The following is a 57,004-nucleotide window of genomic DNA, read 5'->3' on the forward strand; positions in this document are numbered from 1 at the left end:
CCGAGAGCGTGCGTTCGAAGTACTCGAGCAGCACCGGCTTGGCGAACAGGTGGTCGACCGGGCCGTCGAAGAAGCCCTGGATCTGCGCGGCGTGCAGGTCGACGCTCATGACGCGATCCGCTCCGGCTGTCTTGAGCAGGTCCGCCACGAGTCGGGCGCTGATGGGCTCGCGGCCCCGGCTCTTCTTGTCCTGACGGGAGTAGGGGTAGTAGGGGGCGACGACGGTGATGCGCTTCGCGGATGCGCGCTTGGCGGCATCCAGCATGATGAGCGTCTCCATGAGCCACTCGTTGACCGGTGGCCCGAAGCTCTGGATCAGGAAGAAGTCGCACCCGCGGATCGACACTTCGAAGCGGGTGAGGATCTCGCCGGAGGCGAAGGTGCGGTACTCGGTCGGCACCAGCTCGGTGCCGATCGCCGCGGCGACATCCGCCGAAAGCGCGGGGTGCGAGCGGCCGCCTGCGACGACGAGCCGCTTCTTGGTCTTGGCTACCAGCCCCGGGGCGATGTCGTTCTCGCGGTCGAGATCAACCGTCTTCCTCTTGCGCGCCATCGTCCGCCTTCTGTGCGGACCGGGCGTCGGCCGCAGCCTGAGCCGCGGCGGTGCCCGGTCGGTTCGTCTCGACCCACCCCTCGACGTTGCGCTGAGGAGCCACGCTGAGCGCCAGGGCACCGGCGGGCACATCCTTGCGGATCACCGCTCCGGCCCCGGTCTTCGCGCCTGCACCGATCCTAACGGGCGCCACGAACACGTTGTGCGAGCCGGAGTGCACCTCGTCGCCGATCTCGGTGCGGTGCTTCGCGATGTCGTCGTAGTTGGCCGTGATCGCACCGGCGCCGAGGTTCACGCCCGTCCCGATCGTCGTGTCGCCGATGTACGACAGGTGCGGCACCTTGCTGCGCTCGCCGATCGTGGAGTTCTTCGTCTCGACGAACGTGCCGATCTTGCCGCGGTCGCCGAGGTACGTGCCGGGGCGCAGATAGGCGAAGGGGCCGACGGTCGCACCGGCTCCGATCACCGCGAGTGTGGCATCGGTGCGGGTGACTGTCGCGTTCTCGCCGACCTCGCAGTCCACGAGGCTCGTGTCGGGACCGATCGTGGCGCCCGCGGCGACCGTGCTCGCGCGCAGGATGTGCGTGTTCGGCAGCACGGTCACATCGGGGGCGAGGTTGGCGGTGACGTCGATCCATGTGGTGGCGGGGTCGAGGATCATCGCGCCTTCGAGCTGCCATCGTCGGACGGTGCGCGCGTTGAGGATGCGCGCGGCCTCCGACAGCTGCACCCGGTCGTTCACGCCCAGCGCGGCGGTCGCGTCGGATGCCTGCGACACACCCACGGTGAGCCGCGAGTCGCGCAGCAGCGCGACGACGTCGGTCAGGTACCGCTCACCCTGCGCGTTGGCCGTGCCGACGAGTGAGATGTGGGCGCGCAGCGGGCCGGACTGGAAGACGTAGACCCCGGCGTTGATCTCCCGGACAGATGCCTCGTCGTCGGTCGCGTCCTTCTGCTCGACGATGCGCTGCACGCCGCCGGCGCTGTCGCGGATGACCCTGCCGTAGCCGGTCGCGTCGTCGACGACCGCGCTCAGGACCGTCGCAGCCGCGCCGCTCTCGCGGTGCGTGCGGATCAGGCGCGCCAGGGTCTCGTCATCGAGGAGCGGAACGTCGCCGCTCAGCACGAGGATGTCGCCCGTGAAGTCGGGCACCTGGGCGATCGCCATCTCGACGGCGCGTCCGGTGCCGGGAACCTCGTCCTGATCGACGACCAGCACATCGGGGGCGACGCCGAGCACGGCGTCGGCGACGAGGTCGCGCTCGTGCCGCACGACGACCAGCACGCTCTGCGGATCCAGCGCACGGGCGGTGTCCAGCACGTGGCCGAGCAGCGGGCGACCGCCGATGCGGTGGAGCACCTTCGGGAGCGTCGAGCGCATCCGGGTGCCCTGACCCGCGGCGAGGATCACGACGGCCAGCTGGGGTTCGATGGTGTTCTCAGACATGCTCCGCCGCCAGGATTCGAACCTAGACCTCACAGCTCCAAAGGCTGTCGTGCTGCCATTACACCACGGCGGACCGCGACCCCCGCCCGACAGGGGCGGCCGCCCGACAAGTCTGCCAGACGGCCGCCGGAGCCTCTCCCGCGATAATGGGCACATGGCGCACGAGACTGACGAGGTCGATCGGATCGTCGAAGCCTGGATCGCGCAGCGACCGGACCTCGACTTCTCCCCCCTCGAAGTGCTCTCGCGCGTCGACCGGCTCTCCCGGCACCTCGACCGCGCGCGTCGCGACGCGTTCCGCCGCAGCGACCTCGAGCCGTGGGAGTGGGATGTCCTGTCGGCCCTCCGTCGCGCCGGCGAACCGTTCCAGCTGAGCCCGAAGGCGCTCCTGCAGCAGACCCTCGTCTCGAGCGGGACGATGACCAACCGCATCGACCGTCTCGTCGGCCGGCGCCTCGTGCGCCGCGAGGACGACCCGGACGACGGGCGCAGCATCCTGGTCACGCTCACCGGCGACGGCAAGACCCGGGTGGATGCCGCGATCACGCGTCTCGTGGACGCCGAGGCGCTCCTGCTCGGCACGCTGTCGCGCTCGGACCGGGAGCGGCTCGCAGGCCTGCTGCGGAAGCTCAGCCTCGGCTTCGACTCCTGACCCCCGGCCGGCTCGAAGCTCGGCGCGGGTAGAATTCCGTGTGCCCTCCGCCGACTCCCCGCCCGATCGTCCCGACGCGAATGCGAGCGGCATCGACCCCGCGGAGCTGGAGACCACGCTCCGCGTGCTCGCGCAGATGACCGCGGTCGACCCCGCCCATCCGGACTATGTGACGGTCCGTCAGGCGACCGCGCAGATGTTCAAGGCGGTCAAGAAGGAGCGGCGCCGCGAGATCCGCGAGGCGATCGCGGAAGCAGACCGCAGCGTCGTGGCGGCGACCGCGACGGGCGCGCCCGACCGGATCGACGACGAGACGCGCGGCATCCCGCTCGAGACGCGGGCGAGTTCGCCGACCGCGGGCACCCTGCTGAAGGCGCGGCCCTGCTACATCTGCAAGCAGCCGTATACGCAGGTCGACGCGTTCTACCACCAGCTCTGCCCGACGTGCGCGGCGATGAGTCACGCCAAGCGCGATGCCCGCACCGATCTCACCGGCAGGCGCGCACTGCTGACCGGCGGCCGCGCCAAGATCGGGATGTACATCGCGCTGCGACTGCTGCGGGACGGCGCGCACACGACGATCACCACCCGGTTCCCGCGCGACGCCGTGCGCCGGTTCACGAGCCTCCCCGACTCCGCCGAGTGGATCCACCGGCTGCGCGTGGTCGGCATCGACCTGCGCGACCCCGCCCAGGTGATCGGACTCGCCGAGTCCGTCGCCGCGCAGGGGCCGCTCGACATCCTGATCAACAACGCCACCCAGACGGTCCGCCGCTCCCCCGGCGCCTATCAGCCGCTCGTGGATGCCGAGCTCGCGCCGCTGCCCGACGGACCGCTTCCGGAGCTGGAGACCTTCGGGCACACGAACGACGCGCACCCGCTCGCGCTCGCGCAATCGGTGAGCGCGCATCCGATCCTCGCCGCGGCGGCCGCGCGGGCGGACGAGCTCACGGAGCAGGCGATGGCCGCCGGTTCCAGCTCGCTCGATCGCCTCGCCGCGGGGACTGCGATCGATGCCGGGGGCCTCGTGCCCGATCTGCACGACTCGAACTCGTGGACCCAGCACGTGCAGCAGGTCGAGCCGCTCGAGATGCTGGAGGTGCAGCTCGCCAACACGACCGCACCCTTCCTGCTGATCTCGAAGCTGCGTCCGTCGATGGCGGCCAGCACGGCGCGGCGGAAGTACGTCGTGAACGTGAGCGCCATGGAGGGGGTGTTCGGGCGCGGGTACAAGGGTCCGGGGCATCCGCACACGAACATGGCGAAGGCCGCGGTGAACATGCTGACCCGCACGAGTGCGCGCGAGATGTTCGAGACCGACGGCATCCTGATGACGAGCGTCGACACCGGGTGGATCACCGATGAGCGTCCGCACCCCACGAAGGTGCGGCTGGCCGAGGAGGGCTTCCACGCGCCCCTGGACCTGGTCGACGGCGCTGCGCGGGTGTACGACCCGATCGTGCGCGGCGAAGCCGGCGAGGATGTGTTCGGGGTCTTCCTGAAGGACTACTCGGTCGGCAACTGGTGACGCCTCAGGAGCTGCTGCGCGGCATCCCGCTGGGCACGCGGATCGTCGCGCGTCACCTGCTCGATGACGGCCGCGCGACGGACGCCCTCGGCTGGTTGCGGTCACGGGACGCCGACCACATCGTGGTCGAGACGCGGAGGGGTCTGGAGACCGTCGCGCTGGCCGCCGTGATCGCCGCGAAGGAAGTGCCGCCGCCGCCCGCCCCGCGGCCGCGATGATCAGCTCGATGACCCGGACCGCAGTGCCCCGGCGTCATCCCCTGTGCCCGGGGGCGAGCGGCGATACTCTGGGCGCGTGATCATCGCGCTGTTCCGCCGTCGACTCCGCGAAGGGGTCACGTTCGAGGAGTTCATCGACGCCTGGCAGGCGGACGAAGGCTTCGGCGTGCCCGCTCGGGTGTTCGACGCCGTCTCGGTCGATGATCCGCGAGAGGTGCTCTCGGTCGGCTTCGTCGGCATCGACGCCGCCGACCTGACGACTGACGCAGAACGGGTCGACGCGCAGGAGGCGGTCCGGCACACCCGCATCGACGAGGTCGTCGAATCGACCGTGCTCCACGCCTTCTACGATCTGCGCGCCGAGCACGACTTCTCCGCAGAGCCCCGCGCAGTGGGCCTCGCCTCGGCGGAGAGCCTCCTGGCTGCTCTCCGTCCACGCGCTTAGCCCGGGCGCCGAACCCATTCTTTCCCCGCGAACCCATGCGCTCCCGAGCGCCGCAGCGCATGGGTTCGCGGGGACGGTGTGGGTTCGGCACGTGAGCGCCCGGCCTAGGCTGGAGGGATGGCCCATCTCCTCGGCGGAGAGCATCTGCACGTCGAATTCCCCGCGAAGGTCGTCCTCGACGACGTGACGGTCGGGGTCGACGGCGGCGATCGCATCGGCATCGTCGGGCGCAACGGCGACGGCAAGTCCACGCTCATGAAGGTCCTCACCGGCCGCATGGAGCCGGACGCCGGTCGCGTCACGCTGCGCGGCGGTGTGCGGGTCGGGATGCTGGCGCAGGACGACGATCTGCCCGATGACGAGACAGTGCGCCACGCGATCGTCGGCGACCGGCCCGAGCACGAATGGCTCGGCGACGCGCGCGTGCGGGATGTGCTGGACGGACTGCTTCGCGACGTGCCGCTCGACACCGTCGTCTCCGGACTCTCGGGCGGCCAGCGCAGGCGCGTCGGGCTGGCGCGCCTGCTCGTCGGCGAATGGGACGTCGTCGCGCTGGACGAGCCCACCAACCACCTGGACGTCGAGGGCGTCGCGTGGCTCGCGGCCCATCTCGCCGACCGCTGGCCACGCAACTCCGGCGGCCTGCTGCTCGTCACCCACGACCGCTGGTTCCTCGACGCCGTGTGCACGCGGATGTGGGAGGTGCACGACGGCACGGTCGACCCGTTCGAAGGCGGCTATGCGGCCTACGTGCTGCAGCGCGTCGAGCGACAGCGCCAGTCGAACCTCGCCGAGACGAAGCGGCGCAACATCCTGCGCAAGGAGCTGGCGTGGCTGCGGCGCGGTGCGCCGGCGCGCACGTCGAAGCCGAAGTTCCGCATCGAGGCGGCGACCCAGCTCATCGAGGACGAGCCGCCGCCGCGCGACAACGTCGAGCTCGCGAAGCTCGCCACCGCGCGGCTCGGCAAGGACGTCGTCGATCTGCTCGATGCCGGTGTCGACTACGGCGGTGGTCCCGTCCTGAAGGACGTCGAATGGCGCATCGCGCCGGGCGAGCGCACCGGCATCCTGGGTCCGAACGGCGTCGGGAAATCGACGCTCCTCGGCCTGGTGTCGGGCACGGTCGAGGCGACCTCGGGGCGCGTGAAGCGCGGCAAGACCGTGCAGGTGGCCGTCCTCAGCCAGCGCCTCACCGAGCTGGACCAGTACGCCGACGAGCGCGTGCGCGATGTGCTCGCGCTGCAGAAGACCTCGTACGTCTCGGGCGGCAAGGAGCTCACTCCCACCCAGCTGCTCGAGCGCCTCGGGTTCCGCTCATCGGAGCTCTCGACTCCGGTTCGCGACCTCTCCGGCGGCCAGAAGCGGCGTCTGCAGCTGCTGCTCGTGCTCCTGGGCGAACCCAACGTGCTGATCCTCGACGAGCCCTCCAACGACCTCGACACCGACATGCTCGCCGCTCTGGAGGATCTGCTGGACTCGTGGCCCGGGACCCTGCTCGTGGTCTCGCACGACCGCTACCTCATCGAGCGCGTGACCGATCAGCAGTACGCGATCGAGAACGGCGGTCTGCGGCACCTGCCCGGCGGTGTGGACGAGTACCTCCGGCGACGCGCCGCGATCCGGGACGCACCGGCCGCGGCATCCGCTGCTCCTCCGCCGGCGGCTGCGGGACTGACCGGGGCGGACCGGCGGACCGTCGAGAAGGAATTCAACGCGATCGACCGGCAGCTCGCGAAGATCGCGACGCGCATCACGGCGGCCCACGACGACCTCGCCACCCACGATCAGTCCGACTACGTCGGCATCGGCAGGCTGAACGCCGAGCTGCAGAGCCTCGAAGCCGAGCTCGCCGCACTGGAGGAGCGGTGGCTCGAGGTCGGCGAGGCGCTCGGCCACTGACTGTCGCCGGTCGCGAGGCCGGGTTCAGGCCGGCAGACCCGCGGCACGGAAGGCGCGGTAGTAGATCTCGCGGATGACGCGCTGCTTGCGGGCGTTGTACTGCATCACGTGCTCGCCGGCCCGGGTGGCCGCATCCGCCGCCTCGAGCTTCGCATCGCGGTAGAGGTCGCGATCCTGCGGATTCGCACGCAGCCAGTCGCGGAAGATCGCGTGACGCGCGACCTCGGCGCTGTCGGGCGAGAAGACGTGCAGGTTGCAGCGAGGGTCGGCGAGGACGAGGCAGCGGTGCTCGTACCACCACGGCTCGCGCACGCGGAGGACGAATCCGGCTTCCTCGAGCGGCCCGACGTACGCGCTCTCGTCGGACGAGTCCGCGACGATCAGGTCGATGTCGATCACCGGCTTCGCCGGCAGATCCGGCACGGAGGTCGAGCCGACATGGCTCACGCTCAGCGCGCGGTCGCCCAGGGCATGCCGGATGCTGCGCTCGAGCTCCGCGAACTCGGTCGGCCAGCGCGGATCGGCCTCGACGATCGCGATCTGCGCCGACGGCTCGACTGCGCCGACCCACGGACTCTCGCCCGGCGGCGGTGGCGCATCGTCGAAGCGGACGATGTCCTCGGCGCGCAGCATCCCTCGATGGTACGTCCGCCCGCACAGACCGCGAGACTGCGACGGGTGCTCGGGACTGCGGGATGAACCCGCAGTCCCGACGCGCCGTTGCAGTCTCGCGGTCAGAGAACTCCTAGATCAAGCCGTTCTCGGTGAGCCAGGCCTTGGCGATGTCAGGCGTCGACTCCTGGTCGACCGTGCTCTGCACGTTGAGCGCGACCAGGCCCTCGGGCGTGAGCGCAGCGCTGATCGCGTTGATGATCTCGGCCGCGCCGTCCGGGAGCTCGCCGCTGACGACGGGCACGACGTTCGAGGCGAGGAACAGACCCTCGGGGTCTTCCAGGACGACCAGGTCGTCGGTCTGGATGCGGGGGTCGGCGGTGTACACGTTCGCGACCTGGACGGTGTTCGCCAGCAGGGCCTCGACCGTGGTGTCGGCAGTCGGCGAGAACGCGACGGTCACGCCGTACGTCTCGAGCAGGCCGGCGGGTCCGTACGGACGCTCGGCGAGCTCGGGCGCACCGCCCAGGGTGAGCGGGGTGCTGACGTTCGCAAGGTCGCCGATCGTGACGAGCGAGTTCTCATCGGCGAACGCCTTCGTCACGGTATAGGAGTCCTGGTCGGTCGCGCTGGACTGGTCGAGCACGCTGAGACCGTCGGGCAGCGCGTCGGGCAGCGCCGCGTAGACGTCGTCGGAGGTCCGTGCCGTCGTCTCCGGGTCGAAGAACTGCAGGAGGTTGCCCGAGTACTCGGGGAACAGGGTGATCTCACCGGCCTCGAGCGCAGGGATGTACGCGTCGCGCTGACCCGAGTTGAAGGCGTCACGAGACACCTCGAACCCGCCGTTCTCCAGTGCCTGGGCGTAGATCTCGGCGATGATCTCGTTCGAGTAGTAGGCCTGCGAGCCGATCACGATCGTCTCGCCCGCCGCCGGGGCGTCCGTCTCGGGGGCGAGGGGGTCGCTGGAGGCGCACCCGGCCGCGACGAGCGCGACACCGGTGAGGACGGCCGCGGCCAGCGCGAGCCGGGACTTCTTTGCTGTGAACATTGTTCTTCCTCTGGGTTGGGATGGAGCGGTGGTCAGGAGACAGCAGCGGACGCCGTGCGAGCGGACGCCGATCTCTTCGGAGCGGATCGATGTTCGGATTGCGAGGCGCGCACGCCCGCCGGGATGGATGCGCGCTGCAGGAGGGCGAAGATGCCGTCCAGCACGAGGGCCAGGGCGGCCACGAGCAGTGCGCCGCCCAGGACGATGTCGAAGCGACGCAGCGGGATGCCGGCCAGGATGTACTGTCCGAGCCCGCCGAGGTTGATGAAGGCGGCGATCGTGACGGTCGCCACGACCTGGAGCGTCGCCGAGCGCAGGCCTGCGATCAGGAGCGAGAGCCCGAGCGGCACCTCGACGCGCCACAGGACCTGCCACTGCGTCATGCCCATCGAGCGGGCCGCGTCGATCACCTTGCGGTCGATCGCCTCGAACCCGGTGTACGCGCCCGCGAGGATCGACGGAATCGCCAGGAGCACGAACGTGATGATGGCGGCCTCGGTCGTGCGCAGCACGCCGAGGAGCAGGAAGAGGAGGATCAGGAGCCCGAACGACGGGATCGCGCGCGCGGCTCCTGAGATCGCGACCGCGATGTCGCGGCCTTTGCCCGTGTGCCCGATCGCCCAGCCGAGCGGGACGGCGATCAGGGCGGCAATCAGCACGGATACGAACGTGAAGAAGAGGTGCTGACCGAGCGCGACGGGGATGGGAGCGAGGCCGGCCCCGGGGTTTCCGGAGAAGATCCATGCGATGGCTTCGGCGATGAGGTTCATGCGACGCTCACCTCCAACGGCAGGGCGCCGCGCCGGACCCGGCGCCGCTGCGCCCGCGACCACGGCATCAGCACCCGTCCCGCGGCGATCAGCAGCCCGTCGAGCACCAGGGCGATGACCACGACCGCGACGATTCCGGCGAGCACCTCCGGGATGATACGCCGCTGCGAGCCGTTCGTGAACAGGTAGCCGAGGTTCGTCACGCCGATCAGGGCGCCCACGGTGGCGAGCGCGATCGTGCTGACCGCGGTGACGCGAAGGCCGGCCAGGATGACCGGCCCGGCGAGCGGCAGATCCACGGCCCAGAAGCGCCGGCCGGCGCCGTAGCCCATCGCCGTGGCCGAGAGCCGCACGGATGCGTCGACGGAGTCGAGCCCGTCGGTGACCGATCGAACCATGAGCGCGATCGCGTAGATCGTGAGCGCCAGGATCAGGTTCACCTCGTTGAACGGCGGAAGCCCGACGATCACGGGGATGATCATGAGCAGCGCGAGCGAGGGGATCGTATACAGCAGGCCGGTCACCGTCAGGATGCCGCCCCGGGCGACCCGGTACCTCCAGGCCAGCCAGCCCAGCGGCAGCGAGAGCGCGAAGCCGAGGATGATCGCGACGACCGACTGGCGCAGGTGCACCAGGGTCAGCTCCCAGATCAGGTCGAGGTTGTTCGCGACCCAGTTCACGTTTCCGTCTCCTGCAGCGCCGCCTCCGGCAGCGCGCTCTCCACGATCGACCCCTGTGTGCGGCCTTCGCTGTCGACGACGACGGTGCCGCGGTCTGTGTGCTTGAGCGAGAGCGCGCGCTTGCCGCGATCGGATCCGATGAAGCTCGCGACGAAATCGTCGGCGGGGTTCTCGATGATCTCGCTCGGCGAACCGACCTGCGCGATCTTGGCGCCCTTCTGCAGGATCACCACCTGATCGCCGAGCAGGAAGGCCTCGTCGATGTCGTGCGTGACGAACACGACAGTCTTGCCGAGTTCGCGCTGCAGCCGGATGAGCTCCTGCTGAAGATCGGCGCGCACGATCGGGTCGACGGCGCCGAAGGGCTCGTCCATCAGGAGGATGTTCGGGTCGGCCGCGAGGCCGCGGGCGACTCCGACGCGCTGCTGCTGGCCGCCGGAGAGCTGGCTCGGGTACCGCTTGGCGAGGGACCGGTCGAGCCCCACCGTGTCGAGCAGCTCGAGCGCCTGCTCGCGCGCGCGCTTCTTCGGCACGCCGCTGAGGACCGGCACCGTCGCGACATTGTCGATCACGGTGAAATGCGGCATCAGCCCGGAGTTCTGCATCACGTAGCCGATGCTGCGACGGAGGGCGACGGGGTCCCGCGTGAGGATGCTCTCGCCGTCGATCTCTATGTCGCCGCCGGTCGGATCGACCATGCGGTTGATCATCCGCAGCAGCGTCGTCTTGCCGCAGCCCGACGATCCGACGAAGACCGTGGTCTTTCGCGACGGGATGATCAGGCTGAAGTCCTCGACGGCGCGCGTGCCGTCGGGGAATTCCTTGCTCGTCGAACGGAACTCGATCATCGGCGCCGTTCCTCTCCCGGAGGCGCGTCGGCACCTCGTCGCATCAGCCGGTCATCCGACTGCTTTTCGAGCGTAGCGAACCCCTCGGACGCCGGACCCGAAATGGCGGATCGTTGCAATCCGGCGACTCAAAGGCTAGATTCACCCGGTCTCGGCGACCTGCCAACGGCTACAGCACCCGCGCGCCGTGGACCGGTCCGTGCACGTGGAGGGCCTCGTAGCCCGCTGCCGAGAGGACGACCTGCAGCTCGAGGGCGGACTCGGGATCCGCCGCGAGGAACGCGAGTGTCGGACCGGAGCCCGAGACCAGACCGGCCAGGGCGCCCGCCTCCTCGCCGAGCTCGAGCGCCTCCCGCAATTCGGGCCGGAGCGACAGCGCTGCCGCCTGCAGATCGTTGCGTACACTCTCCGCCAGCGCGATCGGATCCCCCGCGCGCAGCGCGTGCAGCACGCCCGGGTCCACGGCCGGCGTGCGTACGGAAGAGAGGATGTCGGGCCGGGTCCGCAGCGCGTCAAGGTGCGCGTACACCTCGGGCGTGGACAGCCCCGCACCGGAGGGCACGATCACCCAGTCGAACCGCCCCTTCGCCAGCGCGGGGCTCAGCTGGTCGCCTCGGCCGGTCCCGATGGCCGTGCCTCCCATGAGGGAGAACGGCACGTCCGCTCCCAGACGCGCGGCGAGCTGCTGCAGCTGAGCCGCGCCCAGGTCGGCCCCCCAGAGCGCGTCGCACGCGACCAGCGCGGCCGCGGCATCCGCCGATCCCCCGCCCATTCCCCCGGCGACCGGCACGTGCTTGACGATCTCCAGGTGGACGCCGCCGGTGTGCCCGGCCTTCTGCGCGACGAGCCGGGCCGCCCGCAATGCCAGGTTGCGGTCGTCTTCGGGCACGCCCGACACGTCGACGGTTCCCGAGACCGACACCGAGTAGTCGGCGGCAGGCTCGGCCCACACGTCTTCGTAGAGCGAGACCGCCTGATACGCGGATGCCACCTCGTGGTATCCGTCGTCCTGGACGTCGCCGACCTCGAAGAAGAGGTTCAGCTTCCCGGGCGCCCTGACGTGGACGCGGTCGGCGACGTAAGCGCGACTCACAGCTGGGCCGACTCCGCCCACAGGTCGACGTCGAGACGGCCGGACAGCGCGTCGATCTCCTCGAGCTCCTCTGTGTCGAACGCGGGTCCCGCGACGGCCGCGACGTTCTCGTCCAGCTGTTCGGGGCGGGACGCGCCGATCAGCGCGGACGTGACCACCGGGTCGCGAAGCACCCATTGGATCGCCATCTGAGCGAGCGTCTGCCCGCGCTGCTTGGCGATCACATCGAGGCTGCGCAGCGCCGAGAGCCCGGCATCCGAGAGCTGCCTGTCCGGGATCGACGAGCGCTTCTGCGCCCTGTCGGCCGGACCCTCGCCGAGGTACTTGTCGGTGAGCAGTCCCTGCGCGAGCGGCGTGAACGCGATCGCGCCCATGCCCTCCTGCTTGAGCACGCCGGTCAGGCCGTCCTCGACCCACCGATTGAGGATCGAGTAGGCGGGCTGGTGGATCACCAGCGGCGTGCCGAGGCTGCGCGCGACCGCGGCGGCGATCGCCGTTCGTTCGGCGCTGTACGAGGAGATGCCGACGTACAGCGCCTTGCCCTGCCGGACGAGCGTGTCGAGGGCTCCGATCGTCTCCTCGATCGGCGTGATCGGATCGACCCGGTGCGAGTAGAAGATGTCGACGTACTCGACGCTCATGCGCTTCAGGGACTGCTCCGCGCTCGCGAGGATGTACTTCCGCGAGCCGAGGTCGCCGTACGGTCCGGGCCACATGTCGTAGCCGGCCTTGGACGAGATGATCAGCTCGTCCCGGTACGGGGCGAAGTCCTCGCGCATCATCCGCCCGAAGTTCGTCTCGGCCGTCCCGTACGGGGGGCCGTAGTTGTTCGCGAGGTCGAAGTGGGTGATGCCGATGTCGAACGCGTGGCGCAGCACCGCGCGCTGGTTGTCGAACGGGATGTTGTCTCCGAAGTTCCACCACAGGCCGAGCGAGATCGGCGGCAGGTAGAGGCCGGACGCCCCGACCTGGCGATACTCGGTCCCGGAGTACCGATCGGCGGCGGCCGCATAGGGCCGGTGGAGCTCGTTGACGTCAGGGCGGAATCGGGGTGCGTCGGTCACGCCCCGAGCCTAGCCCGGGCCGTGCGCGCAGGGCACGGGTCACGAAGACGTGGGCAGCACGTCCGCTGGCGGTTGTCAAGGGCGCGATCGCGAAATGTGACCGAAACGCACGGCGCCTAGTCTTGCCCTCTGTCCATTTGGAGGTCCTATGGCGACGCTGTCCGCTCTGCCCGCCCACCCCCGCAGCTGGGCCGCGCTTCTCGAGCGCGACGACATCGTCCTCGATCGCGGCGTTCTGCGGCTGCGCCACGAGCGCACCACGCCCGACGACGCGCGCACGGAGGACCTGCTGCTGACGGCGCGTGTCCTCGAGCATGCCGGAGTTCCGGTGCTGCTGGTCCGGCATGATCTGCGCATCCCGGTCCTCGTCGTGGACGTGGCGGATGCCGCGGCCGCGGCATCCGCGCTGAGCGAACTGCCCGAACCGCTCTACGTGAAGCGGAAGGCGCATGCGGCCATCCTCGCCGCCGAGCTGGAGACGCCGGTGGCCGCACCCGCCTCGATCCGGGTGTACCGACCTCGGATCTCGGAGCACGGCGAGCTCCGGTACGACCACGAGATCGGCATCCGACTGGAATTCTGGCGCTTCGGCGAGGAGCTCGTCGAAGCGCCGCACGACAACGCGGTGACCCGTCGGCTCACACCGGTCTCGGATCTCGAGTTCACCGAGGTCGAGCGGTACGGGCGCCGCTGGCGGACGATCCGCGGAATGTTCGACGTGCACCCCGCGGAGTTCACCGAAGACGTCGACATGGTCTTCTCGTGGGTGGACGGCTCGTCCACCGACTTCCAGCGCCAGCGCGCCGCGCAGCTGGCCGAGTACGTCGTCGGCGAGGGAGATGACGGTCCCGCACGATACCGGCACGTCGACGAACTGCGCTACGCACTTCGCAGCGTGCACATGTACGCACCCTGGGTCCGCCGCATCTTCATCGCGACCGACTCGCCCGCCCCCGCGTGGCTGCTCGAGCATCCGAAGGTGACGATCGTGCGCAGCGAGGAGTTCTTCGCCGACACGTCGGTCCTGCCGATCCACAACTCGCACGCCGTCGAGTCGCAGCTGCATCGCATCGACGGGCTCGCGGAGCACTTCCTCTACTCGAACGACGACATGTTCTTCGGGCGACCCGTCGAACCGGAGCTGTTCTTCTCCCCCGCCGGGCTGACGCGGTTCGTGGAGTGCGGCATCCGGATCGGCGCGGGCGGCTCGGCTGTGCACCGCAGCGGACACGACAATGCGCTCCGGGTGAACCGGGCGCTGCTGCGTGAGCGCTTCGGCCGCACGATCACGCGCGACCTCGAGCACTGCGCCACGCCCCTGCGCCGGAGCGTCGTCGACGAGCTCGAGCGGGCATTCCCCGAGGACTTCGCGCGCACCGCGGCCTCCCGCTTCCGCTCAGCCACCGACATCTCGGTGACCAACAGCCTGTACCACTACTACGCGCAGTTCACCGGGCGGGCGATCGCCACGACGCGGCCTCGGGTGCGCTACGTGCAGACCACGCTCGCGGCATCCCTCGCCGGGATGGAGCGCCTGGCCCGCCGACGCGACGTCGACATGTTCTGCCTCAACGACGGCGGCTCGGGCGAGATGCCCGAGGACCTGCGGGTGCGCACCGTCACCGGCATCCTGGAGCGGATGTTCCCGATCCGAGCGCCGTGGGAGCGCGAAGAGGTCAGCGCAGAACGGGGATCGGCTCCGTCGGCGGAGCGATCCGTCGCGACGCGCTGAGAGCCTGCACACCGGCGGCCGCCAGCCTACGCTGGGCTTCGGCCGCGTCGATGTGCTCGAGGGCGTTCGGCGCCTCGACCGGGACGACCGAGTGCACGATCGTGTCGTCGTAGACGTGCACCAAGTTGAAGGCCTGTGCGCCGTCCTGCGGGCGGGTCCCTCCTACCGGCACCGTCAGATCCTGCGCGTAGCAGGTGGATGACGCGACCGATACCGGGATGCCCGCGAAGGTCGCGAACGTCGAGTAGTGGAGATGGCCGGCGATGATCGCGCGGACGTCGGTGCCGCGGAGCACGCGGGCCAGGCGCGACTGGTCCCGCAGTTCGACGCTCCCCGCCAGCGGCAGAACGCTCGGCACCGGCGGATGGTGCATCGCGAGGATCGTGCCCAGAGGCGCAGGAGTCGCGAGCACCCCGGCGAGCCATTCGAGCTGGGCATCGCGCAGCTCGCCGTGGTGGAATCCGGGCACGCTGGTGTCGAGGGTGACCAGCCGCAGCCCGTCGAGCTCGTCGACGCGGTCGACCGGCTGCGGCTCCGAGGCAGACGGCTCGTCCAGGAGACGAAGCCGGAACTGCGCGCGATCGTCGTGATTTCCCATCACCCAGAACACCCGTGTGCCCAGCCGGTGCGCGAACGGCTCGACCAGGGCGCGCAACTCGGAATAGGCATCGCCCTCGCCCAGGTCGACGAGGTCCCCCGTGAAGATCACTCCGTCCGGCGCGATGCCCGAGGCTTCGATCGCCGTCAGCGCACGGACCAGGCGGTCACGCGCGTCGACGAGGTCGAACAGTCGCGAACCGGCTGCTCGCAGATGTGTGTCGCTGAGATGGAGCAGCACCCGTTCGGGCGCCGGATACTCCGCCGTGCGCATGGGACCCTCCCCAGTCGGCGGGCCGCGGTCGAGGAACGGTCGCCGTCGCCGCCATGGTGGCGGGTCGGGGGAAATGTTACAGGCATGTTTCGTGAACGCCGGGATGACAGGACCCGAACAGTCGACGACGCAGAGCTAGGAGGCTTGCGCGATGCGCAGGAAGTCCTCCACGCCGAGCTCTTCTCCGCGCGCCGTGGGGGCCACGCCCGCGCGCTCGAGGATCGCGGATGCCGAAGCGGCGGACCCGCCGAGCACACCCGAGACCGCCTGCCGGAGCATCTTCCGTCGCTGCTGGAAGGCGGCATCGACGATCTGGAAGGTCCGCACGCGCTCCGCCTCGGTGCCGCGCAGCTCGTCGTCGCGAGTGAAGGCGACCAGCACGCTGTCCACGTTGGGCACGGGCCAGAACACCTGCCGCGACACTTTGCCGGCGAGCCGCCACGGGCCGTACCAGGCTGCTTTCACACTCGGCGCACCGTAGGTCTTGGACCCGGGAGGCGCCGCGAGGCGTTCGCCGACCTCGGCCTGGACCATCACGACGCCGCGCCGGATGGACGGGAAGCTCTCCAGGAAGTGCAGCAGCACGGGGACCGACACGTTGTAGGGCAGGTTCGCGACGAGCACCTCCGGATCGCCGGGCAGCTCGGTCAGCCGCAGCGCGTCGGCATCGACGACCTCCAAGGCGCCGTCCGGGACACCGTGTGCGGCGGCCGTCTCGGGCAGGCGAGCGGCCAGCCGGTGGTCGATCTCCACCGCGGTGACCGTCGCGCCGGCCTCGAGGATCGCGAGCGTCAGCGACCCGAGACCCGGGCCGACCTCGACCACGTGCTCACCCGGCGCGACCTGTGCGACATGCACGATCCGCCGCACGGAGTTCGCATCGACGACGAAGTTCTGGCCGAGCTTCTTGGTCGGGGTGACCTCCAGCTCGGCGGCCAGCGCGCGGATCTCGGCCGCGCCGAGAAGTGTCACGGGCATGTGTTCACTGTAGCCGCGCGTCCCGCCACCGCCGTCGCCCGCGCGCCGCGCCCTCCCTTGACAGGGCCGCGCCGATCACGACAGGGTGAGGCCAGGCGGGCAACGCTGCTCGTTGTGCACGAACGAGGAGGATCCGCCCATGAGTTCAGCCCAGGCATCCGACCCCCACGACGTCTCGGTGCCGATCGCCCGCGTGGTGCTGGTCGCCGCGACCGCGGCCCTCGGCGGCTTCCTCTTCGGCTTCGACACGGCCGTGATCAACGGCGCGGTGAGCGCGATCGGAGAGCAGTTCAGCACCGGTCCGTTCCTGCTGGGCTTCGCGGTCGCATCGGCGCTGATCGGCTGCGCGATCGGCGCGTGGTACGCCGGGCGCATCGCCGATCGCTACGGACGCATCCGGGTCATGCTCATCGCGGCCGCGCTGTTCGTGGCCAGCGCGATCGGCTGCGGGCTCGCGTTCACCGTGTGGGACTTCTCGTTCTGGCGCATCGTCGGCGGTCTGGGCGTCGGCGCGGCATCCGTCATCGCTCCGGCGTACATCGCGGAGGTCTCTCCGCCGGCGTACCGCGGTCGCCTCGGCTCGCTGCAGCAGCTGGCGATCGTCTCCGGCATCTTCGTCGCCCTGCTCAGCGATGCCGCGATCGTCGCGGCCGCCGGAACCGCGACCGCTCCCTGGCTGCTCGGACTCGAGGCGTGGCGCTGGATGTTCCTGGTGGAGGTCATCCCGGCGGTGATCTACGGCGTGCTCGCGCTGACGATCCCCGAGTCGCCGCGGTATCTGATCGCACGCGGTGAGATGAGCAAGGCGAAGGAAGTCCTCACGCGCTACGTCGGCGGCGACGTCGAGAAGGTCTCGACCGACATCCTCAAGACGGTCGAGGGCAAGTCCGATCGCCCGCGCTTCGCGATTCTCAGACGCGGCAGGTTCAACCTCCTGCCGATCGTGTGGATCGGCATCGGCCTCTCGGTGCTGCAGCAGTTCACCGGCATCAACGTGATCTTCTACTACTCCACGACGCTGTGGCAGGCGGTCGGCTTCGACGAGCAGGACTCCCTGACGATCACGGTGATCACCTCGGTGACCAACATCGTGACCACGATCATCGCGATCATGCTGATCGACAAGGTCGGCCGCAAACCGCTGCTCCTGGTCGGCGCGATGGGCCAGTTCGCCTGCCTTGCGGTGCTCACGTTCATCTTCGCCTCAGCGCCGATCGTCAACGGGCAGCCCGTCCTGGACGGCGCCGCGGGCACGACGGCCCTGATCGCCGCGAACCTGTACGTCGTGTTCTTCGGCGCGTCATGGGGACCGGTCGTCTGGGTGCTGCTGGGCGAGATGTTCAGCAACAAGATCCGCGCCGTCGCCCTCTCGGTCGCCGCCGCCGCGCAGTGGACGGCCAACTTCGTGATCTCGACGACCTTCCCGGCGCTCGCTGCCGTCGGGCTCGGCCTCGCCTACGGCGTGTACACGGTCTTCGCGTTCGTCGCGATCTTCTTCGTGATCAAGTACGTGAAGGAGACGAAGGGCCGAACGCTCGAGTCCATGAGCGAGGAGCCGACACCGGTCGTGTAGCGGCGGAGGTCAGTCTTCGAACGGTCCGTACACCGCGAGCGTGTTCTCGGCCAGTTGCGCGCACAGCTCGTCGAGGTCGGCGCCGAGCTCGGCCGCCATGAAGCGCACCGTCAGCGGGACGAGGTACGGAGCGTTCGGGCGGCCACGGTGCGGGATCGGCGTGAGGAACGGCGCGTCCGTCTCCACCAGGATCCGATCCCGCGGCGTGACCGCGAGCGCATCGCGCAGGTTCTGCGCGTTCTTGAACGTCAGGTTGCCCGCGAACGAGAGGTAGTACCCGGCCTCGGCCGCGACGCGCGCCATCGCGTCGTCGCCCGAGAAGCAGTGGAAGACCGTGCGCTCGGGAGCGCCGACCCGTCGCAGCGTCTCCAGGACCGCTTCGTGCGCGTCGCGGTCGTGGATCTGCATCGCGATCCCGTGCTTCTGCGCGAGGGCGATGTGCGCCTCGAAGCTGTGGAACTGGGCCGGGATGCCGTCCTCTTCGGTGCGGAAGAAGTCCAGGCCGGTCTCGCCGATCGCCCGCACCCGCGGCTGCGCCGCGAGTTCGTCGATCACCGCGATCGCGGCATCCAGCTCTCCGGCCGCCTGATAGGCGGGGGCCTCGTTCGGGTGGATCGCGACCGCCGCCAGCACGCGCGGGTGAGATGCCGCCGCCCACGCCGACCAGCGGCTCGAGTCGATGTCGCCCCCGGCCTGCACCACGCCGATCACGCCCGCGGCCGCGGCGCGCTCGAGCTGCTCGTCCAGCGTCAGCGGCTCGTCGCCGTCCGCGATCTCGAGATGCGCATGGTTGTCGTAGACCGGCACGGGCAGCGGCTCGGGGGCGACGGGCCACCGCACATCGCGCGTGCCGTCGTTGTGCCGCTCCCGGACGTACTGGCTGGGGTCGGTCACGGCGTTTCGTCTCGCTTCGCTCGCTCAACGACCGGGGTCACCGGGTCGGTCACGCGCTCTGCTCGACGCGGGGGAACAGCGGCGCCAGCGCGTTCACCGCGGCGCCCGCAGGCAGGATTCCCCAGCGGCCGGCCTCGCGGATCGGCTGGTCGGCCAGGTGCCCCAGCGTGTCGCCGGCGCCGAGCGCGATCCACAGCTTCTCGGTCGCGATCGGCATCACGGGGGAAAGCAGCACGGCGAGCGCCCGGAGCCCCTCCGCCGCCGTGTAGAGCACGGTGCCGAGGCGCTCCCGCCGGGCGTCGTCCTTCGCGAGCGCCCACGGCTCGTTCTCGGTGATGTAGAGGTTCAGCGCGTCCACGATCGTCCAGATCGCGGTGATGGCCTCGTCGATGCGGAAGCGCTCGATCGCGGCATCCGCGGCGGTCGCCGCATCCGCCACCGTCTTGTGGATGTGCCGCTCGGCGTCGGTGTCCTCGCCGGCAGGCGGCACGATCCCCTCGAAGTAGCGGTCGATCATCGCCGTGGTCCGCGAGGCGAGGTTCCCGAAGCCGTTGGCCAGCTCGGCCTGGTAGCGCGCCGACAGGTCCTCCCACGAGAACGAGCCGTCCTGTCCGAACGCGATGGCCGAGAGGAAATAGAAGCGGTAGGCGTCCGATCCGAAGACGTCGGTGATCTCGGTCGGGGCGATGCCGGTGAGCTTGGACTTCGACATCTTCTCGCCGCCGACCAGCAGCCAGCCGTGCGCGAACACTCCGCGCGGCACCTCGACGCCCGCGGCCATCAGCATCGCGGGCCAGATCACCGCGTGGAAGCGCAGGATGTCCTTGCCGACCACGTGGTACGCCGGCCACCGGCGGGCGAACTCCTCCGGGTCGCTGCCGTAGCCGACGGCCGTCACGTAGTTCAGCAGCGCGTCGACCCACACGTAGATGACGTGCGACTCGTCCCACGGCACCTTGATGCCCCAGTCGAACGTCGATCGCGAGATCGACAGATCCTTCAGTCCCTGCTTGACGAACGAGACGACCTCGTTGCGCGCCGACTCGGGCCGCACGAAATCGGTCTTGTAGAGATCGAGCAGCTTGTCCTGGAACTCGCTGAGCTTGAAGAAGTAGTTCTTCTCCTGCAGGAGTTCGAGCGGCTTCGAGTGGATCGCACAGACCTTCAGGCCCTCGAACGGGCCGGTGCCGTCGACGATCTCGGACTCGGTCTTGAACTCCTCGCACCCGACGCAGTACAGCGCCTCGAACTCGCCGGCGTAGATGTACCCGCGGTCGTAGATGGCCTGCACGAACTTCTGCACGCGCTCTTCGTGGCGCGCCTGCGTCGTGCGGATGAAGTCGTCGTTGGCGACGTCGAGCTCCTTCAGCACCGGATGCCACGACTCGGCCACCAGCCGATCGACCCACTCCTGCGGTGTGGCGCCGTTGGCTGCGGCGGCGCGCAGCATCTTCTGGCCGTGCTCGTCGGTGCCCGTCAGCATCCAGGTGTCATCGCCCGCCTGGCGATGCCAGCGTGCGAGCGCGTCGACCGCCACCGTCGTGTAGCCGTGGCCGATGTGGGGCACGTCACTCGGATAGTAGATCGGCGTCGTGATGTAGAAGGATTCGCCGGTTCTCACCCGTGAATTCTAGTTGGGCGCGATACCCCGCCCGGCCGTGTGACCTGAGGGCCGCTGGCGGTCCCCTCGGCGGTGCGATCCGTCACATTTCTCAGTTCTTGACGGCGAGCGCGGCCTGGTAGAGCTCGCGTGAGGAATGGCCGGTGTGGGCCGAGACCTCGCCGGCGGCATCCTTCAGCCGGGCTCCCGAACGGACGAGCTCGAGCACCTGCGTCACCGCATCGGGGAAGGTCACCTGTTCGGCGGATCGACCCTCCACGACCAGGACGAGCTCTCCGCGCACCCCGGCCGAAGCCCACGCCACCAGTTCGGCTGCGGTGCCGCGGACGACCTCTTCGTAGAGCTTGGTGAGCTCGCGGCACACCGCGACGCGACGGTCAGCGCCGAACGCGGTCGCGATGTCGGCGAGGGATGCCGCGACCCGGGTGGGCGATTCGAAGAAGACCATCGTCCTGCGCTCGGCCGCGAGCGCGCGCAGCGCGCCGCGGCGCTCACCGGGCTTGCGGGGCAGGAACCCCTCGAACGTGAACCGGTCGGTCGGCAGCCCCGACACGGCGAGCGCGGCGAGCACGGCGCTGGGCCCCGGGATCACCGTGACCGCGACGCCTGCCGCCGCCGCGGCGGCGACCAGCCCGTAGCCCGGATCGCTCACTGTGGGCATGCCCGCGTCGCTCAGCACGAGCACGTCCTGCTCGCGGGCGAGGGCGACCAGTTCGCCCGCGCGCTCCTTCTCGTTGTGGTCGTGCAGGGCGATCAGCCGCGGGCGATTGGCGACGCCCAGCCCGGCGAGCAGGCGCTGCGTCGTGCGCGTGTCCTCCGCTGCGATCACCGTGGCGGCTTCGAGCGCCTCGACCAGCCGTCGCGACGCGTCGCCCAGGTTGCCGATCGGGGTCGCGGCCAGGATGATCACGCTCCCACCTTAGGCTGGAGCCTGTGACGGCGACCGCTCCCCTCCTCCCCGAGACGCGGGCGTCGCTGTACGACCGGTGGTCCGCCCGGATGGCCGCCGATCCGCGCCTCGCGCGGCGATGGGCGTGGCTGGCACCGCTCCTGGTGACCGTGCTGGCCGGCATCCTGCGTCTGTGGAATCTGGGGCATCCGCACGCGTTCGTCTTCGACGAGACGTACTACGTGAAGGATGCCTGGACCCAATGGGTGCTCGGGTACGCGGCCACCTGGCCGGAGGGCGCGAACGAGGGCTTCCTCGCAGGCGACACCGACACCTTCTCGACGACCGGAAGCTTCGTCGTGCACCCGCCGCTGGGCAAGCTCTTGATCGGCGTCGGCATGGCGGTGTTCGGCGCCGACTCGTCGTTCGGGTGGCGGATCACGACCGCGCTGTTCGGCACCGCGACCGTCCTGCTGCTCTATTTCGTCGCGAAGTCCATGACCGGCTCGATCGCCTTCGCGACCGTCGCCTCGTTCCTGATGGCGATCGACGGGCTGGCGATCGTGCTGAGCCGCGTCGCGCTGCTGGACATGTTCCTGACCTTCTTCATCCTGCTCGCGTTCTGGTTGGTCCTGCTCGACAGACGCACGCACATGGACCGGCTCGCCGCGCTCGTGGCCGAGCGCTCGACCGGTGAGGCACCGGCATGGGGGCCCGTGTTCTGGAATCGCCCGTGGATCATGGCCGCGGGGGCGGCAGCGGGGGCCGCGACGGGCGTGAAGTGGTCGGGCCTGTACGTGATCGCGGGGCTCGGGATCTACCTGGTGGTCACCGACGCCCTCGCACGCCGCCGAGCCGGCGTCCGGCTCTGGCCCGCCGATGCCGCGTTCCGCCAGGGTGCCGTGACGTTCGTCCTGTTCGTGCCCGTCGCGCTCATCGTCTACCTCACGTCGTGGATCGGCTGGCTCGGAACCGAGGGCGGGTACGGGCGGCAGGCGGCCACCGACACGCCCGTGACCGGATTCTGGTCGTGGGTGCCGCCGGCCCTGCAGAGCCTGTGGATCTACCACCGCGCGATCTACGACTTCCACGTCGGTCTGACGGCGGGCCACGGATACGCGAGCCCGGCGTGGCAGTGGCCACTGCTGCTGCGCCCGACCTCGATGTACTACAACTCGACGCCCCAGGGCACCGCCGGATGCGGGGCGACCAACGGCTGCGTGGAGAACATCTACAGCATGCCGAACCCGCTGATCTGGTACGCGGGCGTCGCGGCAGTGCTCTATCTCGTGTACCGCTTGGTCGTGACGCGCGACTGGCGCTGCGCGTTCGTGCTCACCGGCGTCGCGGTGACCTACCTGCCGTGGCTGCTGTACCCGGAGCGCACGATGTTCCAGTTCTATACGATCGCGATCCTGCCGTTCGTCCTGCTCGCGCTGACGTTCGCGCTGCGCGACATCGCCGGTGCGCCGGATGCCGACGCCTATCGACGCATCAGCGGGCAGCGCATCGTGCTCGTGTTCCTCCTGGTCGCGATCGCCCTGGCGGTGTTCTGGTACCCCATCCTGACCGGCACTCCGGTGCCCTACCTCTTCTGGCAGGCGCACAACTGGATCCAGAGCTGGATCTAGCGCGGGCCGCTACGAGACCGGCAGATCCTCCGGGTCGGTGACCGGCAACCGGCACGCGAAGGCGCGGCAGTCGTATGCGGTCGCAAGCCCCGCGCGAGCAGCCTTCTCGGCGAACAGCGAGAAGCCCGCGGCCGCCCAGGCGAGCGCCTGTGCGCCGGTGACGACCGCGACCACCTCGGCCTCGGCCGCCCGGGCCGCGGTCACGATGGGAGCCTCGGGATCCTCGGCGATCACGACGATCTGACGCGGGGGTCGGCTGAGCACGGCGGCGACGCGCAGGAGCGCCCCGTACGCCAGGGGCTGCGCGAGTGCGGCAGCGGAGCGCCGGGCGACGATGCGCTCGGCGAGCCCGCGAAGGTCGTCCGTCGCGCCGAGCAGCCACAGCGACACGGCCGCATCGGCGAGGGCTGCGAACCCCGAGGGCTCGTCGCCATCCGACGCTTCGTCCGGCGCCTCGATGCCCTGGGATGCCAGCACCGCGTCGCCGCCGCCCGGCGTCCGCACCTCCCCCGCATCGTCGACGCACGCGAGCACGAGGCGGCGCGCCGTCTCGGCGTACGCGACCTCGCCGGTCGCGACAGCCAGCGCCGCGAGCCCGGAGGCGAACTGGCCGTAGTCGGCGAGCGTGGCAGCCGCCGGCGAGGAGATCTCGTTCAGGGACGCGCGCACGAGCGCGCCGTCTCCGCGAGCATCGGCGCCGATGACCGCATCTGCGGCCCAGCGGGCCGCCTCGGTCCACTCCGGCTCGCCGAGGCGCGCGGCGGCGCGGGCCAGCGCGCCGATCGCGAGCCCGTTCCAGCCCGTCACGACCTTTCCGTCCACGGCCGGCGGATCCAGGTCAGCGCGGGCATCGGCATCCCGCTGGTAGTAGCCGCCCTCGCTGCGGATCCCGTCGATCCAGGACTCCGAGTCCTGAGCGGCGCCGAACCCGCCCGCAGGCTGCTGCAGCACGTCGATCAGGAAGCGGGCGATTCCGTGCGCCGTCTCCGCGTCGCCTGCCGAGACCGCGACATCGAGCAGCTGCGCGTTGTCGGTCAGCATCCGCTCGTAGTGCGGCACGCTCCAGTCGCGGCGCGTTGCGTACCGGAAGAATCCGCCTTCGACCGGGTCGCGCAGCGGCGAGGCGGCCATGGCCGCGAGCGCGCGTTCGGCGACGGCGGATGCCGCCGGGTCGGCGGCGCGGACGGCTGAGGTCTGCAGGAATCGCAGCGCGGTCGCGATCGGGAATTTCGGCGCAGCGGGGTCGGTGCCCCCGAACCCGCCGAACTCGCGGTCTTCGCGCGCGGCGAGCGCGTCCGCTGCGCGGGCGAGGTCATCGCTCGTCGGCAGCGCACCCGCGGCGGATGCCGACGCCCGCGTCTCGGCGAGGGCCTGTGCGACGGCGTCGGCCGTGCCGTCGACCTGCTCGCGCCGCTCGGTCCACGCCTCCTGCACGGCTGCCAGCACCTCCCCGAACGACGGGAGACCGGACCGCGGCTCGGGTGGGAAGTACGTGCCAGCGTAGAACGGGCGCCCCTCCGGGGTCGTGAAGACGGTCAGCGGCCAGCCGAGGCTGCGGGTGAACGCCGACGCCGCTGCGAGGTAGGCCGCATCGACCTCGGGGTGCTCCTCGCGATCGACCTTCACCGCGACGAAGCCCCGGTTGATCGCCGCGGCGGTCTCGACGTCGGAGAAGGACTCCCGGGCCATCACGTGGCACCAGTGGCAGGTGGAGTACCCGATCGAGACGAGCACCGGGACGTCGCGCCGCCGCGCCTCGGCGAAGGCCGCCTCGCCCCAGGGGTACCAGGCGACCGGGTTGCCGGCGTGCGCCCGGAGGTACGGGCTTGCGGACGATTCCAGCCGCGGATTCACGGTTCCACGTTACGTCGCGGCCGGCGCGGGGGTCACTCCACTTCGTCGGGGTGCGCGCTGACCCGACCCGTGCCGTCGCCCGGGTCGATCGCATCGATCGCCGCCATCTCGGCATCCGACAGCGTGAAGTCGAGCACGTCGAGATTCTCTTCGAGTCGCTCGCGCCGGACGGACTTCGGGAAGACGATGAACCCCTTCTGCAGGTGCCAGCGCAGGACGACCTGGGCGGGCGACTTGTCATGCGCGGTCGCCGTGTCCTTCACGGCAGGGATGCCGAACAGGTCGTACTTGCCCTGCCCCAGCGGTCCCCAGGCTTCGATGCGGACTCCCTGCGCGGCGGCCCATGTCGTGACGTCGCGCTGCTGGTGCGCCGGGTGGAGCTCGATCTGGTCGACCGCCGGCACGACCCCGGTGGCCGCGACGATGCGCTCGAGGTGCGGCACCAGGAAGTTCGAGACGCCGATGCTGCGGGTCAGGCCCGCCTCGCGAAGCTCGATGAGCTTCTGCCACGCCTCGAGGTAGTTGTCCTTGGCAGGCGTCGGCCAGTGGACGAGGTACAGGTCGACCCGCTCGAGTCCGAGCTTGTCGAGGCTCTCGCCGATGGCCTTGCGGGGCTCGTCGCCCTCGTGCCGGTCGTTCCAGAGCTTGGTGGTGATGAAGAGCTCGCGACGCGGGATGCCGCTCTTCGCGATCGCTGCGCCCACGCCTTCCTCGTTGCCGTAGATCGCCGCCGTGTCGATGTGGCGGTATCCGACCTCGAGCGCCTCCGTGACCGCGCGCTCGGTGTCGGCCGGCGGCACCTTGAACACCCCGTAGCCGAGCTGGGGGATGTCGAAGCCGTCGTTGAGCTGAACCGTGGGGATCGTCATGGTTCCAGCCTATGAGCCCCGCATCCAGCCCTGGTCCGGTTCACTCGCGATCGGTGGCATGGGTTGATGACCTCGGTGGCCGCGTCGGGGAGGGCGGCCCGGTCCTCTGCGCGGGACCGGGCGGGCGAACGGCGCCAGCGGATCGAGTTCGCGACCGGTCACCGGATCCCACCCTGTTCGCGTCGTCCACTTTCGCCGGATGTCGGCCACCGCCGCCTCGAGGCGCTCGATGCCGTCCTCCCTGAGGGTGTACCAGCGCCACTGGAAGTCGCCGCGGACGTCGACGAACCCGCCGTCCCTCAGAATTCTCAGGTGCTTGGACGCGGCCGTTCTGCTGATGCGGAATTCGCCGCCGACGACGGCGGCGAGCTCTCCTGCGGTGTGCTCGCCGCTGGCGAGGATGTCGATGATGCGGCGACGGGCCGGCTCGGCCATCGCCTCGAAGGGGTTCACCCGCTGACCGGGATAGTCGGGTCGCATGGGGTGAGGGTAGGTCTGGCCATGGACATCCGCGCGGTGTGTCGACCGTCTACCCCGCGAAGTCCGCCGGGAGGCGTATTGAACTTCCAGCTCACATACCCGGACCTCAGCCCACAAACCGGACCTCAGCCCACAACGGGACTTCAGCCCACAACCGGACTTCAGCTCGCCCGACTGGACCTTCGGCATCCGGCTCGTGTGAACCGGAAGTTCAATGCGCCTCCCAGTACATCGAGCGCGCCGAGCTCGCGCGCGGCATACCTCGAGGTATGCCGCGCTCACCCCGCGGCATACCTCGAGCACGCCGCGCTCACCCCGCGGCATACCTCGAGCGCGCCGGGCTCACCTCGCGGCCAACCGTCGCAGCGACGAACGTTCAGCCGATGCGCTCCACCGGCCACTGCAGCTCGGTGACCCAGTCCTCCTGCGACTCGGACTCGGACACGAGATAGACCTCGCGGCACGCGCCCGCGAAACGGTAGCCGTTCTGCTCGACCCAGGCGTTCAGCGCCATCCACGAATCGCCGATCCCGTCCATCGTGCCGAGATGCACGAGCGTCGCGGCGAGCGGCACCTGCTCCAGCTGCACGGTGTCGAACGCTCCGCCGGCGTCGCCCTCCTCGGCGGGGAAGCCGACGTGCACCTGCACCGTGCCGTCGGCATCCAGCATCGATCCATCGCCCGTGTAGTAGATCGTCGACGGATCGCGCACCGGCACCCCGGCCTGATCGAGAGCGGGCACGAGCCGGCCGTAGAGCGGTCCGATCAGCGGTGCGATGTTCTCCGGGCCGAAACCGGGGGCCGTGTCCACCACCTCGTGCAGGCTCACGGCGGGCAGCGGCTTCAGTTCGACGACGGGAGCGGACTCGGGCATGGTGTGATTCCTCGTTCAGGGAGCCGCTGGCGCGCGGCTTCGCCGCCGACACTAACGATGACCGCGAGCCGTGTCGAGAAGTCACGCGCCCGGATGCCGTCGGCTCGGTACGATCGAAGGCTATGCCCGCGCCCGAACCCGTCATCTCGTATCCGCCGGAGCTGCCCGTCAGCGCCGCGCGGGACGAGATCGCGCGCGCGATCCGCGACCACCAGGTCGTGATCGTCGCCGGAGCGACCGGCTCGGGCAAGACGACCCAGCTGCCGAAGATCTGCATCGAGCTCGGTCGCACGCGCATCGCGCACACGCAGCCGCGACGGATCGCGGCCCGCACGATCGCCGAACGCATCGCCGAGGAGATGGAGGTGCCGCTGGGCACCACGGTCGGCTACAAGGTGCGCTTCACCGACAAGGTGCAGGACGACACGCGCGTCGCGCTCATGACGGACGGCATCCTGCTCAACGAGATCCATCGCGACCGGCTCCTGCGCCGCTACGACACGATCATCGTCGACGAGGCGCACGAGCGCTCGCTGAACGTCGACTTCCTGATCGGATACCTCACGCAGGTGCTGCCGAAGCGCCCCGACCTGCGCGTCATCATCACCAGCGCGACGATCGACCCGCAGAGCTTCGCGGAGCACTTCGCGGATGCCGAGGGCAAACCGGCGCCCATCGTCGAGGTGTCCGGACGCACGTACCCCGTTGAGATCCGCTACCGCGGCCCGGACGACACTGACGACGAGGTCGACGGCATCACCGCGGCGCTGCGGGAGCTCGATCGCGAGCCCGCCGGAGACGTCCTGGTCTTCCTGCCGGGAGAAGCGGAGATCCGCGACGCGATGGATGCCGTCCGCGGCATGTATGCGAATGACGCCGCGCCGACGGAGGTCCTTCCCCTGTTCGGCCGCCTCAGCGCGGCGGAGCAGCATCGCGTCTTCGAACGCTCGCGGGTCGCGGGCGTGCGCCGCCGGGTGATCCTCGCGACGAATGTCGCGGAGACGAGCCTCACCGTGCCCGGCATCCGGTACGTCGTCGACACGGGGACCGCCCGCATCTCGCGATACAGCGCCCGCACCAAGATCCAGCAGCTGCCGATCGAGGCGATCTCGCAGGCGTCGGCGCAGCAGCGCTCCGGGCGCGCGGGTCGCACCGCGCCGGGCATCGCGATACGCCTCTACTCCGAGGAGGACTTCGAGAAGCGTCCGGAATTCACCGAGCCCGAGATCCTGCGCACGAGCCTCGCGTCGGTCATCCTGCAGATGCTGTCGTTGGGGTTCGGCGACATCTCGTCCTTCCCGTTCCTGACCCCACCCGACTCGCGCGGGGTGCGGGCGGCCTTGGACCTGCTGATCGAGCTCGCGGCGGTGCGGATGCCGGCCCGCGGCGACAGCGGCGCACGCCTGACCGATCTCGGGCGCGAGATCGCACGACTGCCGATCGACCCGCGGTTCGCGCGCATGCTCATCGAGGCAGGGCGCATCGGCGTGCAGCGGGACCTGCTCGCGATCGTGGCCGGCATGTCGATCCAGGACGTGCGCGAGCGCCCCGAGGAACGGCGCGAGGAGGCCGACCGTCTGCACGCGCGGTTCGTCGACCCCACGAGCGACTTCATCACCCTCCTGAACCTCTGGAACCACCTCCAGGAGCAGCAGGCGATGCTCGGCTCGAGCGCGTTCCGGCGCCTGTGCCGCGCAGAGCACCTCAACTACGTCCGCGTGCGCGAGTGGGTCGATGTCCACCGGCAGCTGCGGACACTCGTCGGCGCATCCCGCACGCGCGGCGCGGCATCCGACGACGCTTCCGACCCGGACGATCTCCACCGCGCGATCCTGTCCGGCCTCCTCTCGCACATCGGCATCCTCGATGAGCGCGCCGCGGCAAGGGCCGGCGCGCAGAAGGGAGGCGAGAGCGTCCGCCGGGGCGGCGCCGAATACCTCGGGGCACGGGGCGCGCGGTTCGCGATCTTCCCCGGCTCGGGGCTTCGCAAGAAGCGACCGTCGGCCGTGATGGCCGCCGAGCTCGTGGAGACCTCCCGCCTGTTCGCCCGCACGGTCGCGGCGATCGACCCGGCCTGGGCGGAGTCCTTGGCCGGCGACCTCGCGAAGCGCCAGCTCAGCGAGCCGCACTGGTCCAAGGCCGCGGGAGCGGCATCCGTCTACGAGAAGGTGACCCTGTTCGGGGTCGAGATCGTCCCGAGGCGCCGCGCCCAGCTGGCCCGATTCGACCGGCCGATGGCTCGCGAGCTGTTCCTGCGGCACGCGCTCGTCGACGGCGAGTGGGAATCGTCGGTCCTCGACAAGCGCCTCACCGCATTCGAGCGACGCAACCACGAACTGCGGCGGCGGCTCGAGAAGGTCGAGGAGCGGGAACGGCGCCGCGACATCCTGGTCGGCGACGAAGCCGTGTTCGCGTTCTACGACGCGCGCATCCCGCGGGACGTGTACGACGTCCGCTCCTTCGAGGCGTGGTGGCGGGATGCCGCGACCCGCACCCCCCGCCTCCTCGACATGACCGAGGCCGATCTCCTCGACGACGCCGCGCGAGCCGACGAGCGCGCCTTCCCCGCCCGCTGGCGCCAGGGCGATCAGGTGCTCTCGCTCGCCTACCGGTTCGAGCCCGGCGCCGAAGACGACGGTGTCACGGCGATCGTGCCGCTCGCGCTGCTGGCTCAGGTGCGTCCAGAGGGATTCGACTGGCAGGTGCCCGGCATGCGCGACGAACTGGTCACGGCGCTGCTGCGCGCACTGCCGAAGGCGATCCGCCGGCATGTCGTGCCCGCAGCCGACTGGGCGGCCCGATTCGCCGAGGACCTCGACGGCCAGGGCCCCGAGGCACACGACGGGATGCCGCCCGCGACGCTCCGAGACGCGCTCGCGGGTCGGATCCAGCGCGTCGCAAACCAGCCGGTGACCGCCGCCGACTTCGAGCTGGATCGCGTTCCCGCGCACCTGAAGGTCTCGTTCCGCGTCGTGGACGAGCGCGCACGGCCGATCGGGTCTGGGCGCGACCTGCAGGCTCTGCAGCAGCGGTTCGCCGACCGCGCCCGCACGTCGGTCGCGCGGGCGACGGGGGCTCAGGCCCCGGTGCTGCCGAAGGGGCGCACCGACGCTTCCGCCGCGACTGATGTGCCGACGGGCGGGTCGGCGACCGTGGCCGAGCGCACCGGACTGACCGATTGGGACTTCGGCGACCTGCCGGATGTCGTGGACACGAAGGTGGCCGGCGGCGTGGTGCGCGGGTACCCGGCGCTCATCGACCAGGGGACGAGCGTCGCGCTTCGCGTCGAGACGACGCCCGAAGCCGCAGAGCGGGCGACGCACGCCGGCGTGCGCCGGCTGCTGCTGCTCGCGGTGCCGTCGGCCGCGTCGTATGTGCTCGAGCACCTCACCTCCGCCGAGAAACTCGCCCTCGCGGCATCCCCGTACCCGTCCGCGAAAGCGCTCGTCGAGGACGCGCGCGTCGCGGTCGCGGATGCCGTGCTCGCGCGCACCGCGGCGCCGGTGCGCACGCGGGCCGCTTTCGAGCAGGTGCGGGGTGCACTGTCGGCCGTGGTCGTCGATGAGACCTTCCAAGCCGTCTCGCTGGCGGCGCGCGTCCTCACCGCCGCCCGGGACGCGGATCGGGCCGTCCGGTCGCAGAACTCCATGACGCTGCTCGGCGCCCTGGGCGATGTGCGTGGCCAGATCGCTGGGCTCGTCTTCCCGGGGTTCGTGTCCCGGACCGGACTGGCCAGGCTGGCCCATCTGCCTCGTTACCTTCGCGGCGCGAAGGAGCGGGTCGACTCTCTCGCCGACAACGCCGGCCGCGACCGGCAGCGGATGACGGAGTTCGAACGCGCGGCATCGGCCTACGTCGAGGCAGGGGGCGCGATCCCCTCCGACGCCGACGCGCCGCCGGCGCTTGCCCGCACCCGCTGGCTCCTCGAGGAGTACCGGGTCAGCCTGTTCGCGCAGCACCTCGGCACGGCCGAGCCTGTCTCGCTGCAGCGGATCCAGAAGTCCCTGCGGGAATAGTCCCCACGAACGGAGAGGTTTGCCACGTCATGGCTGAAGCGATCGCGTACACGGAGTTCGGCGGACCCGAGGTCCTCAGACTCATCAACATCCCGACGCCGACTGCGGGCGCCGGAGAGATCGCGGTGCGCATCGAGGCGGCGGGCGTGAATCCGATCGACGGCAAGCTGCGCAGCGGCCTGCGCGCATCCGCGCCCCTCACCGGACCGAGGCGGGTCGGCGGAGACGCGGCCGGCATCGTCACCGGCGTCGGCGACGAGGTCGAGGGCTTCCGCGTCGGCGATGCCGTCGTGGTGATGGGCGCGCCGGGTGCCTACGCGACCGACATCGTCGTGCGCGCGGAGAACGTGCAGCCGCGACCCCCGCAGGTCAGCGCCGAGGTCGGCGCGTCACTCGGCATCCCTGTCGGCACGGCCTACCAGTCGCTGCGCTCGCTCGCCGTCGGTCCGGGCGACACGCTGCTCCTGCACGGCGGGTCGGGCGCGGTCGGCCAGGCGGCGATCCAGTTCGCGGTGCTGTGGGGCGCGACGGTCATCGCCACGGCCTCCGAGCGCCGGTTCGACCGCATCCGCGAGCTCGGCGCGATCCCCGTCGCGTACGGAGAGGGACTGGCCGAGCGCATCCGGGCGCTCGCGCCCGAGGGCATCACCGTCGCGCTCGACGCCGCCGGGACCGACGAGGCCATCAACGCGTCGCTCGAGCTCGTCGCCGACCGCGAGCGCATCGCGACGATCGTGCGCGGGCGGGATGCCGCATCCTTCGGCATCCGTGCCTTCCAGGGCGGCGCGCCCAACCCCCTGCCGGAGCGAGCGCAGGGCTGGCGCCGTGAGGCGCTCCCGGTCGCGCTCGCCCTCCTCGCCGCCGGCCGATTCTCGGTCGAGCTGGGTCCGTCGTTCCCGCTCGCCGAGGCCGCCGCCGCGCATCGAGCGGTCGAGCAGGGCACCGACGGCAAGATCACCCTGATCCCGTAGCCGTTCCCCCGCTGCAACAGTTCGACATACGGACGGGCGCGCGAACGTCGCCTGCCCGACAATGGACGGATGTCCGAGATCACGCGTTCCTTCGCGACGGCGCAGGTGCAGGCCGGATACGTGCCGGGCGTCGCCGAGAACACGGCCGTGCCGCCGATCTACCAGTCGAACGCGTTCGAATTCGCCTCGCTGAGCGAAGCCCGCGATCTGTTCGCGCTGCGGCGCGAGGGCAACATCTACAGCCGCGCGGCCAACCCCACCGTCCTCGTGTTCGAGCAGCGCATCGCCGAACTGGAGGGCGGCGTCTCGGCTGCGGCGGTCGCCTCCGGGCAGGCGGCGGTCGCCCTCGCCCTCCTGGCCCTGGCCAAGCAGGGCGAGCACATCGTCGCGGCCCGGCAGCTGTACGGCGGGACGGTCGACCTCCTGCAGGACACGTTCGCCGACTGGGGCATCGAGGTCACATTCGTCGACCAGGACGACACGGATGCGTGGGCCGCGGCGGTCCGACCGACGACGCGCGCGCTGTTCGCCGAGTCGATCACGAACCCCAACGCGCAGGTGCTCGACGTCCGCGCGGTCGCCGCGGTCGCCCGCAGCGCGGGCGTGCCGCTCGTGATCGACCACACGCTCGCGACCCCCTACCTCCAGCGCGTGAAGGACTTCGGCGCCGACATCGTCGTGCACTCCGCGACGAAGTACCTCGGCGGCCACGGCACCTCGCTCGGCGGCGTGATCGTCGACCTCGGCACGTTCGACTTCTCCCTCGACGCGGCGCGGTGGCCCCAGCTCACCGAGCCGTACCGGCGGGTTCCGGGCGGCAGCCTCGTCGATCGGTTCGGCGCGACCGGATCCCCGTTCATCGCGCTCGTCAAGACCAAGTACGTCCACGACCTCGGGCCCTCGCTGCCCGCGTTCAACGCGTTCCAGCTCCTGCAGGGGCTCGAGACGCTCGACCTGCGGATCGCCAGGCACACCGCGAGCGGGCTCGAGGTCGCCCGATTCCTCGACGGGCATCCGGCGGTCTCGCGCGTGAACCACCCGGGACTCGAATCGAGCCCGTGGCATCGGCTGGCCCAGGAATACCTGCCGCGAGGGGCGGCATCAGTCTTCTCCTTCGACGTGCACACGACCGGCGACGCGGAGCTCGACTTCGCACGGGTGGAGGAGCTCATCGCCCGTCTCGAGGTGATCCGCCTGGTGGCGAACATCGGCGACGCGCGCAGCCTCGTCGCACATCCCGCCTCGATGACGCACAGCCACATGTCGCCCACGCAGCTCGCCGAGGCGGGCATCACCTCCACGACGATCAGGCTGTCGATCGGGCTCGAAGATCCGGCCGATGTGATCGCCGATCTGCGGCGCGCGCTTGCCGCGCTCGCGCAGCCCGCCGCGGAACCGGATCAGCGCTTGTCGTCGGTGCTCTGACCGTAGACGTTCTGATAGCGGTTGTAGAGGCTGTCGATCGCATCCTGCGGGATCGGGATCAGCGGGCCGGCCTCGCGGGCGATGTGCACCGTCCGCGCGACGTCTTCGAGCATGACCGCCGCCTTGACGGCGTCCTTCGCGGAGACTCCGATCGTGAACGGCCCGTGGTTCTGCATGAGCACGCCGCGGGATCGGTGGCCGCTGAGCGTCTCGACGATGCCGCGGCCGATCGAGTCGTCTCCGATGATCGCGAACGGCCCAATCGGGATCGGACCGCCGAACTCGTCGGCCATCGCCGTGATGACGCACGGGATCTCCTCGCCGCGCGCCGCCCAGGCCACCGCGTACGTCGAGTGCGTGTGCACGACGCCGCCGACCTCGGGCATGTGCCGGTAGACGTAGGCGTGCGCGGCGGTGTCGCTCGACGGCGACCGCTCGCTCCCCGGTGAACCCGGCACGACGTTGCCGTCGAGATCGCAGAGGATCATGTTCTCCGCCGTGAGGTCGTCGTACGAGACGCCTGACGGCTTGATCACGAACAGGTCCTCGCCCGGAACCCGTCCCGAGACGTTCCCGCCGGTCCAGACGATCAGCCCGTAGCGCACGAGTTCGGAGTGCAGCGCGGCCACGTCGGCGCGGACGGCGGCGATGGCGTCGATGTTACCGGTCACATTCCGAGTGTAGCGACTGCGCCCGTCTCCCGGGGAATCGGCCGTCCCCGGTACCTCGGCGGCCTCGAGGATGGATACGCTCGAGCCATGACTGGACTGCGCTGGGGAATCCTCGCCACGGGCGGCATCGCCCACGCCTTCGCTCGTGACCTGCGCACGGCGGGCCTCGATCTGACCGCCGTGGGGTCGCGCTCAGCCGGATCCGGCGAGCGCTTCGCCTCGGAATTCCGCATCGCGAAGGTGCACGGCTCCTACGAGGAGCTCGTCTCCGACCCTGACGTCGACATCGTATACGTGTCCACGCCGCATCCCCTTCATGCCGAGAACGCGATCCTGGCCCTCGAGCACGGCAAGCACGTGCTTGTGGAGAAGCCGTTCACCCTCACGGGCGTCGAGGCGGCGGCGGTGCGCGATGTCGCGGCCCGCACCGGACTCCTGGCGATGGAGGCGATGTGGACCCGCTACCTTCCGCACATGATCCGGGTGCGCGAACTGATCGACTCGGGAGCGCTCGGCGACATCCGCGCGGTGTTCGCCGACCACACCCAGAAGATCTCGAGCGATCCCGATCATCGCCTCAACAACCTCGAGCTCGGCGGCGGTGCGCTGCTGGACCTCGGCATCTACCCGATCTCGTTCGCCTGGGACGTCCTCGGCGCGCCGTCGACGGTCACGGCGAGCGCGACCATCGGCGCGACGGGCGTCGACGACGAGGTCGCCACGATCTTCACCCACGCCTCGGGCGCGCTGTCCACCTCGATCTCGGCCTCCCATGCGGCAGGACCGAACACCGCGCACATCGTCGGGACCGACGCGCGGATCGACATCGACGAGGTCTGGTACAGCCCGACCACGTTCCGCCTCGTCGCCCCGAACGGGACGATCCTGGAGGCGTACGAGTCGCACATCGAGGGCCGGGGCATGCAGTACCAGGCGCTCGCGGCCGAACGGTACGTCGCGTCGGGCGACAACGACAGCGACATCCTGCCGATCGATGAGACCGTCGCGATCATGGGCACCCTCGACGAGATCCGACGCCAGATCGGGCTCACCTACCCCACCGAGCGCTGACCCCAGGGAGGGCTGTCCCTTGTGGGGCTCCGCCCCACTCCCCTGGCGAGCGCGCCGCGCACGCCTGTCATGTGGGGCTCCGCCCCACGCCCCTGGCGAGCGCGCCGCGCACGCCTGTCACACTGGAGCCATGCCCGACTCGCAGAACTCCCGCGTCGCCGTCTACCTCGACTTCGACAACATCGTCATCTCCTGGTACGACCGCGTGCACGGCCGCAACTCGTACGGGCGCGACCGGCAGCGCATCATCGAGACCCCCGAGGACCCCGAGATCGCCGAGCGCCTGACGGCGGCGACGATCGACGTCGGCGCGATCATCGACTACGCGGCCTCGTTCGGAACCCTCGTGCTCACGCGCGCGTACGCGGACTGGTCGTCTCCAGTGAACGCCGTGTACCGCACGCAGCTCGTCGCGCGCGCCGTCGATCTCGTGCAGCTGTTCCCGGCCGCGGCGTACGCGAAGAACGGTGCCGACATCCGCCTGGCCGTCGATGCCGTGGAGGACATGTTCCGCCTGCCCGACCTCACGCACGTCGTGATCGTCGCCGGCGACTCGGACTATGTGCCCCTCGCCCAGCGCTGCCGCCGCCTGGGCCGATACGTCGTGGGCGTCGGGGTCGCCGGCTCGACCGCGAAGTCGCTCGCCGCCGCGTGCGACGAGTTCGAGGCATATGACTCCCTGCCGGGCGTCCCCCGCGTCGCGCGTGCCGCGGCGAAGGATGCCGGCTCCCGCGCGCCCTCGAGATCGACGGCCTCCCGCGCCAAGGCGGCGACCGCAGAAGAGGCTCCGGCGGAGCCGGCACCCCGCACCCGCGGAACGCGCGGCGCCAGGAAGACGCCCGCCAAGGACGCGCCGGAAGCCACCGTCGATGCACCCGCGGATGCCGCACCCGCGGGCACTGAGGCCGACGCGGCCCAGGTCGAGGCATCCCTCAACGAGGCTCTCGGTCCGACCGCACCCGCGAAGCGCACCAATCGCCGCGCATCCTCCACGACCGTCGCCTCCACGGCCCAGCCGGCGGAGGCGAACCCGGTCGCCGAAGAGCAGCCCGAGGATCCTCAGGAGACCGCGACCCGGCTGCTCGAGCGCGCGCTCCGGCTGGGTCACGACAAGGACGACGACGCCGAGTGGCTGCACAGCTCGGCCGTCAAGACGCACATGCGGCGCATGGACCCGTCCTTCAGCGAGAAGGCGCTCGGGTACCGCTCCTTCAACGACTTCGTGAAGGCGAGGGAGTCGATCGCCGAGCTCGAAGAGACCGGCCACGAGCGCCTGGTGCGCCTGCGCGAGTAGGCGGCCGGCCGCTCCCCGAGGAGTCCGGCTCCTCGTCCTGCGTGAACCTCGTCCGGTACAGTGTCGATCGTGGTAAGACGGATCGCCCCGCCTGGCTCGCAGTCTTCACTTCGTGAAGCGAACCGAGCCCGGCTCGTCGAGTCGCTCAAACGTCATGGGCGGCTCACCCAGGTCGAGCTCGCCGGAAGCACCGGCCTCTCCCCCGCGACCGTGTCGAACATCGTCAAGGAACTGACCGCATCGGGCCTGCTGCACACTTCGATCACGTCGCGCAGCGGCCGGCGTGCCACCCTCGTCTCACTCACACGCCAGCTCGGCCTCGTCGCCGGAGTGCACTTCAGCTCGCGCCAGCTGCATATCGCGATCGCAGACGCCACCCGCACGGTCGTCACCCAGACGTCGCTGCCGCTCGCGCTCGACCACCGTCACGATGCCGAGCTGGACCGGCTCAGCATCCTGCTCAGCGACATGATGGAGACGCTCGGCGGATCGGTGGGCGATCTGCTCGCCGTCGGACTCGCCCTGCCCGCCCCGATCGACCAGCGCACCGGAATGGTGTCCACTCCCGGCCTGCTGCGCGGCTGGGAGGGCGTCGACGTCGCCGAGAGCCTCACCGCACGCATCGGCCGCCCGGTCTTCGTGGACAGCGAGGCGAATCTCGCCGGCCTGGCCGAAGCCCGCGAAGGAAGCGCCCGATCGGCATCCTCTTCGGTGTTCATCCGGGTCGGTCACACGATCAGCGCCGGCCTGATCGTCGGCGGCGACCTGTTCCGCGGTGTGAACGGCAAAGCCGGGCAGATCGGGCACGTGACGATCGATGAGAACGGGCCCATCTGCCGGTGCAGCAACCGCGGCTGCCTGGAGACCTACGCCGGAGGTCCGGCGCTGCTGTCGCTGTTCCCGCCCAGCGACGGGATGCAGCGGCTCAGCGACCTCATCCAGGCCTCGTACGGCGGCGATGGCAGCTCGCGACGCGTCATCGCGGACGCCGGGCGCCACATCGGCATCGCGGCCGCAAGCCTGTGCAACCTGTTCGACCCGGAGATGATCGTCGTCGGCGGCGAGCTCGGCCAGGCGGGCGAGATCCTCATGGCGCCGATGCGCCACTCGCTCGAGCGCACCGCCCTGACCTCGGCGAACGGCCTGCCCGAGATCGTCGGCGCATCGTTCGGGGAGTGGGCCGAGACCCGGGGCGCGATCACGATCGCCCTGGATCACGTCACCGTCGAAGCCGACGTCCTGCCCTTCACGGCGTAGGCGGGCGGATGTCGATCCGAGCGTCCGCGCGACGCTTCCTCCGGCGGGCCGTCGCCGCGACGATCGTGCTCGGTCTCGGTGCGACGGCGCTCGCGGCATGCTCTGCGTCACCGGGCGGCGGACCCAGCGGCGAGGGCGCGATCGCGCTGCTGCTGCCCGATGCGAAGACCGCGCGCTATGAGACGTTCGATCGACCGCTGTTCGAGGCGCGCATCGCCGAGCTGGGCGACTACCGCGTGCTCTACGCGAACGCCGATCAGGATGCCGCCAAGCAGCAGGCTCAGGCCGAGTCGGCCCTGGCCGCCGGGGCCGGCGTGCTGGTGCTCGACCCCGTCGACGTGCAGGCCGCCGTGACGATCGTCGCGGCGGCGAATGCGCAGGGGGTCCCCGTCGTCTCGTACGACCGTCTGGTGGCGGGAGGGGACCTCGCGTACTACGTCTCCTTCGACAACGAGAAGGTCGGCGAGCTGCAGGCGACGGCATTCGTGGATGCGCTCACCGAGCGCGGCGAGCTCGACGGCGGCATCCTCATGGTCAACGGCTCACCCACCGACAGCAACGCGACCCGGTTCGCCGAGGGCGCGCACAGCGTGATCGACGCGACAGGGCTGCGGGTGCTCGCCGAGTACGCGACACCCGACTGGAGCCCGGACAAGGCGCAGGAGTGGGTCACCGGCCAGATCGCGCAGTACGGCGGCGACATCGTCGGCGTGTATGCCGCGAACGACGGCACGGCCAGCGGCGCCGTCTCGGCCCTGAAGGCGGCGAACGTCACGCCCTGGCCGGTCGTGACAGGGCAGGATGCGGAGCTCTCCGCGATCCAGCGGATCCTCACCGGCGACCAGTACATGACCGTGTACAAGGCGATCAAACCCCAGGCCGAGCTCGCCGCGGAAGTCGCCGTCGCGCTGCTGCACGGCGAGCAGGTGACGGCGCCCCTCGACATGGACGGAACGCCCACGACGCTGCTCGATCCGGTCGCGGTCACGGTCGACGACATCCTGGACACGGTGGTCGCGGACGGGTTCTGGACGATCGAGGACATCTGCACCCCCGACTACCACGACGCCTGCGTTGCCGCGGGCCTGCTGACGGAGTGAACCCGTGCCGACGACCGCCGGGCGGCACCGCGGGTATGGTCGATCGAGACGATCGCCGAGGATGAGGACGTGACGGGATGAGGTCGTGATGTCGTTGCCTGCCGCCCGCACCGGCCGCGCCCGCGAGCGCGTGCTGACCATGCGCGGCATCGCCAAGCGCTTCGGCGCCGTCCGCGCCCTGACCGACGTCGACTTCTGGGTGAACGAAGGCGAGGTCGTCGCCCTGATCGGCGACAACGGGGCCGGCAAGTCCACCCTCGTGAAGGTGCTCTCGGGTGTGCACGCCCCGGACTCCGGCACGATCGAGTACGACGGCGACATCGTGGAGATCTCGAGCCCCGCCGACGCGCAGGAGCTCGGCATCGCGACCGTGTTCCAGGACCTCGCGCTGTGCGACAACCTCGACGTCGTCGCCAACCTCTGGCTGGGTCGCGAGCTGCGGTCGGGCCGCACGCTCGACGAGGTCGACATGGAGCAGCAGACGTGGACCCTGCTCCGTGAGCTGTCGGCGAAGATCCCGTCCGTCCGCATCCCGGTCGCCTCCCTCTCCGGGGGGCAGCGCCAGACCGTGGCGATCGCCCGGTCGCTGATCGGAGACCCACGCGTCGTGATCCTCGACGAGCCGACCGCCGCGCTCGGCGTCGCCCAGACGGCCGAAGTGCTGAACCTCATCGAGCGGCTGCGGGAGCGCGGCCACGGCGTCGTGCTGATCAGTCACAGCATGGCCGACGTGATGGCCGTCGCCGATCGCGTCGTCGTGCTCCGGCTCGGCCGCAACAACGGCGTCTACAACATCGCCGATGTCACGAGCGCGACGCTCATCGCAGCGATCACCGGCGCCACCGACAACGCGGTGACGCGCCGCGAGGCCGAGAGCCCTGCGCGCGAGCCGAACGATCCGAAGATCATCCGGATGTCCGACAAGAGCGGTCGGCGTCGGCACGACGCGGCAGGCGACGGCAAGGCATGAGCTCCGGTCGCGAGGAGCGCGCGGTGCCGGCCTCCGCCGTCGATGTGCCCGACGACCGCCTGCTGAGCCCGCGGAGCCTCCGGGCCGCCGTCGCGCTGCTGCTGACCCGCGTGCGCGGTGGAGATCTCGGGTCGCTGCCGGTCGTGATCGGCCTGGTGCTGATCTGGACGGTCTTCCAGGCACTGAACCCGATCTTCCTCTCCAGCACGAACCTGGTGAACCTCACGATGCAGTGCGCGGCGATCGGGACGATCGCGCTCGGCATCGTGCTCGTGCTCCTCGTGGGCGAGATCGACCTGTCGGTCGGATCGGTCGCGGGGCTCGCCGCAGCGATCCTCGCGGTCACGTTCGTCCAGCTGCAGTGGAACCTCGCGATCGCGCTCGTGGCGGCGATCGGCGCGGGCGCGCTGGTGGGCCTCCTCTACGGATTCCTGTACACGCGCTTCGGCCTGCCGAGCTTCGTGATCACGCTTGCCGGCCTCCTCGGCTTCCTGGGGCTCCAGCTCTGGGTGCTCGGTGCCACCGGCTCGATCAATCTGCCGTTCGACTCCTGGATCGTCTACTTCGCGCAGCAGATGTTCCTGCCCGCGTGGGCGTCGTACGTCGTCGCGGTCCTCACCGCCGCCGGGTACGCCTGGATCCTGATGCGACGGGCCCGCGCCCGAGCGGCCGCGAACCTGGTCAGCCAGAGCTACGTCGAGATCGGCCTCAGGGGCGGCGCGCTCCTGGTGTTCCTGCTCGTGGCGGCCTGGTACCTGAACCTGTCGCGCGGAGTCGGCGTCATGTTCCTGTTCTTCCTCGCCCTCGTCGTGATCGCGAACTTCGCCCTGACCCGCACCCGGTGGGGCCGGGCGGTGTACGCCGTCGGCGGTTCGGTCGAGGCCTCCCGCCGGGCCGGCATCCCGGTGGACCGCATCTACATCTCCGTCTTCATGCTGTGCTCCAGCCTCGCCGCGGTGGGCGGCATCCTGGCGGCGGCCCGGCTGGCGGCGGCGAACCAGAGCTCCGGCGCGGGCGATGTCAATCTGAACGCGATCGCCGCCGCCGTGATCGGCGGTGCAAGCCTGTTCGGCGGACGCGGAACTGCGTTCGCCGCGCTGCTGGGAATCGTGGTGATCCAGTCGATCTCGTCGGGTCTGACGCTGCTGAACCTCGACTCCTCGGTACAGTTCATGGTCACCGGGGTCGTCCTCGTCCTCGCGGTCACGGTCGACTCGCTCTCGCGCCGCAAACGCGCTGCCGCCGGCAGAGCGTGAACGCATCATGCGTTCAAGTAGAAAACGCGCGCCGATTCGGTTTTCAATGCGGATGCGGTCACTCTGCGCATAGTGCACTCGTTTCGGCGCAAGATCATGCATAGTGCACTGCCTGCACTCGTCCGCTGAGCATCGCCGCGAGAGGCTTCGTCGCGGCATCCGGGCGTTGCCAAAGCGTTACGTTCAAAGCTTGACGCCAACGCGGGATGTCGAAAAGATCGCTTCAAGCGCGAAACACGCCGGGTCTCCTGGCGCTCGCATATTCAAAGACGAAAGGCGAAAGATGAAGAAGTCTTCAATCCTCTCCGCGGCCGCCCTCACGGGCACTGCCGCGCTGCTCCTGGTCGGCTGTGCCGGCTCGGGCGGCGGCACGCCGAGCGAGAGTGGTGGCGGAGGCGACGCAGCAGGCCGTGCGTGCGTCATCCTCCCCGACGCGGCGTCCTCGCCGCGCTGGGAGAACTTCGACCGCAAGTACCTCCAGGAGGGTCTGGAGGGCGCCGGCTTCGAGGTCGACATCCAGAACGCCCAGGGTGATGTCAACAAGTACTCCACGATCGCCGACCAGCAGCTCACCCAGGGCTGCGGCGTCATGCTGCTCGTGGACTACCAGGGCGCCGCCGAGGCAGTGGCCACCAAGGCCAAGGCCGAGGGCATCCCGGTCATCGCCTACGACCGTCCGTTCACTGGCGCCGACTACTACGTGTCGTTCGACAACGTCGAGGTCGGCCGCATGGAGGGCCAGACGGTTCTGGACGGTCTCGAGACCGCAGGCAAGGATCCCGCCACGGCAGTCGTCGTGTACATGGGCGGCGACCCGACCGACGGCAACGCCGCGATGTTCCACGACGGCGCGGTCGAGGTCATGGAAGCCGCGGGCATCGTCCCGGCGGCGGAGCCCCCGGGAGCCTGGGACCAGGCCAAGTCGCAGACCAACTTCGAGCAGGCGCTGACCTCGCTCGGCGGCAAGGTCGACGGCGTGTGGGTCGCGAACGACACGAATGCAGCCGGCGTCATCAAGGTCCTGCAGGACAACAACCTGAAGGGCGTCGCGGTCTCCGGCCAGGACGCCAACGTGGCGGGCCTGCAGAACATCCTCCTCGGCTGGCAGACGGCGACCGTCTACAAGCCGGTCAAGGACGAGGCTGACGCTGCGGTCGACACCGCGGTCGCTCTGCTGAAGGGCGACACGCCCAGCGCAGACGCCGAGCTGGATGACGGCACGCCGTACATCCAGGTCACGCCGCAGCTCGTCGGCCCGAACGAGGTCAACACCGTAGTCGCCGCAGGCGACGCCGCGTACGATGACGTCTGCACCCCGGATGTCATGGCCGCGTGCGAGGAGTTCGGCGTAGTCGCTCCGTAGCAGTCACCTCATCGAGGGCGTCGCGCCTGAGAATGGCGCGACGTCCTCGACGTGTACCCACACCGAATCGCAAGGAAGCGAGCATGTCAGACACGATCACTGCGCAAGAGCCGATCATCCAACTGGTCGGCGTGAAGAAGTCGTTCGGTCCGGTGAGCGTCCTGAAAGGGGTCGACCTCAAGGTCTACCCCGGCAAGGTCACTGCCCTGGTCGGCGACAACGGCGCCGGAAAGTCGACCCTGATCAAGGGTCTCGCCGGCGTCCAGCCCTACGACGAGGGCGAAGTCCTCATCGACGGTGTCCACCGGGACCTGCATGCTCCGCGCGATGCCGCCAACCTCGGCATCGAGGTCGTGTACCAGGACCTCGCCCTGTGCGACAACCTCGACATCGTGCAGAACATGTTCCTCGGTCGCGAGGAGCTCACGTTCGGCACCTTCGACGAGGGCCGCATGGAGAAGGACGCGTCCGACACGCTGCGCGGCCTGTCCGTTCGCACGGTCAAGTCCGTGCGCCAGAAGGTCTCATCCCTCTCCGGTGGCCAGCGCCAGACCGTCGCGATCGCCCGCGCCGTGCTGAAGAAGGCGCGCGTCGTGATCCTCGACGAGCCGACCGCCGCCCTCGGCGTCGCGCAGACCGAGCAGGTGCTCAACCTCGTGAAGCGCCTGTCCGAGCAGGGTGTCGCGGTGATCATCATCAGCCACAACCTGGCCGACGTCTTCGAGGTCGCGGATGACATCGCGGTGCTGTATCTCGGGCAGATGGTCGCCCAGATCAATGTCGCCGAGACCACACGCGACGACGTGGTCGGCTACATCACCGGGACCAAGACGCTGGGCGTCGAGCTCATCGGCACCACCAACATCGCCACGGGAGGCGCAGAGTGAGCGGCACGACAACCGAAGCGGCGCCGAGCCCGGTCGCGAGCGACCTGATCGGCAGCGGCGTCGAAGGCGGCCTGACCGACCAGATCAAGGCATGGTGGCAGCGCGTCCGCGGCGGCGACATGGGCGCCCTGCCCGCTGTCGGCGGCCTGATCGTCCTCAGCCTGCTGTTCACGGTCCTGAGTCCGTTCTTCCTCACCGAGCGCAACTTCGCGAACCTGCTGAACCAGGCCGCCCCGCTCGTCGTGCTCGGCATGGCGCTGGTGTTCGTCCTGCTGCTGGGCGAGATCGACCTCTCCGCCGGCGTCACGGGCGGCGTCGGCATGGCGCTGTTCGTCGTCCTCAACGCGCAGTTCGGCATTCCCTGGCCGCTCGCCCTGCTCCTCGGCTTCGGGTTCGGCTTCCTCACCGGTGCGCTCATCGGTTTCTTCGTGGCGAGGGTCGGCATCCCGTCGTTCGTCGTCACGTTGGGCCTGTTCCTGGGTTACCAGGGCCTCGCGCTCGTCGTCATCGGCCCGGGCGGACTGTTCCGCATCGAGGTCCCGGAGCTGATCGCGCTGCAGAACGGCAACCTGCCGGTCTGGGGCGGCTGGGCCATGCTCCTGATCATCCTGGCCATCTCGGCGGGCACCTCGTTCTACGACCGGGCGCGCCGGACGAAAGCGGGTGTGCCCAACCGCGCCATCTCGCTCGTCTGGATCAAGCTCGGGGTCATCGCCGTCCTCGGTGGCGCATTCGTGTTCGTGCTCAACCAGAACCGCGGACAGTCGGTCAACGAGGTGGCCGGCGTCCCGATCATCGTGCCCATCGTGCTTCTGATCCTGTGGATCGGCACCTTCGTGCTGGACCGCACGAAGTTCGGACGCTACGTCTACGCGATCGGCGGCAACGCAGAGGCCGCTCGCCGCTCCGGTGTGAAGGTGCGCTGGATCAAGTGGTGGGCGTTCGTGATCTGCTCCTCGCTCGCAGTCGCCGCGATGCTGTTCAGCGTCTCGCGCGTCGGCTCGGTCGATGCCACGGTCGGTCGCGACATCGTGCTGAGCGGCGTGGCCGCCGCTGTCGTCGGTGGTGTCAGCCTCTTCGGCGGACGCGGACGGCTCATGAACGCGGCGATCGGCGCCCTCGTGATCGCGGTGATCACGAACGGGCTCGGCCTGCTCAACCTGCCCGCAGGCTTCAACCTGATGGTCACCGGCGCCGTGCTGATCCTCGCGGCGACCGTCGACGCCCTCTCGCGGCTCAGGTCGGGTGGAGCGCGGGTCTAGCGACACGCGCCTGACAGAACGCCGGGGCCGAGTTTCGGTCCCGGCGTTCTGCGTGCGCCCGGGAGTGCATTGAACTTCCGGCTCACACACCCCTGAGCGCTGAGGTATGTGAGCCGGAAGTTCAATAGCGCTCCTGATGCGCCTTTCCGACCAGCCCTGCGCGAGACTGTCCAGGTGCCGCCACCCCCCTACTCGCCCGATGCGCTCCGCCGCCGTCCCGATGTCGAAGGCCCCGACCTGCTGGCTTCGGATGCCGCCGACCGCCTGATCCTCGACGAATCCGCCGCCGCACGGGACACCGCGGCGGACGGCATGATCGTCGTGATCGGCGACGAGTACGGCGCCCTGACGCTCGGGGCAGCGGATGCCGGTGCCACCGGCATCCGCGTCCACCAGGACTCCCTGGCCGGAGAGCGCGCGCTCGCCGCGAATGCGGAGGCCGCCGAACTCGGGGGTGCATTCCGCTCCCTGCCACTCGATGCGACCCTCGTCGCGGGCGCGACGGTGATCCTGGTGCGCCTTCCGAGAGCCCTCGACGCCCTCGATGACATCGCGGGCCTCATCGCCGCGCACGCCGACCCCGGCGTGACCGTGTTCGCGGGCGGCCGGATCAAGCACATGACCCTCGCCATGAATGAAGTCCTGCGTCGACGCTTCGCGACCGTGGACGTCTCGCACGCGCGCCAGAAGTCCCGGGTGCTCATCGCGCGCGGGCCGCACGACGGCGCGGATCCGCGGCCCCGCACCGCGCTGCACGCGGCTCCCGGCCTCGACGCCCCGATCACGATCTGCGCGCTCGGCGGCGCGTTCGCGGGAACGGGCATCGACATCGGCACCAGGTTCCTGCTCGACCAGCTCGCGACCGCGGGCGCCGACGAACTCGACGGTCGCAGCGGTGATGTCATCGACCTCGCCTGCGGGACCGGAGTCATCGCGACCTGGCTGGCGCTGCGGCAGCCCGCACTGCACGTCCTCGCGAGCGATCGATCAGCAGCCGCGGTCACCTCCGCGCAGGCCACGGTCGCAGCCAACGGCGTCGCCGAACGCGTCCGGGTCGTCCGCGCGCTTGGCCTCGAGTCCCGACCGGACGCCAGCGCGAGACTCATCGCGCTCAATCCCCCGTTCCACGCCGGCACCGCCGTCCCGATGACGGGAGTCGCGGACCCGCTGTTCGCCGACGCCGGTCGTGTCCTCGCCCCCGGCGGCGAGCTGTGGGCGGTGTGGAACTCGTCGCTTCAGTACCGAGCAGCCCTGGACCGGCTGGTCGGGCCGACCCGCCAGATCGCGCGCAACGCGAAGTTCACCGTGACGGTGTCCACCCGCCGCTGAGCACTTCGTCGACCCAGATCGGGACGATCTCGCTCGCCCGACCGGCACGAGCGTCATCGAAGGGCACGACGGCGTCGCTGGGCTCGAGGTTGAGCTCCACGGTCCGCGCGCGGAACGCCGCGGCCAGCGCGACGTACCCCGCAGCCGGATAGACCGCGCCCGACGTGCCGATCGAGACGAACACGTCGCATGCGACGACGGCGTTCTCGATCCGGTCGAGGTCGTACGGCAGCTCCCCGAACCAGACCACGTCGGGGCGCAGCATCCGTTCGCCGCATTCGGGGCAACGTGGTCGATCCTCCAGATCGCCCTCCCACTCCGGGCGGGCTCCGCAGGAGACGCAGAGTGCCCGCCGCAGCTCGCCGTGCATGTGCACCAGATTGCGACTGCCCGCCCGCTCGTGGAGGTCGTCGACGTTCTGGGTCACCACGAGCAGGTGATCGCCCAGCGCCCCCTCCAGCCGCGCGAGCGCGCGGTGCGCGGCGTTCGGGACGGCGGATGCCGCACCACGTCGGCGGTCGTCGTAGAAGCGGAGCACGGCGACCGGGTCGCGTTCGTATCCCTCCGGCGTCGCGACGTCCTCCACCCTGTGGCCCTCCCAGAGGCCGCCGGCGTCGCGGAAGGTCGGCACGCCGCTGTCGGCCGAGATCCCGGCGCCGGTCAGCACGACGACACGCGGAAATGCGGGTGGGGCTCCGGTCACCGCAGCAGCTCCCGCAGGCTCTGGATCGTATCGGCCTCGTCGGGTCGCTTGTCCGGCCGATAGCCCTTCACGCGCGCGAAGCGCAACGCGACGCCGCCGGGATACCTCGTGGACCGCTGCACCCCGTCGATCGCGATCTCCACGACGGTGACGGGTCTCACGTGCACGGCGTAGTCGCTGCGGCCGGTCTGGATCGACGGGAAGTACTCGGTCTGCCAGCGCAGCAGCTCGTCGGTGAGCCCCTTGAAGGTCTTGCCCACCATCACGAACCCTCCGGGCGGACCGTAGTCGCCGGCAGCATCGAGGGCGCCGAGATGCAGGTTCGACAGCTGGCCGGTCCGCCTGCCCGATCCCCATTCGACGGCCAGCACGACCAGGTCGTAGGTGAGCACGGGCTTGACCTTGATCCAGCTCTTGCCGCGCCTGCCGGCGGCGTAGGCGGAGTCGATGCCCTTGACGACGACGCCTTCGTGGCCGGCTGCGAGCGCGTCGCGCGAGACCTGGTCGGCGGCGACCGGGTCGGCGGTGACCACTCCCGGAATCCGCCAGTCGGATGCGATCCGCTCGAGCTCCTGGAGCCGAACCCCGAGGGGCTCGTCGATCAGATCACGACCGTCGATGTGCAGCACATCGAAGAACCAGGGCCGCAGCGCCGTGCTGCTGATCGTCTCGGAGCCGAACCGTGCCATCGTGTCCTGGAAGGGTCGCGGGGCCCCGTCGGCGTCGAGCGAGAGGGTCTCGCCGTCGAGGATCACGTCGCGCACGGGCAGGCTGCGCACCACCTCGACGATCTCCGGCACCCGATGCGTGATGTCGGCGAGATTGCGCGTGAACACCTGCACCTCCTCGCCGGCGCGATGCACCTGGATGCGCGCGCCGTCGAGCTTGAACTCGACGGATGCCGGACCCGCGACCGTCGCGACGGCCTCGGCGACCGAGCCTGCGGTGGAGGCGAGCATCGGCATGACGGGACGGCCGACGAGCAGTCCCACCGCGGCGAGCTCGCCGTCCGCGCCGGCGAGCGCGATCCGCGCGGTCTCGCCGAGGTCGCCGGAGAGCATCGCGGCACGGCGCACGGTCGTCGCGGGCTGCCCGGATGCCCGGGTCACCGCGTCGACGAGGACGCCCTCGAGCGCGCCAGTGCGCAGCTCGCCGAGGATGACCCGGGAGATGAAGTCCCACTCCGGCGCCGTCGCCCGGACGGCGAGGCCGTCGAGCTCCGCGCGACGCGTGCCGACCGAGCCCGCTCCGGATGCCGCGGCCAGACGCTCGAGCGCGGTGTCGAGATCGAGCACCGTGAGCGTCGGCTGCGCCGAGTGGTCGGCATCCATCGCCGCGACCCCCCGCCACCCGACCCCGAGCCGTCCCTGGCGCGGCTTCGCGACCAGGAACCCGACCGCGGGCACGATCTCCTCCGGAGCAAGCCGGCTCAGCAGCGTCGCGAGGGCATCGATCTTCGCGAGCCTCGATGATGTCGCAGCCACCGTCTCGGTCGTGGTCACGAGCTCGTGCAGCAGCATCCCCGAATTCTCCCACCCGCCCGCGACATGCAAGCCGTCATGAAGACGCGGGCGATGCGATCGCGCCGCGCGTCGTCGCCACGCGCCCGGTCAGCGCTTCGTCCGCGGCGCGACGTGCGAGAGGGCGCGCGCCCACACGTCGGTGAGCGACAGCTCGGCCACGCCGGGGACCATCTCCACCCGAGCGGAGGGCAGCTGAGTCCGATACCAGTTCGCGGCGGCGTTCGCGGCTGCCTCCTCGCGCTGTCCGTTCATGATGAGGGCCTTCGCGCTCACCGCGGAGATGAGGATGCCGAGGTCGTCCCGGTCCAGCGGCTGCTCGGGTTCGGCGACGGCGACGAGTGCGATCCGGTCGATCGTGTCGCCGAGCGAGGCCGCCGCGCGAAGCGCGACATCGACCGCCTCGCGATAGATGATCAGGCCTGCTGCGGGCGGGCCGGCCGCAGTGAACTGCGGGGCGGCGAGCTCACCGCGGATCAGCTCCACGAGCCACGCCGAGGTCTGCTCCGCCGGAGTCTCGCTGCCGAACGTGCCGGGATCCGCGATCGCTGCACCGTCCAGCGACACGGCGAGCACGCAGATGCTGCGCGCGGCGGTCTCGGCGGGTGCCGGGTCGGTGGCGACCGCGATCCCGGTGCCGACGAGGACGACCAGGCGCGCCGCGCCCGGCGATCCGTAGACGCGATGGGTCAGCCGCGTGTCACCGTCCACGAGTGCTCCACAGCGCCCAGACGACCAGCGGCGGCTGCAGCAGCAGCCGCACGAAGCGCGCACGGTCGGTGCGCATCAGCGGCGCGGACCTGCCGGTCTGCCACTGGTGCACGTTGCCGGGGAAGACCGCGATGAAGAACGCGGCGACCAGCCGGCCCACGCTGCGCCGCTGCGTCGGCAGCGCGACGAGCCCGACGGCGAGCACCAGCTCGACCGCACCGGATGCCAGGACGATCGCGTCCTTGTCGAGCCTGGTCAGTCGCGTCGCCCAGTCCGGCACGACGATGCGGTATCCGCGCCGACCCCAGGTGACGTGCGATGCCCCCGCGACGGCGAGCAGGGCGGCGAGCGCCCAGCGTGCGACGCCTCGACCCGTCGCGAAGCGGGCGGACGGCGCGGTCATGGGTTCGACGCTACCCCGTCTGGTCGAGGGTCGGCCGGCTCACCGCGAACAGCTCCGTGCGGGCCAAGACCCGGTCACGCTCACCGAGGAGCGCGGTGCGGCGAGGGTCGGCCATGTATGCGTCGAGCGCGGCCCGGTCGGGGAACCGCAGCAGCTGGACCTCGACCGGCTGGTCGTCCGCCCCGTCGCCGAACGCGCGCTGCAGCACGGTCGCGCCGTGATCGGGGAACAGCGCGAGGACGGCATCCTCGTACGCGTGCAGCTCCGCGATGCGGTCGGGCGTCGCCCACAGCAGGCAGCAGAAGGTCAGTTCGTCGGCGGAATCGGGCACTCCAGGACTGTAGCGCGGGTGAGCGGCCGGGCCGGGAGCCCGAAACGATGGGAGAATCGCGAGATGACCACTCCCCCGGATCCGAGCGCCGCGCGGTACGCGCGCCAGCGGATCCTGCCCGGTTTCGGCGAGGCTGCGCAACGGCGGCTCGCCGGTGCGCACGCCGTCGTGATCGGCGCCGGCGGTCTCGGGAGCGCAGTGCTGCCGATCCTCGCCGCGGCCGGTGTCGGCACGATCACCGTGGTCGACGACGACCTGGTCGATCAGACGAACCTGCACCGCCAGATCCTGCACGGTGCGACCGATGTCGGCCGCCCGAAGGTCGACTCGGCGGCGGATGCGGTACGCGCCCAGTCGCCGGAGACGACCGTGATCGGCCACCGTGGCCTGTTCACCGCGGCCACCGCCGGTCGGCTGCTCGCCGGTGCGGACATCCTGATCGACGGCTCCGACACCAACGAGACCCGCTTCGCGGCGAACGACGCCGCCGTCGCCGCAGGCATCCCCCTCGTCTGGGGGTCGGCCCTGCGCTGGTCGGGGCAGGTGGGCATCGCCTGGGGCGGCACCGACTACCGTGACCTCTTCCCGGACGGACCCGACTCCGAAGCCGACACGTGCGAGGTCGCCGGCATCCTGCCGACCGTGTGCACGGTCATCGGCGGACTCATGGCGACGGAGGCGATCAAGCTGCTCACCGGGATCGGAGAGCCCTTGGTCGGGCGGGTCATCCTGTTCGACGCCCTGACCGGGACGACACGCGAGCTGCGGTACGAGCGTGATCCGGCGAGGGATGCGGCGCCCCTCGTGCCTCCGCCCGCCCGGGCGCCGGCATCCGATCGCTCGATCACGGCGCGTGAACTCTCGGCTCTGCTGAGCGAGCCGATTCCGCCGGTGCTGCTCGACGTCCGCGAGCCTCACGAGGTCGCCGCCGCGGCGCTGCCCGGCGCGATCGTGATCCCGCTCGGCGAGCTCGATGCGCGCATCGGCGAACTCGACCCCGCCGCACCGACGATCGTGTTCTGCCACCTCGGCGTCCGTTCGGAGACCGCCCTGCAGCGCCTCGAGGCTGCCGGCTTCGCCCGCGCCCGCCATCTCGCCGGCGGCATCGACGCCTGGTCGCGCACCGTCGACCCTTCCCTGCCCCGTTACTGAACGACGCGAAACCAGAGCCATGCAACGCATCCCGGTCGAGGACTACGCCGCCGTCATCCGCGAGCTCCTCGCATCGGTGACCGATCGGCCGGTCGAGATCGTCCCGATCGCGCTCGCGGCGGATCGGGTGACCTCGGCGGAGGTGCGGAGTCCGATCGACCTCCCGACGTTCCGCAATTCGCAGATGGACGGCTACGCGGTCCGCAGTGCCGACCTCGATCGCATCCCCGCCGTCCTTCCTCTGCTCGGTGAGATCGCGGCCGGCGCGGCCGATCCCGCAGCGCTGCCCGCCGGCTCGGCGATCGCGATCATGACCGGTGCACCAGTGCCCCCCGGGGCCGACACCGTCATCCCGATCGAGGACACCCGCCTCGTCGACGGCGGGGTCGAGGTCCTTCGACGACGGGATGCCGGCGACTACGTCCGCGAGGCGGGATCGGACGTGCTCGCCGGGGCGGTGCTGCTGCCGGCCGGCCGGCGCCTCGCATCGCGGCACCTGGCGGCTCTGGCCGCGGCGAACCTGATGGAGGTCGCGGTCCGATCGCGCGTGCGGGTCGCGGTCGTCAGCACAGGCAACGAGCTCGTCCCACCGGGTGCTCCCCTCGCGCATGGAAGCCTTCCCGATGCGAACGGCATCGCCCTCGCGGCTGCGGCGACCGCGGTGGGCGCCGAGGTGGTCGATCTGCAGCTCGCCGGCGACGATCCGGTACGGCTCGGGGCGACTCTCGATCGGGCGATCGCGGCGGGCGCGGAACTGGTGCTCACGAGCGGCGGCATCTCGATGGGCGCGCACGAACCGGTTCGCCAGCTGCTCGAACCGCTCGGGGCGATCGTCGGCACTGTCGACATGCAGCCGGGCGGTCCGCAGGCGCACGCGCGCTATCACGGCGTGCCGGTCGTCTGCTTCCCGGGCAATCCGGTCAGCAGCCAACTGAGCTTCGCCCTGTTCGTGGCGCCGCTGCTGCGCGAGATCGCCGGCCTGCCCGAGCACCGTCGCATCGTCCGTGCGCTGGCGACCCCGTTGGAGTCGATCGCCGGACGCCGTCAGTTCCTCCGCGCCAGGGTGACTGCGGACGGGGAGGTCGAGACCGTCGCCGGTCCCGGGTCGCATCTGGTCGCCGCGCTGGCCGCCGCCGATGTGCTGATCGACGTCCCGGCGGAGGTCACCGCGCTCCCGGCCGGCGCGTCGGTGGATACCGTTGACCTATGAGCTCGCTCACGCACCTGGACGATGACGGCCGCGCACGCATGATCGACGTGGGCGCCAAGCCGATCACGCGCCGTGTCGCCCACGCCGCCGGCCGGCTGTCGACGACCGCCGAAGTAATCGCACTGGTCCGCGCCGACGGCCTGCCGAAGGCCGACGTGCTCGCCACCGCGCGCATCGCGGGCATCTCGGGAGCCAAGCGCACGAGCGAGCTGATCCCGCTCGCGCACATCCTGCCGCTCGATTCCGTCACGATCGACTTCGGCTTCGACGGCGACGCGGTCCTCATCGAGGCGACGGTCTCGGTCACCGCGCGCACGGGGGTTGAGATGGAGGCGCTCACCGCGGTCGCGATCGCGGGGCTCACCCTCCACGACATGATCAAGGCCGTGGATCCTCGGGCGGTGCTCGGCGAGATCCGCCTGCTCGAGAAGTCGGGCGGCAAGCACGGCGAGTGGACGCGGGACGCGGTCGCTCCGGATGCCGAAGGGCGGCATCCATCTGTCTCCCTGCTCGGCGCCGGTCGCTCTGCAGCCGTGCTGGTCTCCTCGACCGCGGCGGCGGCCGGAACCCGTGCCGACACGACCGGGCCGCTGATCGTCGAGTGGCTCCGGGAGCGCGGGTTCGCGGTCGACGACGCGATCGTGACGGCCGACCTCGACGCGGCGGCGGCGCTGCGGAGCATCGTGGCTGCCGCGCCCGAAGTCGTGCTGACGACCGGGGGCACCGGACTGCATCCGCAGGATCGCACGCCCGAGGCCACGAGGGCGGTGCTCGATTTCGAGCTGCCCGGCATCGCCGAGGCGATTCGCGCGGCGGGCAGGGCGGCGGTGCCGACGGCCTCGCTGAGTCGTGCGGTCGCCGGCATGGCGGGTGCGACGCTCGTCGTCAACCTGCCCGGATCGTCCGGCGGCGTGCGCGACGGGCTCGCCGTCCTCGAGCCGCTGCTCGGGCATGTGCTCGACCAGGTCGCCGGCGGCGGTCATGGCTGACCGGTATCTGGCGCTCGTCACGGCGGAGCCGATCGACCGCGCCGCGGCGGAGGCGTTCGTCACCACGCGATCGGACGGTGCGCTCGTCGTCTTCGAGGGCGTCGTTCGCGATCACGATCACGGCGCATCCGTGCACGCCCTGGACTACGAGGCCCATCCCGACGCGCCGCGGTTCCTGGCCGAGGTGTGCGCCGAGATCGCGGACTCCTCCGGCCTGCGCGTCGCGGCGATCCATCGCGTCGGAGCGCTGGCGATCGGCGATGTCGCGCTCGTCGCCGCCGTCGCCGCGCCGCACCGGGCCGAGGCCTTCGCGGTGTGCGCGCAGCTCGTCGACCTGGTCAAGGAGCGCACGCCGATCTGGAAGCGCCAGCACCTCGCCGAGGGCACCACGGAGTGGGTCGGCCTGTAGCCCGGCTCAGCCGCCGGAGAACCGGGGCAGGACGTCGGCCGCCGCGCCGAGGGGGCGCTCGCGGTCCCGGCTCACGACGCCGTCGATCAGGATCGAGCCGGTGCGCAGCACGCGCTCCATCGCTTCGCCGTACTGCGACTCGAGGGCGTCGCGCAGATCGCCGACCGTGCCCCCTGACACCACGACGGTCTCGTCGGCTCGGCCCGCGGCATCCGCGGCGGCCGCGAAGTACCGCACGCGCACCTCAACCACCGATCGCGCCCATCGACCGCTCGGGCGGAGTGAAGCCCGGGTCGGAGATGCCGTGCCCCGCCTGCTTCCCCCACATCGCGGCCCGCCAGCGATCGGCGATCTCGGCGTCGGTCGCGCCGCCGCGCAGGAGCGCGCGCAGATCGGTCTCGTCGTCGCCGAACAGGCACGAGCGCACGGTGCCTTCAGCCGTGATGCGGGTGCGATCGCAGGCGGAGCAGAATGAGCGGGTCACCGACGCGATGATGCCGACGGTCGCAGGTCCTCCGTCGACGAGCCACTCCTCGGCAGGGGCGGATGGGTCGTCGCGGCCCGCTTCGACGAGCGTGAACCTGCGCGACAGCACCTCGACGAGCTCGGCGGCCGGAACCATGTTCGCCCGCCGCCACGCGGCATCGGCATCCAGCGGCATCTCCTCGATGAACCGCAGCCGCAGTCCGCGCTCGATCGCCCACGCGAGCAGCGCGGGCGCGTCCTCGAGGGTCTCGCGCATGAGCACGGCGTTGAGCTTCGTGGGGCCGAGGCCGGCGCGCACGGCTCCGTCGATGCCGGCCAGCACGGCCGGGAGGCGGTCGCGACGGGTCAGCCGCGCGAAGTGCTCGCGGTCGATCGTGTCGAGCGAGACGTTCACGCGCCCGAGCCCCGCGGCCGCGAGGCGCTCCGCGACCTTGTCGAGCCCGATGCCGTTCGTGGTCATCGACATCGGCATCCCGGGCGCTGCTGCAGCGGACAGCGCGACGATCTCCACGAGATCGGCGCGGGTCAGCGGCTCGCCGCCAGTGAAACGCACTTCCCGGATGCCGAGCTCGCTGCCCGCGATCCCGACCAGGCGCGCGATCTCGACGGCCGTGAGCAGATCCGCTTTGGGGATGCTGGGGAGCCCCTCCGCCGGCATGCAGTAGGTGCAGCGCAGCGAGCACTTCTCGGTCACCGAGATCCGCAGGTCGTGCGCGACGCGGCCGAACCGGTCGACCAGTCCGGCCGTGTCGGGCCGACCCGTCGTGTCGGGGGCGCTCAAGGGATCGCGGTGGATCCGCGGCATCCCGAGCGAGAGCGTCGACATGAGTTCAGCCTATGCGCCCCGCATCCCGCCGCGGCCGCGTGCGACGGCAGTGACAGGCATGCGCAGGCGTGGCTAGGGTGAGCGAAGGGCACGCGTCTGCACGACGGGCATCTGGGGCGGGAGCCCCACAGAACACAGGGAACCGAGAAAGAGAGGGCGCCATGTCGTTCATCACACGAGGCTTCTCCGGTCGGCGCGGCGACCGCGATCCGCGGCTTCCTCCCGGTCAGACCCTCGTCGAGGACTGGCCGGTGCTGTCGGCGGGCCCGACTCCCGAGGTCGACACCGCGGACTGGGAGTTCGTCGTGCGCACCGAGAACGGCTCGCACACCTGGAGCTGGGACGAGCTGCGCGCGCTCGGCATCGAAGACATCACGACCGACATCCACTGCGTCACGCACTGGACGAAGCTCGAGATGCCGTGGCGCGGCGTTCCGCTCGACAAGATCTGGGAGAGCGTCGAGACCGAGCACGAGTTCGTGATGGCGCATTCGTACGGCGGCTACACGACGAACGTGCCGCTCGAGGACCTGCTGGACGGCAAGAGCTGGATCGCGTTCGAGGCCGACGGCGAGCCCCTCGATCCGGAGCACGGCGGGCCGGCGCGACTGCTCGTACCGCACCTGTATTTCTGGAAGAGCGCGAAGTGGGTCCGCGGTCTGGTCACGATGCCGACCGACGACCCCGGGTTCTGGGAGCAGAACGGGTATCACCTGCACGGCGACCCCTGGCAGGAGGAGCGGTACTGGTGAGCGAAGCCGGCACGCTCGCGGCAGCCCCCGCGCGGCAGCATCGTGCCGCGGCGTGGCACATTGCAAAAGTCGCCGATTCACGACCTGAGACCACGACCGCCCGGCGCATCGAGCTCGAGGTGCCCACCTGGCCGGGCAACGACGCCGGCTCGCACCTGGACGTGCGCCTGACCGCGCCCGACGGCTATCAGGCGACGCGGTCGTACTCGATCGCCTCCGCCGGCCCCGGCACGCGCGTCGTACTCGCCGTGGATGAACTGCCCGACGGCGAGGTCTCGCCGTTCCTGGTGCACGACCTGCGCGCCGGGGATCAGCTCGAACTGCACGGACCGCTGGGGGCGTTCTTCGTCTGGACGCCCCCCGCGGACGATGAGACGCCGCGGCCCGTGCAGCTCATCGCCGGCGGATCCGGCGTGGTTCCGCTGTACGCCATGGCGTCCGCGCACGCCGCCGCAGGTGACGCGACCGAATTCCGGATGCTGTACTCGGTGCGCACGCCGGACGACGTCTTCTTCAGCGACGAGCTCGCCGCGCTGGCGGCGGCGGACCCGCCCCTGCAGCTCGATTTCATCTACACGCGGAGCGTGCCCGAGGGCTGGCCGAGGTCGGCCGGCCGTCTCACGCGGGATCTTCTGGATGCCGCGGCGGTGCCGGCGGCTTCCCGCCCGCGCGTGTACGTCTGCGGCCCCACCCCGTTCGTCGAGGCCGTCGCAGGATGGCTGATCGACGCCGGCCACCGGCCCGGCGATGTGCGCACCGAGAGATTCGGAGGTTCGTGATGACGAAACTCGACGGGAACGTCCTCGCCGGGATGCTGGTCGATGTGCTCGGGTGGGATGCGACGGCTTCCGACGCACGCTGCGCGCACTGCGGCCAGCACGGTCAGATCGCGCTTGCGGTCGTCTACATGAGCTCGATGGGTGCGGTCGCCCGGTGCCCGCACTGCGACGGCGTGCTCGCGACGTTCGTCGAAGCGGAGGACGGGCGCGTATGGTTCGGGATGCCGGGAATCAGCGCACTGGAGGTCGCACGATGATGTCAGAGCTGCCGGTCTTCACCGTCGAAGACCTCGAGTCCGTTCCGCCTTTCGAGCACGCGTCCTTCGACAACGACGATGCCGTGAGCCTGGGGCTCATCGCCGTCGGGGTCATCCGCAAGCACCACGCCGATCTCGCCGTGCGGATAGTCCTGCGCGGAGAGCCGGTCTTCGTGGCGAAGCTCGGCACCACCGGTGCGGGCAACGACCCGTGGCTCGCGGGCAAGGCCGCCGTCGCCGAGCGCTTCGGTGAGCCGTCGCTGCTGGTGCGGCGCCGTCACGAGGCCGCCGGCACGGCATTCACCGACCGTTCGGACTTCGACCATCAGCTGTTCCGCGCGCACGGCGGCGCGGTGCCGATCTTCGTCCGCGGCGAGGTCGTCGGGTCTATCACCATGTCGGGTGAGCCGGACGTTGTAGATCACGCCGTCGTCGCCGAGACGATCCGGCGATACCACGAGGCATGAGCCGATTGCGGACC

The 57,004-nt window shown here is 70.5% G+C and carries 55 protein-coding genes and 1 tRNA gene (1 of these 56 only partly in view); 29 read left to right on the forward strand and 27 right to left on the reverse strand.

Annotation, left to right across the window (positions count from 1 at the left end; all coding sequences use genetic code 11):
- The 3 genes from BM349_RS12240 to BM349_RS12250 form a co-directional block, all read right to left on the reverse strand.
- Positions 1-553 carry the 5' portion of a ribose-phosphate diphosphokinase gene (locus tag BM349_RS12240; RefSeq protein WP_091707092.1) on the reverse strand. The gene continues 482 nt to the left of window position 1, outside the view, so the window shows 553 of its 1,035 coding nt (coding positions 1-553); its start codon is at positions 551-553; the stop codon falls past the left edge of the window.
- On the reverse strand, positions 528-2,000 hold the full coding sequence (gene glmU / locus BM349_RS12245) for a bifunctional UDP-N-acetylglucosamine diphosphorylase/glucosamine-1-phosphate N-acetyltransferase GlmU (RefSeq protein ID WP_091707093.1): 1,473 nt from the start codon (positions 1,998-2,000) through the stop codon (positions 528-530). The genes BM349_RS12240 and glmU overlap by 26 nt, the downstream gene beginning before the upstream one ends.
- A gap of 1 nt (position 2,001) precedes the next feature.
- Positions 2,002-2,073: transfer RNA gene (locus BM349_RS12250), tRNA-Gln, on the reverse strand.
- Positions 2,074-2,154: 81 nt separating this feature from the next.
- On the opposite strand from BM349_RS12250, the gene BM349_RS12255 reads away from it, so the two are divergent.
- The 5 genes from BM349_RS12255 to BM349_RS12275 all read left to right on the forward strand — a co-directional run bounded on the left by BM349_RS12255 (position 2,155) and on the right by BM349_RS12275 (position 6,742).
- Positions 2,155-2,652, forward strand: coding sequence for a MarR family winged helix-turn-helix transcriptional regulator (locus BM349_RS12255; protein ID WP_091707094.1), 498 nt, complete (start codon positions 2,155-2,157; stop codon positions 2,650-2,652).
- A 40-nt stretch (positions 2,653-2,692) separates the two neighbouring features.
- Complete coding sequence (locus BM349_RS12260) at positions 2,693-4,180, forward strand: SDR family oxidoreductase (protein ID WP_254773848.1); 1,488 nt, start codon at positions 2,693-2,695, stop codon at positions 4,178-4,180.
- Entirely contained in the window at positions 4,177-4,398 is a 222-nt protein-coding gene (locus BM349_RS12265) for a hypothetical protein (RefSeq protein ID WP_254773849.1), read from the forward strand. Before BM349_RS12260 ends, BM349_RS12265 begins: the two co-directional genes overlap by 4 nt.
- Before the next feature lie 76 nt (positions 4,399-4,474).
- Complete coding sequence (locus BM349_RS12270) at positions 4,475-4,843, forward strand: hypothetical protein (protein ID WP_091707096.1); 369 nt, start codon at positions 4,475-4,477, stop codon at positions 4,841-4,843.
- A 117-nt stretch (positions 4,844-4,960) separates the two neighbouring features.
- A complete protein-coding gene (locus BM349_RS12275; protein ID WP_091707097.1) occupies positions 4,961-6,742 on the forward strand; it encodes an ABC-F family ATP-binding cassette domain-containing protein in 1,782 nt (593 codons plus the stop codon).
- Positions 6,743-6,766: 24 nt separating this feature from the next.
- On the opposite strand, the gene BM349_RS12280 is transcribed toward BM349_RS12275, so the two are convergent.
- The 7 genes from BM349_RS12280 to mgrA all read right to left on the reverse strand — a co-directional run bounded on the left by BM349_RS12280 (position 6,767) and on the right by mgrA (position 12,857).
- Positions 6,767-7,375 (reverse strand): GrpB family protein, encoded by a 609-nt coding sequence (locus BM349_RS12280; protein ID WP_091707098.1) that lies wholly within the window; start codon positions 7,373-7,375, stop codon positions 6,767-6,769.
- Positions 7,376-7,487: 112 nt separating this feature from the next.
- Positions 7,488-8,402 (reverse strand): ABC transporter substrate-binding protein, encoded by a 915-nt coding sequence (locus BM349_RS12285; protein ID WP_091707099.1) that lies wholly within the window; start codon positions 8,400-8,402, stop codon positions 7,488-7,490.
- 32 nt (positions 8,403-8,434) lie between these two features.
- The gene (locus BM349_RS12290) at positions 8,435-9,172 is read right to left on the reverse strand and encodes an ABC transporter permease (protein ID WP_091707100.1); all 738 of its coding nucleotides are present in this window, start codon (positions 9,170-9,172) and stop codon (positions 8,435-8,437) included.
- Positions 9,169-9,852 (reverse strand): ABC transporter permease, encoded by a 684-nt coding sequence (locus BM349_RS12295; RefSeq protein ID WP_091707101.1) that lies wholly within the window; start codon positions 9,850-9,852, stop codon positions 9,169-9,171. The genes BM349_RS12290 and BM349_RS12295 overlap by 4 nt, the downstream gene beginning before the upstream one ends.
- Positions 9,849-10,700 carry an ABC transporter ATP-binding protein gene (locus BM349_RS12300; protein ID WP_091707102.1) on the reverse strand — a complete coding sequence of 284 codons (852 nt, stop codon included), beginning with the start codon at positions 10,698-10,700 and terminating at the stop codon, positions 9,849-9,851. Before BM349_RS12300 ends, BM349_RS12295 begins: the two co-directional genes overlap by 4 nt.
- Before the next feature lie 169 nt (positions 10,701-10,869).
- Entirely contained in the window at positions 10,870-11,793 is a 924-nt protein-coding gene (locus tag BM349_RS12305; protein WP_091707103.1) for a 4-(cytidine 5'-diphospho)-2-C-methyl-D-erythritol kinase, read from the reverse strand.
- Positions 11,790-12,857, reverse strand: a complete 1,068-nt coding sequence (gene mgrA / locus BM349_RS12310) for an L-glyceraldehyde 3-phosphate reductase (RefSeq protein WP_091707104.1) — start codon at positions 12,855-12,857, stop codon at positions 11,790-11,792. Before mgrA ends, BM349_RS12305 begins: the two co-directional genes overlap by 4 nt.
- Positions 12,858-13,005: 148 nt before the next feature.
- Between mgrA and BM349_RS12315 the strand changes: the two genes are divergently transcribed.
- Positions 13,006-14,589, forward strand: a complete 1,584-nt coding sequence (locus BM349_RS12315; protein ID WP_091707105.1) for a stealth conserved region 3 domain-containing protein — start codon at positions 13,006-13,008, stop codon at positions 14,587-14,589.
- On the opposite strand, the gene BM349_RS12320 is transcribed toward BM349_RS12315, so the two are convergent.
- Complete coding sequence (locus BM349_RS12320) at positions 14,534-15,460, reverse strand: phosphodiesterase (RefSeq protein WP_091707106.1); 927 nt, start codon at positions 15,458-15,460, stop codon at positions 14,534-14,536. The genes BM349_RS12315 and BM349_RS12320 overlap by 56 nt on opposite strands.
- 135 nt (positions 15,461-15,595) lie before the next feature.
- On the reverse strand, positions 15,596-16,438 hold the full coding sequence (gene rsmA, locus BM349_RS12325; protein ID WP_091707107.1) for a 16S rRNA (adenine(1518)-N(6)/adenine(1519)-N(6))-dimethyltransferase RsmA: 843 nt from the start codon (positions 16,436-16,438) through the stop codon (positions 15,596-15,598).
- A gap of 139 nt (positions 16,439-16,577) precedes the next feature.
- On the opposite strand from rsmA, the gene BM349_RS12330 reads away from it, so the two are divergent.
- Positions 16,578-18,011, forward strand: a complete 1,434-nt coding sequence (locus tag BM349_RS12330) for a sugar porter family MFS transporter (protein ID WP_091707108.1) — start codon at positions 16,578-16,580, stop codon at positions 18,009-18,011.
- A gap of 9 nt (positions 18,012-18,020) precedes the next feature.
- Here BM349_RS12330 and BM349_RS12335 read toward each other — a convergent pair whose 3' ends face one another.
- From BM349_RS12335 to rsmI, 3 genes are all read right to left on the reverse strand, one after another.
- Complete coding sequence (locus tag BM349_RS12335; RefSeq protein ID WP_091707109.1) at positions 18,021-18,905, reverse strand: TatD family hydrolase; 885 nt, start codon at positions 18,903-18,905, stop codon at positions 18,021-18,023.
- Between the two features lie 49 nt (positions 18,906-18,954).
- Positions 18,955-20,526: a methionine--tRNA ligase gene (gene metG, locus BM349_RS12340; protein WP_091707110.1), complete on the reverse strand. Its 1,572-nt coding sequence runs from the start codon at positions 20,524-20,526 to the stop codon at positions 18,955-18,957.
- A gap of 91 nt (positions 20,527-20,617) precedes the next feature.
- Complete coding sequence (gene rsmI, locus BM349_RS12345) at positions 20,618-21,436, reverse strand: 16S rRNA (cytidine(1402)-2'-O)-methyltransferase (RefSeq protein WP_091707111.1); 819 nt, start codon at positions 21,434-21,436, stop codon at positions 20,618-20,620.
- Positions 21,437-21,459: 23 nt separating this feature from the next.
- Here rsmI and BM349_RS12350 point away from each other — a divergent pair, with 23 nt between their 5' ends.
- On the forward strand, positions 21,460-23,046 hold the full coding sequence (locus tag BM349_RS12350; protein ID WP_368086675.1) for a dolichyl-phosphate-mannose--protein mannosyltransferase: 1,587 nt from the start codon (positions 21,460-21,462) through the stop codon (positions 23,044-23,046).
- A 9-nt stretch (positions 23,047-23,055) separates the two neighbouring features.
- Here the strand turns inward: BM349_RS12350 and BM349_RS12355 are convergent, their stop codons facing one another.
- The 4 genes from BM349_RS12355 to BM349_RS12370 form a co-directional block, all read right to left on the reverse strand.
- Positions 23,056-24,900: a thioredoxin domain-containing protein gene (locus tag BM349_RS12355; RefSeq protein WP_091707112.1), complete on the reverse strand. Its 1,845-nt coding sequence runs from the start codon at positions 24,898-24,900 to the stop codon at positions 23,056-23,058.
- A gap of 32 nt (positions 24,901-24,932) precedes the next feature.
- A complete protein-coding gene (locus BM349_RS12360; protein ID WP_091707113.1) occupies positions 24,933-25,769 on the reverse strand; it encodes an aldo/keto reductase in 837 nt (278 codons plus the stop codon).
- Between the two features lie 9 nt (positions 25,770-25,778).
- Positions 25,779-26,249 carry an ArsR/SmtB family transcription factor gene (locus BM349_RS18790; RefSeq protein WP_175525280.1) on the reverse strand — a complete coding sequence of 157 codons (471 nt, stop codon included), beginning with the start codon at positions 26,247-26,249 and terminating at the stop codon, positions 25,779-25,781.
- Positions 26,250-26,625: 376 nt separating this feature from the next.
- Entirely contained in the window at positions 26,626-27,123 is a 498-nt protein-coding gene (locus BM349_RS12370; RefSeq protein ID WP_091707115.1) for a GyrI-like domain-containing protein, read from the reverse strand.
- A 122-nt stretch (positions 27,124-27,245) separates the two neighbouring features.
- On the opposite strand from BM349_RS12370, the gene hrpA reads away from it, so the two are divergent.
- The 3 genes from hrpA (at position 27,246) to BM349_RS12385 (ending at position 33,535) form a co-directional block, all read left to right on the forward strand.
- Entirely contained in the window at positions 27,246-31,139 is a 3,894-nt protein-coding gene (gene hrpA, locus BM349_RS12375) for an ATP-dependent RNA helicase HrpA (protein ID WP_091707116.1), read from the forward strand.
- A 29-nt stretch (positions 31,140-31,168) separates the two neighbouring features.
- Positions 31,169-32,110: a quinone oxidoreductase family protein gene (locus tag BM349_RS12380; protein ID WP_091707117.1), complete on the forward strand. Its 942-nt coding sequence runs from the start codon at positions 31,169-31,171 to the stop codon at positions 32,108-32,110.
- Between the two features lie 69 nt (positions 32,111-32,179).
- Complete coding sequence (locus BM349_RS12385) at positions 32,180-33,535, forward strand: O-acetylhomoserine aminocarboxypropyltransferase/cysteine synthase family protein (protein ID WP_091707118.1); 1,356 nt, start codon at positions 32,180-32,182, stop codon at positions 33,533-33,535.
- On the opposite strand, the gene BM349_RS12390 is transcribed toward BM349_RS12385, so the two are convergent.
- On the reverse strand, positions 33,511-34,206 hold the full coding sequence (locus BM349_RS12390; protein WP_091707119.1) for an L-ribulose-5-phosphate 4-epimerase: 696 nt from the start codon (positions 34,204-34,206) through the stop codon (positions 33,511-33,513). The two genes, BM349_RS12385 and BM349_RS12390, sit on opposite strands and share 25 nt — an antisense overlap.
- An 87-nt stretch (positions 34,207-34,293) precedes the next feature.
- Here BM349_RS12390 and BM349_RS12395 point away from each other — a divergent pair, with 87 nt between their 5' ends.
- From BM349_RS12395 to BM349_RS12440, 10 genes are all read left to right on the forward strand, one after another.
- On the forward strand, positions 34,294-35,277 hold the full coding sequence (locus BM349_RS12395; protein WP_091707120.1) for a Gfo/Idh/MocA family protein: 984 nt from the start codon (positions 34,294-34,296) through the stop codon (positions 35,275-35,277).
- Between the two features lie 130 nt (positions 35,278-35,407).
- Positions 35,408-36,571 carry an NYN domain-containing protein gene (locus BM349_RS12400; RefSeq protein WP_091707121.1) on the forward strand — a complete coding sequence of 388 codons (1,164 nt, stop codon included), beginning with the start codon at positions 35,408-35,410 and terminating at the stop codon, positions 36,569-36,571.
- Between the two features lie 69 nt (positions 36,572-36,640).
- Positions 36,641-37,828, forward strand: a complete 1,188-nt coding sequence (locus BM349_RS12405; RefSeq protein ID WP_175525281.1) for an ROK family transcriptional regulator — start codon at positions 36,641-36,643, stop codon at positions 37,826-37,828.
- Positions 37,829-37,836: 8 nt separating this feature from the next.
- Positions 37,837-38,928: a sugar ABC transporter substrate-binding protein gene (locus BM349_RS12410; RefSeq protein WP_091707122.1), complete on the forward strand. Its 1,092-nt coding sequence runs from the start codon at positions 37,837-37,839 to the stop codon at positions 38,926-38,928.
- An 88-nt stretch (positions 38,929-39,016) separates the two neighbouring features.
- On the forward strand, positions 39,017-39,898 hold the full coding sequence (locus BM349_RS12415) for an ATP-binding cassette domain-containing protein (RefSeq protein WP_091707123.1): 882 nt from the start codon (positions 39,017-39,019) through the stop codon (positions 39,896-39,898).
- On the forward strand, positions 39,895-41,154 hold the full coding sequence (locus BM349_RS12420) for a sugar ABC transporter permease (RefSeq protein WP_091707124.1): 1,260 nt from the start codon (positions 39,895-39,897) through the stop codon (positions 41,152-41,154). Before BM349_RS12415 ends, BM349_RS12420 begins: the two co-directional genes overlap by 4 nt.
- 283 nt (positions 41,155-41,437) lie before the next feature.
- Positions 41,438-42,517: a sugar ABC transporter substrate-binding protein gene (locus BM349_RS12425; RefSeq protein WP_091707125.1), complete on the forward strand. Its 1,080-nt coding sequence runs from the start codon at positions 41,438-41,440 to the stop codon at positions 42,515-42,517.
- A gap of 83 nt (positions 42,518-42,600) precedes the next feature.
- The gene (locus BM349_RS12430) at positions 42,601-43,404 is read left to right on the forward strand and encodes an ATP-binding cassette domain-containing protein (protein ID WP_091707126.1); all 804 of its coding nucleotides are present in this window, start codon (positions 42,601-42,603) and stop codon (positions 43,402-43,404) included.
- The gene (locus BM349_RS12435; RefSeq protein ID WP_091707127.1) at positions 43,401-44,666 is read left to right on the forward strand and encodes a sugar ABC transporter permease; all 1,266 of its coding nucleotides are present in this window, start codon (positions 43,401-43,403) and stop codon (positions 44,664-44,666) included. Before BM349_RS12430 ends, BM349_RS12435 begins: the two co-directional genes overlap by 4 nt.
- A 174-nt stretch (positions 44,667-44,840) precedes the next feature.
- Entirely contained in the window at positions 44,841-45,995 is a 1,155-nt protein-coding gene (locus tag BM349_RS12440; RefSeq protein WP_091707128.1) for a class I SAM-dependent methyltransferase, read from the forward strand.
- On the opposite strand, the gene BM349_RS12445 is transcribed toward BM349_RS12440, so the two are convergent.
- From BM349_RS12445 to BM349_RS12465, 5 genes are all read right to left on the reverse strand, one after another.
- On the reverse strand, positions 45,967-46,698 hold the full coding sequence (locus tag BM349_RS12445) for an NAD-dependent deacylase (RefSeq protein WP_091707129.1): 732 nt from the start codon (positions 46,696-46,698) through the stop codon (positions 45,967-45,969). The genes BM349_RS12440 and BM349_RS12445 overlap by 29 nt on opposite strands.
- Positions 46,695-48,218, reverse strand: coding sequence for an ATP-dependent DNA ligase (locus tag BM349_RS12450; protein ID WP_091707130.1), 1,524 nt, complete (start codon positions 48,216-48,218; stop codon positions 46,695-46,697). Before BM349_RS12450 ends, BM349_RS12445 begins: the two co-directional genes overlap by 4 nt.
- 90 nt (positions 48,219-48,308) lie before the next feature.
- A complete protein-coding gene (locus BM349_RS12455; protein WP_091707131.1) occupies positions 48,309-48,929 on the reverse strand; it encodes a hypothetical protein in 621 nt (206 codons plus the stop codon).
- The gene (locus BM349_RS12460) at positions 48,919-49,332 is read right to left on the reverse strand and encodes a DoxX family protein (protein ID WP_091707132.1); all 414 of its coding nucleotides are present in this window, start codon (positions 49,330-49,332) and stop codon (positions 48,919-48,921) included. The genes BM349_RS12455 and BM349_RS12460 overlap by 11 nt, the downstream gene beginning before the upstream one ends.
- Before the next feature lie 10 nt (positions 49,333-49,342).
- Positions 49,343-49,663, reverse strand: coding sequence for a DUF1330 domain-containing protein (locus tag BM349_RS12465; RefSeq protein ID WP_091707133.1), 321 nt, complete (start codon positions 49,661-49,663; stop codon positions 49,343-49,345).
- A 63-nt stretch (positions 49,664-49,726) separates the two neighbouring features.
- Here BM349_RS12465 and BM349_RS12470 point away from each other — a divergent pair, with 63 nt between their 5' ends.
- The 4 genes from BM349_RS12470 to BM349_RS12485 are packed head-to-tail and all read left to right on the forward strand — an operon-like array spanning position 49,727 to position 53,423.
- Positions 49,727-50,815, forward strand: a complete 1,089-nt coding sequence (locus BM349_RS12470; protein WP_091707134.1) for a ThiF family adenylyltransferase — start codon at positions 49,727-49,729, stop codon at positions 50,813-50,815.
- Between the two features lie 19 nt (positions 50,816-50,834).
- Positions 50,835-52,025 carry a molybdopterin molybdotransferase MoeA gene (gene glp / locus BM349_RS12475; protein WP_091707135.1) on the forward strand — a complete coding sequence of 397 codons (1,191 nt, stop codon included), beginning with the start codon at positions 50,835-50,837 and terminating at the stop codon, positions 52,023-52,025.
- Positions 52,022-53,014, forward strand: coding sequence for a bifunctional molybdenum cofactor biosynthesis protein MoaC/MoaB (gene moaCB, locus BM349_RS12480; RefSeq protein ID WP_091707136.1), 993 nt, complete (start codon positions 52,022-52,024; stop codon positions 53,012-53,014). The genes glp and moaCB overlap by 4 nt, the downstream gene beginning before the upstream one ends.
- Positions 53,007-53,423: a molybdenum cofactor biosynthesis protein MoaE gene (locus BM349_RS12485; RefSeq protein ID WP_091707137.1), complete on the forward strand. Its 417-nt coding sequence runs from the start codon at positions 53,007-53,009 to the stop codon at positions 53,421-53,423. The genes moaCB and BM349_RS12485 overlap by 8 nt, the downstream gene beginning before the upstream one ends.
- 6 nt (positions 53,424-53,429) lie before the next feature.
- Here BM349_RS12485 and BM349_RS12490 read toward each other — a convergent pair whose 3' ends face one another.
- Entirely contained in the window at positions 53,430-53,675 is a 246-nt protein-coding gene (locus BM349_RS12490) for a MoaD/ThiS family protein (RefSeq protein ID WP_091707138.1), read from the reverse strand.
- Entirely contained in the window at positions 53,668-54,735 is a 1,068-nt protein-coding gene (moaA, locus tag BM349_RS12495) for a GTP 3',8-cyclase MoaA (protein ID WP_091707139.1), read from the reverse strand. Before moaA ends, BM349_RS12490 begins: the two co-directional genes overlap by 8 nt.
- Positions 54,736-54,896: 161 nt before the next feature.
- On the opposite strand from moaA, the gene BM349_RS12500 reads away from it, so the two are divergent.
- From BM349_RS12500 to BM349_RS12515, 4 genes are read left to right on the forward strand one after another with little or no spacing between them, the layout of a single operon-like run.
- Positions 54,897-55,487 carry a molybdopterin-dependent oxidoreductase gene (locus tag BM349_RS12500; protein ID WP_091707140.1) on the forward strand — a complete coding sequence of 197 codons (591 nt, stop codon included), beginning with the start codon at positions 54,897-54,899 and terminating at the stop codon, positions 55,485-55,487.
- 59 nt (positions 55,488-55,546) lie between these two features.
- Positions 55,547-56,266, forward strand: a complete 720-nt coding sequence (locus BM349_RS12505; RefSeq protein ID WP_091707294.1) for an FAD-binding oxidoreductase — start codon at positions 55,547-55,549, stop codon at positions 56,264-56,266.
- The gene (locus tag BM349_RS12510) at positions 56,266-56,523 is read left to right on the forward strand and encodes a DUF6510 family protein (RefSeq protein ID WP_091707141.1); all 258 of its coding nucleotides are present in this window, start codon (positions 56,266-56,268) and stop codon (positions 56,521-56,523) included. The genes BM349_RS12505 and BM349_RS12510 overlap by 1 nt, the downstream gene beginning before the upstream one ends.
- Complete coding sequence (locus BM349_RS12515) at positions 56,520-56,990, forward strand: heme-binding protein (protein WP_254773852.1); 471 nt, start codon at positions 56,520-56,522, stop codon at positions 56,988-56,990. Before BM349_RS12510 ends, BM349_RS12515 begins: the two co-directional genes overlap by 4 nt.
- Positions 56,991-57,004 lie beyond the last annotated feature (14 nt).

This window comes from Microbacterium sp. cf046, from assembly GCF_900114345.1.
Taxonomy (GTDB): domain Bacteria; phylum Actinomycetota; class Actinomycetes; order Actinomycetales; family Microbacteriaceae; genus Microbacterium.

Bases quoted from the DNA above. Each gene is read 5' to 3' on its own strand.
- glmU (WP_091707093.1), bottom strand. From the start codon at position 2,000: ATGTCTGAGAACACCATCGAACCCCAGCTGGCCGTCGTGATCCTCGCC.
- BM349_RS12255 (WP_091707094.1), top strand. From the start codon at position 2,155: ATGGCGCACGAGACTGACGAGGTCGATCGGATCGTCGAAGCCTGGATC.
- BM349_RS12275 (WP_091707097.1), top strand. From the start codon at position 4,961: ATGGCCCATCTCCTCGGCGGAGAGCATCTGCACGTCGAATTCCCCGCG.
- BM349_RS12280 (WP_091707098.1), bottom strand. From the start codon at position 7,375: ATGCTGCGCGCCGAGGACATCGTCCGCTTCGACGATGCGCCACCGCCG.
- BM349_RS12285 (WP_091707099.1), bottom strand. From the start codon at position 8,402: ATGTTCACAGCAAAGAAGTCCCGGCTCGCGCTGGCCGCGGCCGTCCTC.
- BM349_RS12290 (WP_091707100.1), bottom strand. From the start codon at position 9,172: ATGAACCTCATCGCCGAAGCCATCGCATGGATCTTCTCCGGAAACCCC.
- BM349_RS12300 (WP_091707102.1), bottom strand. From the start codon at position 10,700: ATGATCGAGTTCCGTTCGACGAGCAAGGAATTCCCCGACGGCACGCGC.
- BM349_RS12315 (WP_091707105.1), top strand. From the start codon at position 13,006: ATGGCGACGCTGTCCGCTCTGCCCGCCCACCCCCGCAGCTGGGCCGCG.
- BM349_RS12320 (WP_091707106.1), bottom strand. From the start codon at position 15,460: ATGCGCACGGCGGAGTATCCGGCGCCCGAACGGGTGCTGCTCCATCTC.
- rsmA (WP_091707107.1), bottom strand. From the start codon at position 16,438: ATGCCCGTGACACTTCTCGGCGCGGCCGAGATCCGCGCGCTGGCCGCC.
- BM349_RS12330 (WP_091707108.1), top strand. From the start codon at position 16,578: ATGAGTTCAGCCCAGGCATCCGACCCCCACGACGTCTCGGTGCCGATC.
- BM349_RS12360 (WP_091707113.1), bottom strand. From the start codon at position 25,769: ATGACGATCCCCACGGTTCAGCTCAACGACGGCTTCGACATCCCCCAG.
- BM349_RS18790 (WP_175525280.1), bottom strand. From the start codon at position 26,249: ATGCGACCCGACTATCCCGGTCAGCGGGTGAACCCCTTCGAGGCGATG.
- BM349_RS12370 (WP_091707115.1), bottom strand. From the start codon at position 27,123: ATGCCCGAGTCCGCTCCCGTCGTCGAACTGAAGCCGCTGCCCGCCGTG.
- hrpA (WP_091707116.1), top strand. From the start codon at position 27,246: ATGCCCGCGCCCGAACCCGTCATCTCGTATCCGCCGGAGCTGCCCGTC.
- BM349_RS12380 (WP_091707117.1), top strand. From the start codon at position 31,169: ATGGCTGAAGCGATCGCGTACACGGAGTTCGGCGGACCCGAGGTCCTC.
- BM349_RS12385 (WP_091707118.1), top strand. From the start codon at position 32,180: ATGTCCGAGATCACGCGTTCCTTCGCGACGGCGCAGGTGCAGGCCGGA.
- BM349_RS12395 (WP_091707120.1), top strand. From the start codon at position 34,294: ATGACTGGACTGCGCTGGGGAATCCTCGCCACGGGCGGCATCGCCCAC.
- BM349_RS12400 (WP_091707121.1), top strand. From the start codon at position 35,408: ATGCCCGACTCGCAGAACTCCCGCGTCGCCGTCTACCTCGACTTCGAC.
- BM349_RS12410 (WP_091707122.1), top strand. From the start codon at position 37,837: ATGTCGATCCGAGCGTCCGCGCGACGCTTCCTCCGGCGGGCCGTCGCC.
- BM349_RS12415 (WP_091707123.1), top strand. From the start codon at position 39,017: ATGTCGTTGCCTGCCGCCCGCACCGGCCGCGCCCGCGAGCGCGTGCTG.
- BM349_RS12420 (WP_091707124.1), top strand. From the start codon at position 39,895: ATGAGCTCCGGTCGCGAGGAGCGCGCGGTGCCGGCCTCCGCCGTCGAT.
- BM349_RS12425 (WP_091707125.1), top strand. From the start codon at position 41,438: ATGAAGAAGTCTTCAATCCTCTCCGCGGCCGCCCTCACGGGCACTGCC.
- BM349_RS12430 (WP_091707126.1), top strand. From the start codon at position 42,601: ATGTCAGACACGATCACTGCGCAAGAGCCGATCATCCAACTGGTCGGC.
- BM349_RS12450 (WP_091707130.1), bottom strand. From the start codon at position 48,218: ATGCTGCTGCACGAGCTCGTGACCACGACCGAGACGGTGGCTGCGACA.
- BM349_RS12460 (WP_091707132.1), bottom strand. From the start codon at position 49,332: ATGACCGCGCCGTCCGCCCGCTTCGCGACGGGTCGAGGCGTCGCACGC.
- BM349_RS12470 (WP_091707134.1), top strand. From the start codon at position 49,727: ATGACCACTCCCCCGGATCCGAGCGCCGCGCGGTACGCGCGCCAGCGG.
- glp (WP_091707135.1), top strand. From the start codon at position 50,835: ATGCAACGCATCCCGGTCGAGGACTACGCCGCCGTCATCCGCGAGCTC.
- moaCB (WP_091707136.1), top strand. From the start codon at position 52,022: ATGAGCTCGCTCACGCACCTGGACGATGACGGCCGCGCACGCATGATC.
- BM349_RS12485 (WP_091707137.1), top strand. From the start codon at position 53,007: ATGGCTGACCGGTATCTGGCGCTCGTCACGGCGGAGCCGATCGACCGC.
- moaA (WP_091707139.1), bottom strand. From the start codon at position 54,735: ATGTCGACGCTCTCGCTCGGGATGCCGCGGATCCACCGCGATCCCTTG.
- BM349_RS12500 (WP_091707140.1), top strand. From the start codon at position 54,897: ATGTCGTTCATCACACGAGGCTTCTCCGGTCGGCGCGGCGACCGCGAT.
- BM349_RS12510 (WP_091707141.1), top strand. From the start codon at position 56,266: ATGACGAAACTCGACGGGAACGTCCTCGCCGGGATGCTGGTCGATGTG.
- BM349_RS12515 (WP_254773852.1), top strand. From the start codon at position 56,520: ATGATGTCAGAGCTGCCGGTCTTCACCGTCGAAGACCTCGAGTCCGTT.